Below are 56,482 nucleotides of genomic sequence, written 5' to 3' on the forward strand. Positions count from 1 at the left end.
GACAATCGCGCCGTCACCGTCATGCTGCCCAACGGGTCTCGCGAGCGTAAGGGGATCAGCAGCATCGTTGGCAATCGGGTCACGCTTGATAGCTCTCTCAGCGCAGTGCCGGTTGCCAATGCTGTCTGGATGATCTCCAGCGACAGCGTTGGTCCGCGCAAATTCCGCATCGTCTCTATAGCCGAGAAGGATACCGGCAAGCGGTTCACCGTTACGGCACTTGAGCACGATCCCAACAAGTACGCCCGCGTTGAGCAGAACCTGCAGGTGCCGGACAGCCCAACCACGCTGCTGCCGACAGGCCCAATTGTCGCGCCGCTGAATATCACGGTTGAGACTTATACTTATCTCGCCGGTGGCAATAGCCACCAGGCACTGATTGTGTCATGGACGCCTGCTGATGATCCGCGCGTGCAGTCATATGTGGCTCAGACAATGGGCCCCAATGATGTGGTCTGGCAGGATCTCGGCACCACGACACGGACCAGTGTCGATGTGCGTGACGTTTCTTCCGGTGAATGGCAGTTCCGGGTCGCGTCGATCAGTAGCACCGGTCGGCGTTCGCCATGGTCCGTGCGAGTCACAACGATCGCCTCGATGCTAATGCCGGCGCCACCGGACAGCGTTGACGTTCAGCGAGGCACATTCTCTCTGACGCTGTTACCGACCAGTAGAACTCGCACGCAGCAGCTTTATCAGTTCTACCGATCACTGACGGCGCTGGATGACGAGCAGATCGAGGGCAATGCCACATTTCTCGGCACGTCAACGACACTGGTTGATTCCGGCCTCAACTCCGGCACGGTCTATCAGTATTACGTGCGTGGCTACAACGCCTATGGCGTCAGTGACTGGTACCCGGTGCAGGCCGAAACGAAGGCCGATTTCTCGGATATTATAAATGCCTTGGAAGGAGATATAGAGAGCAAGGACCGGCTCTATCAGTCCATCGTCGAGGGCGTTTCTCCGGGTGTGCTTGAGCAGGTCGATGCCGATCTCGACGGCTACCGGCAGCAGCTTGAGAGCAACGGGCAGGCCATCAGCGAGCTGCAGCAGGGCAACGACGAGCAGGCGCTCAAGATGCTGCTGCTCAAGGCCGCAGGAGAGTCGAGCGCTTCGACGCTGCGGGTCGAGCAGGTGGTGCGGGCAAATCTCGCCCAGCAGGTCACGACGCTGCAGACGGGCCAGGCACAGGTCGAGGACGATCTCTACACCATCTATGACCCGGAAACTGACGGTTTCACTGCTGCCGCGATTCGCACTGTCGATGTCGATGGCCGGAAGGCGGTGCTGGGCATGCGCTCTGACGGCGAGATAGCCGAGATCGGCGCCGTGGCTGACCGCTTCTACATCTACAACGAAGTGAGTGGCGAGCACGTGCTGGCGTTCGTGGTAGAGGATGGTCGCGTCGTGATGCCTGAGTCTCTTATCGGTCAACTCAACGTCGGCAAGATCGTCACCGACACCGGGGAGACCCTGATCGAAGACGGGTACATCAAGACCAAGTTCCTCAGAACTGATGAGATCCAGGCCGCCAAACTTATCTCGACCGTGGATGGCTACAACGGGCGTCCCTCATTCGCCCTTCGAGAAGACGGCTCCTACGAATTCAACTCGACCAGCTCTGACGGGGGCGGTATGCGCTGGAATGGCGAAACCATGACAGTTCAGGACTCTTCCGGCACTACTCGCATCAAGCTGGGGAGGCTCTGATGGCGGATTACGGGCTGCAGGTTTTCGGAGAGGACGGCAACCCCTGGTTCGACTCGACCGAGAACATGGTGCGTGTGGTCGATTATTTTCTGGTGGATACGCCAAACGGGAGCAGGCACATACCCGGGCTCGGGCAGAACGGTTTCTTCATCGTGTCCGGTTACGGCGGAACCAAAGCCTCGGCAGGCAAATGGGGGCAGAGCCAGCCCCCGTTCCTAATGCAGAAATTCCACATTGACGGCGACACATTGAGGTGGGAGTACGATTTCGAGGGTCATTATCACTTCCGTGTTGATGAGCAGGAGCGTTCCCAAATCTATGTAACCGTCATTCTGTTCAGGTGATTTCATGGCGACCTATGGAGCACTATTCGAAAACGCGTCAGGCGATGTACTGATCGACGGTAGCAATCCGTGCTGCTTTCTGCATGAAACGGGGGACGTGACATTCACCAGCTATCGTGATGGAGATTCAGGGCAATCCCTGTACTGGTATCGGGCACACCAGATCAACTTCCAGAATACGATTACAACTCATGAGCCACCGTTTATATGCGGGTACAGCGTCAAGGGCTGCGTGATATTCGGGTACGTAGTCGGAAGTCCTGGTAACTGGCAGGGTTTCAAGGTTTGCGCTTCAAATCGATACACGGGTTACGGCAACTTTGGCTTTGTCGAGTCGATTGAGGGACGTATCAAATATGCCGTTTTCAGCCAGAATGGTGAGGTGCGATCCAGCGACGACTATGGTCTGCTGATCAGGAATGAAGGTGGCCAGCAGGTATTTGATTCAAGAAAGTTCCCGTTCTCATTGCAGGGCCAATTCAGCTACCGCCGTTGGGGTGATAACGATGGCTCGACAGTCAGGTATGACGGCGGCTTTTACAACAACGGCGAAGATGTCGAACCCCCTGACTCCAACTCTTGGCCGCTACTATCGACGCTGAATCAGATGCTGTGGCTGCGCAGCCCGGATTTCGGCGCCCTGGGAAAGATCATAGTCGAGAAGAACGGCGACCGTTTCAATTACCGCTTGGGACTCTTCTACGGCGTTAACCAGGATCTTCATTCCGAGTTCAACGGCTACAACGACCGCGGCGGTCGTGCAACGCCGAACTACGACACGCTGCCAAACCTTGGCGGCGGACAGACCGCCTACAATCTGATCGTATTCGGCAAGATTCCTTATTTCATCCAGTAGAGCGGCTCACCGTATTCACTTCCAGCCTCGCCGTTCAGCGGGGTTTTTTATTGCCTGGAGACAATATGGCAGACGACACAACCGTCGATCAGCAGCAGTTGCAGGCGACGCTCAATGAGGCTTGGCAAAAGGTCCGCGACATTATAAAGGCCCAGCTTGGCACTATTCAGATTGGCGAGAATCAGGCGCTCGGTGTGCTCTCAACCATCGACACGCTGGCAGAGGCGCCGGTGGGTGACCAGGCCACGCTTCTGCAAACGATTGGCCTGGGTATGCTGACTGATGCGATTAATGGGGAAGCTTCTGATGTTCGCTCGGCACTAGGGTTGGGAGCTCTGGCTCAGCTGGCACAACTCAGCGATGCCAAGGTGGGTGATGGCAATGCGCTGGTATCAGCCATTATTGAAGCCATGACAAACGGTAATGCCGATTTTCGGACGTTGCTGGGACTCGGGTCAGCGGCAACATATTCTGACAGTCGATACCCGAAGCTGTCCGGCGGCGCTGCTGCCAATTTTGGAGCAATGCCTCGAGTTGACGGGGCGTATATTATTGAGACCGGCACAACACAAAATGGTAGGTATACGAAATTTTCGGATAGGACGTTAATTTGCACAATTGATAAATACGTATGCGCCGCCTTAGACGGCTATAGGTTCGGAGGACTTTGGGGCTTTCCAGCAATGTTCGCTCTCCCACCTTCATTATCGTACTCCTTTATCAGTCCTACTGGCTCTGTAAATGATCCGTTCTCAGGCACCGGCTTGAGCACATACAACAGCATTTTTTTAACCTCTTCCCTGTCTGAAGCTACGGCCTCGTTGCGGATATGGTATGCCGGGGGTGATGCTGAAACGTCTGACACCATCACAGTAACCATGACTGCAACGGGGTACTGGAAATGAAGATTATCTACATACCGCAGCGTAGTGATCTTTCAGCGGAATACGAATTAGGCGATGACAAGGTCATCGCCCATATGAATGGCCATCAGGAAACCTTTAACTTCCAGAATATGCCGGATGGTCGCGCTGATTCGATCACTGCTGATTATCTCCCGATCTGCCCAGTCGTGGCTGCCGAGCGTGTCGATGGTGATCTGACAGTCACGCTGCTGCACTGGTACGGGGTTGACGCGGCCGAGGACGAGAAACAGGAACGCGAGGTGACGGTCTGATGGCAACGATCAACTGGCAGAATGCACCCACCGCAGAAGAGAAGCTGGAGAAAACCAAGCAGGGTAAACTCGCCGAAATCAACCGAGCCGCCGAAGCCGCAGTGCAGTCGATCCGGCAGCAGTACCCGCAGTTCGAGATCGACACATGGACTGAACAGAAAGCCGAGGCCGAGGCATATCAGACGGATAACTCATCGCCGACGCCGCTTCTCTCGGGGATCGCCGAAGGGCGGGGCATCAGTCTCGATGAACTGGTACAGAAGGTTATGGCAAAAGTGAAGCTTTACCGAAGCGCCGTGGCTCCGGTCACAGGTAAGCGCCAACGGCTTGAAGACGAGATCCTGGCGGCTGATACCGTTGAGGCCGTCAACGCTGTTGAATGGCCGGCCTGATCACCGCTTATTAATCCACGTCGGCATTGATCGTCGTTCGATCAGATGTCGCCACAGGTACTCGGTACGCCCTGGGCTCTTGCTGCCCATCCTGATCATGTTGGCCCACCAGTTGTGGCGGTTAGCGTAATTTAGATAATCTGTCGATCTCTTAACTCAAGAGGCGCTATATCATGAATCCGTTAGACGAGATGAGCCGTGAGGATCTTTACGATCGATTGATAAATGCTGAGGCTCGAGCAGAAGAGCTTTCGAGCCGCTTGGAAAAGATCAGAAAGGCCTGTAACAAATCCTTGAAGCCTTTATGGCCGCGAGGCCAGCAAAGCGATGGCGATGTTGTCTTCCACGATGAGGATGGAGAGCCCATCCCGTGGCATCATACATAAAGACCATCAGGCATGTCCGCATGCCTGATAACCCTCATGCATAAAAAAGCCGCTAAGATCATGCCTTTTGCATGTCTCAGCGGCCTTGGAGCTATGTGACGAAAATGTGACCACAGCCGTCAGTTACCTGTGCTTCATGGTCAATAAAGGTCAATCACGTTGCGCGAAGCCAAGCGTAAGTGATTGATTTAAATCAGGTGGGTCGTTTGCGATTGGGCTTGGGAAGCTGATGCTCTACCAACTGAGCTATGCCCGCTCGACCGGCCGGATGAAATGGCCTGAAGCCCGCAATGTAAAGGAGGGAGTGTAACGGGTCAATCGCTGTGTCCGTTCGGTGCGGTAGCATGGTTCGCTGCCGCCGGAATGACGGTGGCCGGAAGGCCGCATTTCCGGGCCCGGCAATGATCGGCCCGGTAATGCGGCAAACCATGCCCGTGGGCCGGCGCAGGGCACCGGACCACGGTCTGCCGGCAGGTTACATCTGCTGCTGCTGGGCGCCGGAGCCGGGGCGGGCCTTGCCCAGTGACGGTTCCTGACCCTTCGGTTCGGGCTGCTGCCTGGCCGAGAACTCGCCGCGACCATCCAGCGAGGGGCCCTGGCTCCAGCGGCCCTGAGGCGCCTCCTTGTCCATCAGGGTATTGAGATAGTAATAGGAGTGCTCGGTGGCCTCGTGCTCGGTTGGCGTCGAATTCGGGATCGGCAGGTTCTCTTCCAGACCGCCCAGCTCCTCGATCACGGCCAGCCACTGCTGCTGATGATAGGTATCCCGGGCAATCAAAAAGGAGAGGAAATCCTTCATGCCCTTGTCATCGGTCCAGTTGTAGAGCCGCGAGGCCAGTACCCGGCCACTCGACTCGGCAGCCACGTTGGCGTTCATGTCGGCGGCGATGTTGCCCGTGGCATAGACGTGACTCATGTCGAAGGGCACGCCATTGGCATTGACCGGCAGTGCGGCAAGACCCGAGGAGAGCAGGTGGCGCGGATTGGCGCCGCCCAGGATGGCATTCATGACCGGGTCCTGTGCAGTGGCTTCCTGGTAGGAGAGCGGCGCCCCTTCCAGATTGAGTGCCACGGCATGGCCCAGCATTTCGATGTGCGAGAGCTCCTCGGTCGCCGTCGACATCAGCATGTCGCGGATTCGGTCATCGCCGCGGGCGCCCATGGCCTGGAAGAAATACTGCATGGCCACACGGATCTCGCCTTCGATCCCGCCGATGGCCTGCTGCAGCATCATGGCGAACTGGGGATTGGGCTCATCGACCCGAACCGGATACTGCAGATGCGAGGAATGATGAAACATGGGACAGCCTCCTTGCGTGTCGCATTTTCGACCGGAAATCGTGACGTGCCGAACAGAACCGTGCGCCGAGTGGCTGCCGGTAACGTCCGACTTCCTTGAAGCTAGCTGGCTGTCGGTTTTCTGCTAATGATCCAAATCAAGCCGGTACGGTTTTTTTCAGCATTTCACGCTGAAGCCTGTCCTGTGCCATGAATCGCTGTCTGCGGCATCCCGCTTTGCCGGGCAAGAGTTATAAATTTGTAACGTCCGGGAGAAAAACCGGATGGGTGGTGTCATAACCGGTAGACGCTCTTTCTTCAGTCGCGAAGGAGTGCGTCTGGCTTACTGTTCCTTTCGACCGCCACCCCGTGTGGCGGTTTTTTAATGTCCGGCATTCGTCGAACGGGCATGAAAAAGGGCAGTGCACCAGCACTGCCCTGATCAGTCTTCCAGCGGCCGGGCACTGCCCGGGCCCGGTCGGCCGGATGAGCGGAATACGCTCAGACGGGTGCTTTCTCACCGAAATGGGCGGCCACTTCTTCTGCACCGCCGATGTGCTTGCCATCGATCCATACCTGGGGAACCGTGGCGTTGCCGGTCATGGCGCGCACCGAGCGGGTGGTGATGTCGCGATTGCCGATGGAGATATCCTCATAGGCAATGTGATGATCGACCAGCATCTGCTTGGCGCGTGCGCAGTAGGGGCAGCCCGGCTTGGAGAAAACGGTGGCGAAGCTGGGCCGGCCCGCGCTGGGGTTGAGATGGTCCAGCATGGTATCGGCATCCGAAACCTCGAAGGGGTCGCCGGGCTTTTCCGGTTCGATGAACATCTTCTCGATGCGGCCATTCTTGACCAGCATGGAATAGCGCCAGCTGCGGCGACCGAAGCCCAGATCGGACTTGTCGACCAGCATGCCCATGCCTTCGGTGAACTCGCCGTTACCGTCGGCAATGAGGGTCAGGTTGCTGGCTTCCTGATGCTCGCCCCACGCTTCCATGACGAAGGGATCGTTGACCGAGAGACAGACGATCTCATCCACCCCGTTGGCAAACAGCTTGTCCGCCAGCTCGTTGTACCGGGGCAGGTGGGTCGAGGAGCAGGTCGGCGTATAGGCGCCGGGCAGTGCGAACACGACCACGGTGCGGTTGGCAAAGATGTCCTTGCTCTCGACATCGACCAGCTGGCCGTTGCGCCGCTGCTTGAAGGTCACCTGTGGCACTTCCTGACCTTCGCGATTGCTCAGTTCCATTTACATCTCCTGTCTCGGTTAGTGTTACGCCGCCCTCGCGACGTCTACCAAAAGCTACTTTAGTCTAAGACTACTGGCGCCGAGTCTGAATTAGCTTGGCTCAACCCTGGCGATTGTTTTTGACTATCCATTTTTATAGTAAAAAGCTATTGATGGCTGTAGCTCCGATCGCCCGGACAAATGATGACGACCGAGTGGCATGAACCCGTGTTGTGGCGATGAGAAGGCGTCCTTGCAACCCCGGCACCGACCTGGTGGCTCGGCGGGCTCATGACGCTCGGGTACCCTCGTAGCGGTAGTAGAGGTGTTCGTTCTTGACCGGTCCGGTAATGATCCATTCCAGCTCGAAACCGTGCTCGCCGGCAGTCAGGCAGGCCCGGTAGCTATCTTCGCCACAGGGATGCGGGCTGGCGCTGATCAGTCCTTCGTGCCGTGCATCGGCCACCAGGTCGAACAGCCAGACCGCTTCATCGGCGCCGCGACGCTCGTGATGCAGTGCCAGGCGATCACCCAGGAAGGTCCAGCGATAAACATTGTGAAAGGGCATGCCGCGATCGTCTGCGCCCTCGGGGGTGAACTCGCCCTGTTCGTGAAAGCGCAGGATGCTTTCTCCTGCCGGCGTTCGGGCTGACGCGACACTGACCTGCCCGTGGCCGTGGCCGGCCCAGCCGCTGAGCGACCCCGGGCCGGGGCGGGAGTGGAAGTCCATGTGCGTGATGGTTCGCATCAGCGATTCGATTGCCGTAAAATCAGTCAACTTCATATGCCTCTTGGGGTTAACCTTGCATGTCCCTGCTTGTCGGCGTCACGATCCTGTGGTCCTTCTCCTTCAGTCTGATCGGTGTCTATCTTGCCGGACAGGTAGACAGCTATTTTGCCGTACTGACACGCATTACGCTGGCCTGTCTGCTGTTTCTGCCCATGCTGCGGCCGCGCCGGGTGCCCATGAATATCCGCTGGGCCCTGATGGGCATCGGCGCCATTCAGCTGGGGCTGATGTATGTCAGCTATTATCACTCCTTCGTGCTGCTGAGCGTCCCCGAGATCCTGCTCTTCACCATCTTCACACCGGTCTATATCGCGCTGATCGATGATCTGCTGGCCGGTCGGTTTCGTCCCTTTTATCTGGTAACGGCAGGACTGTCGGTACTGGGCGCCGCCGTGATCCGTTATCAGGGCGTGAACGAGGCGTACTGGCTGGGTTTTGCCATGGTTCAGGCCGCCAACCTCTGCTTTGCCGTCGGCCAGGTGGGTTACCGCCGCCTGATGCTGCGCACCCGCCTGGAGGTGCCGGCCATTCATCTGTTCGGCTGGTTCTATATCGGTGCGCTGCTGCTGGTACTGCCGGCATGGCTGCTGTGGGGCGACATGTCGCGTCCGGCGACCACGCCGCTGCAGTGGGGCGTGCTGCTCTGGCTGGGGCTGGTCGCATCCGGGCTGGGTTATTTCCTGTGGAATCAGGGCGCCTGCCGGGTGGATGCCGGTACCCTGGCGATCATGAACAACGCCCTGATCCCGGCGGGGCTGGTGGTCAACCTGGTGATCTGGAATCACGATGCCGATCCGTTGCGGCTCGGGCTGGGGGGCGCCATCATCCTGGCGGCCCTGCTGTTCAACCGCTGGTGGCAGCGTCGCTACCCGGTGGCGCCGGCACGGGCCTCCGATTCATCCTCCTGAGCACTCTTCCTCCTGAGCACTCTTCAGCGTGGCCAGGGGGCCAGCGGTAGCCCCCGGCGACGCGAGCCCGGGGTGCGCCGTGGCGGTAGCGGAATCTGCAATGGCCACTCATCGGGCACCAGCATGACGCGCAGTGGGGCGAGTCGATCGCTGCCGACCACCAGTTGCAGCGGCAGGGCATGTCGGGCATGCGCCTGACGCAGCTCCGGCAGCAGCGACTCCGGAAACAGCAGCTCATCCGGACCCGGGAGCGCCAGCCAGTGTGGTCGCCAGAGTTGCGCCACTCCGGTCAGCTGCAGGGTGGTCACGAAGTGCGGCCAGTCCCGCCAGCGCAGCCAGACGCCGGCCGGATGAGCGGGATGGGCGCCGGCCGGTGCCGGCATGCCGGTCAGCTCCGGCAGGCGCGTGGCATCGTCAATCCTGCCCGTGCGACGCTGCCATGGATAGAACAGCGCCCCCTGCAGCGCCATCCGGCAGCGCAGTGGCGGTGCACCGAATTCGCTCAGCGCATCACGTGCCTCCGCTGTCCGGCCCAGCCGGGTCTGGTGGGTCAGCAGATGCAGATGCTTGCGGGCGAGGCTGTCGGGGCCGCCGGTGCCGATCCAGCGGGACTGGGCGGTAGCGGTGCCGGGCCCTTCGGGCAGGCCGAGATAGAACTTGATGGCTACCTCGAGATGAATCGGTGCTGCCCGCTCGCGGTCCTCGTACAGCAGGTCGAGCTCGCCGAGGGTGCGCCGGTTCCGGGTGATCGGCAGATTGTGCGCCAGCAGCCGGGTCGCGGGCGCGCGTGCCAGAATGATCTGCCACAGCCGCTCGACGTAAATGCCCAGCCGCAACGACGGCTCCGCCCCGACATGCTGCTCCAGATCGGCAAGGTCCTGCGCGAGCGCCTCGAACCAGCGGTGACGCTGCTGCCGATCCTCCAGACCCAGTGCAGCGCGGGCGGGGGCACCCGGCAGACGGCTCTCAAGCAGCGGTGGCGTGTCAATCAGCCATGCCAGATCGCGCAGCAGCGGATGACTGTGAGTCTCGGTGTTCATCAGCCCGGATCCGGTGAAGGGGAGGCGAGCGGGCATTTGCCGACGCCCTGTCGCGCCCGCATAATGCGGCTCCAAGCATGAGCCTGGATAAGCGCATGGAGCAATTCAAACATATCGGTCTGATCGGCCGTCTGGGCAGCGATCATGTCGTGGAAACGCTGAATCGGTTGATCGGCTTTCTCGAAGGGCGCGGCTGCCGATTGAGCATCGAGGCTCGTCTGGCCGATGGCCTGAGCAATTGCAATGTGGCCCGGGCGACCCGCGAGGAAATGGGCGCGCAGTGTGACCTGGTGATCGTGATCGGCGGCGATGGCAGCCTGCTTGGTGCGGCCCGGGCGCTCTGTTACAGCAATACGCCGGTGCTGGGCATCAATCGTGGGCGACTGGGCTTTCTGACCGACATTTCGCCCCATGAGCTGGAAGCCCGGGTGACCGAGGTGCTCGAGGGTCGCTACGAGACGGAGTACCGCTTTCTGCTGCAGGCCTCGCTCTATCGCAATGGTGAGCTGATCGGCTCGGCCAGCGGCCTCAATGATGTGGTGCTGCATCCGGCGGCGGCCGTGCGGATGATCGAGTTCGAGCTCTTCGTCGATGAGCAGTTCGTCTACAGTCAGCGCTCCGATGGCCTGATCGTGGCGACACCAACCGGTTCCACTGCCTATGCGCTGTCCGGCGGCGGGCCCATCCTGCATCCGCAGATGGAGGCGATCGTGCTGGTGCCGATGTTCCCGCATACGCTTTCGAGCCGCCCGATCGTGGTCGATTCCGGCAGCAGCATTGCCGTGCGGGTGATTCAGGGGGCCGATGTCGAACTGCAGATCAGCTGTGATGGCCACATGCGCATGGTGGTTCAGCCCGATGATGTCCTGCGGATCGAGCGCAAGCCCGAGCAGTTGCGGCTGATCCATCCTCCCGGCCACAGCTTCTTCGAGGCCTGTCGCAGCAAGCTCGGCTGGAGCAGTCGCTTGCATGACTGAAGTCGGGGCCGCAAGCGCGTTATAATGGTGGCCATGCAGGCAGAACAGTGCGAAGGATTCGACCTGATCGGCGATGTCCACGGTTGCGGCACCGCCCTGGTGGCACTGCTGGAGAAGCTCGGTTACCGGCAGGAGCAGGGCGTCTATCGCCACCCCCGGCGGCTGGCCATCTTTCTGGGTGATCTGATCGACCGGGGGCCGCGTATCCGGCTGACGCTCCGGGTGGTCCGGCGCATGGTAGAGGCCGGTGCGGCCCGGGTGGTGATGGGCAATCACGAGGCTTATGCGCTGCGGCACTGCCTGGACGAGCGCGGCGAGGCAGTAGCCCCGCGGGAGCCACGCAGTGCCCGGATCCTGCACGAGACCCTGGCGCAGTTCAGGGGTCGGGAGCATGAGTGGCGTGATCATCTGCGCTGGTTTTTGCAGATGCCGCTGTGTCTCGAGTATGCCCGCTGTCGGGTGGTTCACGCCTGCTGGGATGAAGCGCTGCTGCGGCCGTTTCTGCAGCAGTACCCGGATGGGCGAATCGACCACCGTTTCCTGGCCGCTGCCCGCCATGCCGGGACCTTCGAGCAGCGTTTGCTCGACCGTGTTACCCGGGGCGTCCATCTGCCGCTCCCGCGGGGGCGAGCGATTCGCTCGCGGGATGGCAGCGTGCGCCATACCTTTCGCGTTCATTTCTGGGCCGTCGACCCGGTCACCTATGGTGATATCGTCTTTCAGCCCGACCCGCTGCCCCGTGATCTCGAATCACGCCGGCTGAGCGAACACGAGCGCCGGCGGCTGGTACACTATGCTGCCGGAGAGCGACCGCTGTTCATCGGTCACTACTGGTGCGAGGGGGTGCCGGCCCTGCCCACGGCCAATATCGCCTGTCTGGACTACAGTGCGGTCAGGTGCGGTCGGCTGGTCGCCTACCGATTCGATGGTCATTCCGGACTCAGTGCCGACCGACTTGTCTGGCTGTCGCTGGCCGATTCCGATCCCGACACGGAAAAAAATCGGCCAATTCGGAATTCCGTCGGGAACTTTTGAATCCGGCCGCCGTCAGAGTAGGTGTTCCCTTGAATGATCCCTTGCTCTTGCCCGGCGGCTCCAACCGCCGGGTATTTTTTTGCTGGAAGGTCGGCAATACCCCGGAGCAGATCAGGAGCAGGCATGCCGACGATGCTGCGCTTTCCCCACGATCGGGATCTCGGGTCCCTGCGCCAGGCGCTGTGGGCGCATCGCATTACCCATCATTACGACCGCGATGACGAGGAGCAGCGGATCTGGCTGCTGGATGACGCGCATCAGCAGCAGGCCCGAGAGCTGATCGAGCGCTGGCAGCAGGGCGAGTCACTGCTTCCGGAGACGCCGGTCAGCAAACCGTCGAGCGGGGTGGTCGATGCCCTGCGGGGTGCTCCGCTGGTCACACTGACCCTGCTGGTGTGCTGCCTGGTCTTCATCGCCTTCCAGCTGCTGGGGGATGGGGTGCTGGGCCGGCTGACCATCGTGCCGCTGAGCGTACAGGACAATCAGCTGCAGGCCGGCACCCTCGGGGCAGCGCTGGCAAGCGGACAGCTGTGGCGGCTGGTGACGCCCGCGCTGCTGCACTTCAGCTGGATGCACCTGATCTTCAACATGCTGTGGCTGTGGTACTTTGGCCGTCAGGTCGAACGCATCGAGGGCGTCGGTCGAACGCTACTGCTGCTGCTGGTGCCGGCGGTGGCTGCCAATCTGGCCCAGTATGCGACCGGCACGGTGCTGTTCGGCGGCATGTCCGGCGTCGACTATGCCCTGCTGGGATTCGTCTGGCTGAGCGCGCGGCGACGCCCCGAGCGCGGCTACCAGATTCCCCAGGCGCTGATGGTCTTCATGCTGATCTGGCTGGTGATTACCATGACCGATATCACGGCCCGGCTGGGCTTTGGCCACGTTGCCAACGAGGCCCATCTGGGCGGCCTGCTGTGCGGACTGGCGCTGGCCTGGCTGATGACGCCGGGCCGCCTGCACCAGTGAATCTCTCCATTCGGGATATCTTCATCATGAGTGACATGACCTTCGACGGGATGATCGAGCGCATGACGCCCGACATCTATACCAGCCTCAGACAGGCCGTGGAGCGGCGCAAGTGGCCCGATGGCCGCCTGCTCAGCGAGCAGCAGCTCGAGCTCTGTCTGGAAGCGGTGCTCAAGTACGAACATCACCATGACGTGCCGGTCGACGAGCGCATCGGACACATCGATCGGGAGGGCTGCTCGAGTGATCGGGAGGGCAATGCCGAGGGCGAGCGCCTGAAATGGGTCAACTGAATTGGCCGGACTTCGCCCTGTGGCGATGCGTGGTGTCCTGCAGCGCCTGCTGATCGAGCCCGGCCTGCCGGCAGGCTACACCCTGCAGCTGGGTGAGCATGCACTGGCACTCAACGAGCGGCTGGGCGAGATGCTGACCCTGCGGCCTACCGGCCAGCGATATTGCCTGCACTGCGCGCGCCCGGCGACCCGGCTGGCTGCCGGCGGCTACTGCAGCGAGTGCGCCAGCCGGCTGGCACGCTGTGACAGCTGTATCGTGCGACCGGAAACCTGCCACTACCATCTGGGAACCTGTCGCGAGCCGGCATGGGGCGAGCGCCACTGCTTCACACCCCATGTCGTCTATCTGGCCAATACTTCCGGGCTCAAGGTGGGGATCACCCGGGCCGGGCGACTGCCCGGGCGCTGGCTCGAGCAGGGGGCCAGCTAGGCGCTGCCGATCCTCGAGGTGGCGTCGCGTCGGCAGGCCGGGCTGGTGGAGGCACTGCTGCGCCAGCGGGTCAGTGATCGCACCGCCTGGCAGCGCATGCTGCGCGGACCGCTGCCGAGCCAGGATCTGCCCGCATGGCGCGATCGGCTGCTCGAGGAGTTCGCACCGGAGCTTGCGGCACTGCGCGAACGGTTCGGCGCCGATAGCATGCGGGTGCCCGAGGAGACGACAGTGGCCCGCTTCGATTACCCTCTGCCGGAGGCGCCGACCCGGCTGGTGGCTCTCGATGCCACCGCTCGGCCAGAAACCTCGGGGCAGCTGCTGGGCATGAAGGGCCAGTACCTGATGCTTGATACGGGAGTGATCAATCCGCGCCGCCATGGCGGCCACGAGTTCGAGCTCTCCGTGACGCCCCCGACGCGCCGGCAGCTCGGCCTTTTCTGAAGTGCCGAAGCAGGCGCCGACAGGGTGGGTTCAGGCCCCGTTGCGCGGCCGATGGAGGCGTTCCATGCGCTCCACAAAGCAGTCCATCACCTGCCCGTAGAGTTCACGGCCCAGTACGACATCCTCGACCCCGGCGTCAAGATTGGGATTGTCGTTGACCTCGATCACCACTACCCGTTCGCCGGCCTGCTTGATATCCACCCCATAGAGGCCGTTGCCGATCAGCCGGGCGGCGCGCAGGGCCGCGCGCGTTACCTTGTCCGGTACTTCGGCAGGGTCGAGGGTCTCGAAGCCGCCGCTGCGTACCCGGCCGTGGCTGTGGTCATAGATCTGCCAGTGCCCGCGCGCCATGTAGTAGCGACTGGCGAACAGCAGCCGGCCGTCGAGAATGCCGATCCGCCAGTCGTACTCGGTGGGCAGCCACTCCTGCAGCAGCAGCAGGGCGGAGTCCTCGAACAGTCGGCGGGCCTCGGTTTCGAGCTGGCCGGGAGAGTCGATGCGCACCCCCCCCCCGCGAAAAGGCGCCATCGGGGATCTTGAGCACCTGCGGCCAGCTCAGGGTTCCGGCCAGCTCGCGTAGCCGTCGGAAATCACCGCGATAGAGCAGATGCCCCTGCGGCGCGGGGATGCCCCGTGCCTGCAGCAGTGCATGCAGATAGACCTTGTTGGTGCAGCGCAGGATCGACTGTGGATCGTCGATGACCACCAGTCCCTCGTGTTCGGCACGGCGTGCCATGCGCCAGGTGTGATGATCCAGCCGGGTGGTTTCGCGAATGAAGAGCCCATCGAAGGCGGCCAGCCGCCCCTCGTCGCGGCGGGTGATCAGGCTGACGTCGAGGCCGCGTTCGCGGCCGGCGCGAATGAACTGCTTGAGCGCGCTACGATTGCTGGGCGGCAGGCTTTCCTGTGGATCGACCAGCATCGCCAGGTCGAAGCGGTAGCGGCGCCGGGCAGTCGGTGAACGCCATACCTTGCGGGTGTGCTGGTTGAGTGCTCCGGCGAAACGGTCCTCCTCATGCTCCTCGAGCGCCGAGAGGGGAAGCGGGCGCAGCCGGGAGAGCCGCCACCGATCGCTGCGACGGGTCAGGCGGGCTTCCATCAGCGGGCAGGGCAGCCGCTCGAACAGCCGTCGACCCAGCCGGTCCAGCCCCTCGCTGCAGGTACGGCCGAAGAAGAGACGCAGGCGCATCGTATCGCCGGTGAGTATGCCGCGTCGGGCGAGCTCCGCCATGAGTTCGTCGAGACCGGCCAGTTCCAGATCGATCAGCGCCTTGCGGGACAGCTGGTTGAGGGTTTCCACGCCGGGCTGGACCCGCTGCCCCCGCGCCTCGGCCAGCAGCGAGACATAGTAGCCGGTGCCGAGATAGTCGAGGCCACTGCACAGGTTGATGACATGGGTGGCGTCATCCGGCCGGGCAGCGGCTTCGAGCGCCAGATAGTCGTCGGCGGTGATCAGGTCGTCACTGGGATAGTACGGGCGCCAGTCGGCGAGTCGGTCGACCACGATACGAAGGCGGGACATGAGGCCTCTCTGACAGAGCGTTGCCAAAGGCCTAACATCGGTTCTCCCGGCGGTGGCGTCAACAGCGGTAGTGCCATGTCACGATGCCGGTCCGGCATGGTAGCGTTGAAGCAGGATGCCAAACGGCCACACGGGTGGCTCTGAACCACATGGTACGGAGGGTGCGGGAGATGACGCTCCTGATCAGATCGGCCGGGAGCGGGGATCTGCAAGCGCTGCTGGCACTGGAACGGGCCTGTTTCGAACAGGATGGTTTCAATCGCCGTCAGCTGGTTTATCTGCTGACGCGCGCCAACGCCCGCACCCTGGTGATGCTGGATCCCGAGGCCCGGCCGTGCGGCTACGGTACCCTGCTGTTTCGCCGCAACAGCCGGCGGGTACGGCTCTACTCGTTCTGCATTCATCCCGGCCAGCGCGGTAGTGGCAACGGTCGTCACCTGCTGAAGGCGCTGGAAGCGCTGGCCCGACAGGCCGGTGGCGAGCAGCTGCAGCTCGAGGTGCGTGCCGACAACCGTGCCGCCATTGCGCTCTATCGGCGCATGGGATATCGGCCGCTGGGATGGCTGGACGGCTACTACGAGGATGGCTGCGGCGGCTGGAAGATGAGCCGCTCGCTGAGCGAGCCTGAGAAGGCGCCAGCCTGGCAGCCGGTGGCCGACGATGCGGCGGTGTCCTCCTGAGACCGGCGTGCCGGGTTACGGCCACATCACGCAGAGGGCGCCGATCACGATCAGTACCAGCCCGAGCCGATCGCGCCGTGTTATCGGCTCACGGAACCAGCATCGTGCAATCAGCAGGGTGAACAGTACCTCGACCTGGCCCAGCGTCTTGACCAGGGCCACATCCTGCAGGCTCATCGCGGTGAACCAGCCGAGCGAGGCCCCCAGACTGGTCAGACTGACCCGGGCGCTGTCGCGCGGGCGTTGCCAGAGCAGCACAAGGGCCGGGCGATCACGCCATGCCAGCCAGCCCACCAGGGTCAGCCACTGCATGCCGATGGTCAGTGTCAGGACCCAGCCGGCAGCATGCAGGAAGGGCAGCGCGGGCTGCAGCTGAGTGGCATGTCGCACCCACAGGGAGGTCAGGGCGAAGCACAGGCCGCTGGCCAGGCCGATCATCAGCGGGCGCAGGGCGGTATCATCCGGCGTGGCGCCCCGCATCAGCCACAGGGCAACGGCGCCGATCAGAATCCCGCACCAGCCCAGCGGGCTGATGGTGGCGCCGAACACCAGCACCCCGAGCAGCGCCGCGAGCAGGGCCTCGCTCTTGGCAAGGCCCACGCCAGCGGCATAGTTGCGCTGCCGAAACAGCATTACCATCAGGGCGGTGGCAGCGATCTGGCCGAGCGCAGCGGCCGCGATGGTGGCCATGAAGGCGAGTGACAGGTCGGGCCAGGGAGCCGGACGGATCCGGTAGAGCATGAAGACGTAGAGCACCGACAGCGGCCAGGCCCAGAAGAAGCGTGCCAGGGTCACCCCGGCGATCGAAACGTGACGGCTGAGCTGCTTCTGCAAGGCATTGCGCCAGGCCTGCATGCCGGCTGCCAGCAGGGTGAGGAGGATCCAGAGGTCGAGCAAGGCCGCTTCCCGGTAGCAGAGTGAAGCCGTTACGACAGGCGATGGGTCCTGTCGAGCATACCCTGTTCGGGAGCAGCACATGAACCGGGGCGGTGATGATAATCATTCCCGCTGCGTAAGCTGCGATGACCTGGTATGATCCGGGCATTACCGTTCCAGGGCGATATCAGCAATGAGCAGAGAGCCGTTCGAAGCAGACAACCGCCCCGGGGAGGATCGCCGGGCCGCCAGCAGCGGTGCGCGAATACTCTGGATCGGGCTGGCCATGCTCTGCTTCGCCATTGGCGTGCTGGGGATCTTTCTGCCGCTGCTGCCGGCCACCGATTTCATGCTGCTGGCGGTGATCTGTGCCTCCCGCGGCTCGCGCAGGGTCGAGCGCTGGATTCGGCGCAATCGCCTGTCCGGCCCCCTGATCGCCGCTTGGGAAGCCGAACGGGCCATAGCCACTCCGGCCAAGGTGATTTCGATCACGATGATGCTGTTCAGCCTGTGGGTGGTCTGGCTGCACGTCGGGCTGGGCTGGCCGTTCTGGCTGATACTGGTCATCCTGCTGGCGGTCGGCAGCTATGTGATCAGCCGGCCGCGACCATCGCGGCGCTACTGAAACGGAGTGCCCATGAAAACGCCGGCTCGCGGGAGCCGGCGCCGGGGCAGTGAAGGCGGGCCGAGGCCGGCCCGCGCTGTCATCAGTAGTGCACGTACAGTGTCTTGCTCTTGACGTAAGCTTCCAGCCCGTACTTGCCGTCCTCGCCGCCGAGGCCGCTGTTGCGATAGCCCTTGTGGAAGCCCTGGACCGATTCGCCGCCGCCGCGGTTGACGTAGATTTCACCGAAATCGAGTTCCCGGGTGGTGGTCATCAGCCGCCGCACGTTCTGGGTGAAGACATAGGCCGACAGGCCGTATTCGGAGTCGTTGGCGTAATCCAGCGCCTGCTCGAAGCTGTCGACCTTCATGATCGGCACCACCGGTCCGAAGATCTCCTCCTTCATGATGTCCATGTCGTTGTTGACCCCGGTCAGGATGGTCGGCGAATAGTAGTTGCCGCTGTCATATTCGCCGCCGGTCAGGCGCTGGCCGCCGGTTTCCAGCTGGGCGCCCTGACTGACCGCGTGCTCGACCATCTGATGGACCTTGTCGAGCTCGCCGCTGTTGATCTTGGGGCCGATGTCGACATCCTCGTGCCTGAGCGGATCGCCGACCTTGAGCTCCTCGACACGTGACTTGAAGCGCTCCAGGAACCGGTCATGGATGCCTTCGTGCACGTACATGCGCTCGTTGCAGGTGCAGACCTGACCGTTGTTGGTGAAGCGCGACACGATCGCAGCCTCCACCGCCGGCTCCAGATCGGCATCATCCATGACGATGAAGGGCGCCTTGCCGCCGAGTTCGAGGCGCACGATCTTGAGATGTTCGGCGGCCGCCTTGTTGATTTCGCGGCCGCCGCGCACACTGCCGGTCATGCTGACCAGCTGGGTGATCGGGCTGGTCACCAGGTGGTTGCCGACATCGCGGCCACGGCCGTTGACCAGATTGACCACGCCCTCGGGGATGCCGGCCTGGCGGGCGAGCTCGACGAGCTCCAGTGCGGTCAGCGGCGTCTCTTCGGAGGGCTTGAGGACGATGGTGTTGCCCGCGGCCAGCGCCGGTCCCAGCTTGCGGCCGATCAGTGCCGCCGGAAAGTTCCAGGCAGTGATGCCGACCACCACGCCATGGGGGACCTTCTGGATCCAGATCTGCTCATCCTCGCTGTCGGCGGGAATGATGTCGCCCTCCAGACGGCGGGTATGCTCGGCGGCGAAGCGGATCAGGTCACAGCACATGCCGACGTCGCCCCGGGCCTCGCTCAGCGGCTTGCCCTGCTCGCTGGTGATCAGCCGGGCGAGTCGTTCGCTGTGATCACGGATCAGCGCCACCAGATTGAACAGCAGATCGGCGCGCTCGACTGCGGTCTTGCGCCGCCACTCCTGAAAGGCGCGATCCGCGGCCTTGAGGGCCCGGTCGGCATCCTCGGCCGTGGCCATGCCGACCCGTCCCACCACTTCACCGGTTGCCGGATTGGTGACGTCGAGCAGCTCACCGCCGCACTCGACCCACTGGCCACCGATGAACTGGTTGTAGACTTCCACCCCGTCGCGGGTGCTCTTCATTGCGTTCTCAGCCATGAGTCACCGTTCTCCTTTCCGTAGACAGATCATCCATCCGCTCGAAAATGGTGGATGCGGTATATTCAAAGGTGGGGGTTGAGGGCGATCATGGCAAGTCGGCGGTATTTCCGCCATGAGCGCCGGCCGTGACCGGTATCGTGGCACACGAGCAGAGGCAGGCATTGGCATGAGCGAACCGCAGCACAGCGCAACACCAGCGTCCGGGAAGCTGCTGCGCGGTCTGTGGATCGGGCTGGCAGCGCTCTGCTTCGCGCTCGGTCTGGCAGGCGTGCTCCTGCCGCTGCTGCCGACCACCCCCTTCATGCTGCTGGCCGCCGCGCTGGCCTCGAAGGGCTCGCCCCGGTTTGCCCACTGGATTCGGGCGCACCCCGTGGCGGGTCCGGCCATCAGCCACTGGGATCGCGAGCGCGCCATCGCCGGGCGTGCCAAATGCCTGGCCGTGGCGGCTCTGCTGCTCAGTGCCGGGGTCGTGCTGCTGACCCTCGAGTCGCTGACGCTGGCGCTTTGCATCGTGGCCGGACTGGCCGGGGTGGGGGCATGGCTGGTGACCCGGCCGGGCCCCTCGCAGCCGCCCGATCACTGATCCCTGCGCTGCCGCGATGGTGCAGGCCTGGCGTGATATCGGCATCGGTGACACCATCGCGGGAGCTTTTTTCTTCACTCCATGGAGTCCCCATGTCCGAGCCTCAGGCGATTTATCTCAGCGATTACCAGCCACCGGCCTACCGGGTCACGCGTACCGAGCTGACCTTCGAGCTCGAGCCTCATGCCACGCGCGTGCGGGCGCGACTGCATCTGGAACGACACGAGAATTACGGTCATGGCGAGCCGCTGGTGCTCAACGGCGAACAGCTGACCACGCTGGCCGTGGCCGTGGACGGCCAGGCGCTGAATGATAACGAATACCGTATCGAGGATGAGCGGCTGACGATCCTTCGCCCCCCCGAGCGCTTCGTGCTGGATACCGAGGTGGAGATCAATCCCTCGGCCAATACCGCACTGGAGGGGCTCTACGTCTCGGGTTCGATGTTCTGCACCCAGTGCGAGCCCGAGGGCTTTCGGCGGATTACCTGGTATCCGGATCGCCCGGATGTGATGGCGACCTTCGAGACCACCCTCATCGGCGATCGCGATCAGCTCCCCGTGATGCTCTCCAACGGCAATCCGGTGGAGTGGGGCGAACTGCCGGGCGGTCGGCACTTCGTGACCTGGCAGGATCCCCATCCCAAGCCGTCCTATCTGTTTGCGCTGGTGGCCGGCGAGCTGGAGAAGCTCGAAGACCGCTTTACCACCATGAGCGGACGCGAGGTCACCCTGCAGCTCTGGGTCGAGGCGCGCAATACCGACAAGACCGAGTGGGCGATGGAGTCGCTCAAGCGCGCCATGCGCTGGGATGAGCAGGCCTACGGCCGCGAATACGATCTCGACCGCTTCATGATCGTGGCGGTGGATGACTTCAACATGGGGGCGATGGAGAACAAGGGGCTGAACATCTTCAACAGCGCCGCCGTGCTCGCCAACCCGGCGACCACGACCGATGCGGCTTTCCAGCGCATCGACTCCATTGTTGCGCACGAGTACTTCCACAACTGGTCGGGCAATCGGGTGACCTGCCGTGACTGGTTCCAGCTCGCGCTCAAGGAGGGCTTTACCGTCTTCCGCGATCAGAGCTATACCGAGGATACCCAGTCCGCCGCGGTCTCCCGCATTCAGAACGTGGCCATGCTGCGTACCGCCCAGTTCGCCGAGGATGCCGGCCCCACGGCCCATCCGGTGCGTCCCGATCACTTCATCGAGATTTCCAATTTCTACACCTTGACCGTCTACGAGAAGGGCGCGGAAGTGGTGCGGATGCTGCGCAATCTGGTCGGTCCGGAGACCTTTCGGCGTGGCAGCGATCGCTATTTCGAACGCTTCGATGGCCAGGCGGTGCGGGTCGAGGATTTCGTCGCCACCATGGCGGAGGTATCGGGGCTCGAGCTCGATCAGTTCATGCGCTGGTACAGCCAGGCCGGCACCCCGCAACTGAGTGTGCAGGGCGAATATGATGGACAGACCCGTCAGTATCATCTGACCATCGAGCAGCATACCCCGGCCACCCCCGGGCAGCCGGAGAAGCCGCCGCTGCATATTCCGATTCGCATGGGGCTGCTCGGCCCGGACGGTGAGGCCCTCGAGCTGGTGGTGAATGGCGAGTCCCGCGGTACGGATACCGTGCTGGCACTGCAGCAGGAGTGCCAGAGCTGGACCTTCGAGCAGCTCGATGCTGCGCCGGTGCCCTCGCTGCTGCGCGGCTTTTCGGCGCCGGTTCGGCTCGAGCACGCCTGGTCGCGGGATGAGCTGGCGCTGCTGATGCGCTTCGACGAGGATGGCTTCAACCGCTGGGATGCCGGGCAGCGGCTGGCGCTGGCGGCGCTCGAGGACATGATGGCCGCATGGCGCGCCGGTGATGCCGTGAAACTCGATGAGCGGCTGATCGAAGTCTGGCACGGCCTGCTCAATGCACCTGCCGATGATCGCTCGGTGCTGGCCGAGATGCTGCGACTGCCTACCGAGGCGTGGATCGCCGAGCAGCAGTCGGTGGTGGATGTGGATGCCATCCATGCCGCGCGCGAGGCGGCCATCGGCCAGCTGGCAGACAGGCTCTACGCCGATTTCGAGCGCGTCTATCATGCCAATCAGCTCGATGTGCCCTATGCCCCGACACCCGAGCAGGTAGCGGCCCGCAGCCTGAAGAACGTGGCGCTGAGCTACCTGGTGGCCACCGGCGAACGCGAGCCGCTGATGCTGGCTCAGGCGCAGTTCGAAGCCGATCACAACATGACCGATGCACGCGCCGCCCTGACCCTGCTGGCACACTCCGATGCCAGTGACCTGGGTGACCCCGCGGTTCGGGCCTTCGGCGAGCGCTGGGCGCACGATCCTCTGGTGATGGATCAGTGGTTTGCCACCCAGGTGACCCGCCCGCAGCAGGATGTGATGGAACGCCTGAAGTTTCTGATGGAACACCAGGCGTTTTCACTGAAGAATCCCAACCGGGTGCGTGCCCTGATCGGCACCTTCGTCAACAGCAACCGGGTCAACTTCCATCGTCTCGATGGCGAGGGCTACCGACTGCTGGCCGATGTAGTGATCGAACTCAATCGGCTCAATCCGGAAATCGCCGCGCGCATGGTGACGCCGCTGACTCGCTTCCGGCGCTTCGACGAGCAGCGCCAGCAGCTGATGCGCGCCGAGCTCGAGCGCATTCGCCGGGAACCGCTGTCGCGCAATCTCTACGAAGTGGTGGAAAAGGCGCTGGCGGAGTAAGCCGGTCCGCCGGGGTTCGGCCCGGGGCGTGCAGGCTGCCACCCCCGGCCGGTAACACGCCGCCCCCGGGGCGTTCGTCACCCCGGGGCAGCGTATGGGGCGGGGAGGCCGGTCTCAGGGCGCGATGGCCCGGCTGGCCGCGGTGAAACCCATCAGCGATATGTCCAGATCCCGCTGCTGGCCATTCGGGCCGACCATGCTGAGTGTGGCCGTGCTGCCACCGCGCAACTGCTGCAGCAGCTCGGGCTCAAGCGGCAGATCGGCCCGGCAGCCGCGATCCAGACAGACCTGATAGGGGAAGGGTGTGCCCTGACTGCCGTCCACACTCAGCTGCAGACCGGGCGCCAGACGCACGCCCAGCGGCAGCAGAAAGACCATGACCGGGCCATCTACCTGAGGCGGATGGGCGACCACCACACGCATCAGCGGCTGATCGTTCTCGGGGTTGTCGATCAGTTGGGTCATGGTACAGCGATTGGCGGCGCCCTCCGTGTTCGGGCAGCGTACCTCCCAGTCCTGAAATTGTCGGGTACTGGCGTCGCTGCCGTCCGGTGACTGGGCTGCAGCCGCCGGGGGCAGCCAGCAGACAGCCAGCAGGGTCAGCAGGAGGGTGAGCCAGTGTTTCAAGCCATGATGGGTCAGCATGTTTCTTCTCCTGTCCGGTAGAGTGGATGCGCGCCAACAAGCGAGCTTCTGTCGAAGGTGGTGATCATTCGTCTTCGCGAACCTTGCCGCGAAAGACCCGATAGCTGAACAGGGTATAGATCAGTATCACCGGAATCAGTATCAGATAGCCGATCAGCAGAAATTCCTGACTCGAGCGATGCGAGGCCGCCTGCCAGATGGTCAGGGAGTGGGGCACGATCCAGGGATAGAGACTCAGGGTAAGGCCGAACAGCCCAATCAGGAACATGACGGCTACCTGTGGGAAAAGCCATTTTTCGCGCTGCTGGCGCGTGCTTTTCAGGATGGACCGGGTCAACAGCAGAATCAGCAGCGGGGTCGGCCAGAGCCACAGCAGATCGGGCAGCCGGAACCAGCGTTCGGCGATGTGTGAATTGATCAGTGGTGTCCAGATACCAACGCCGACCATCGCCACCAGCAGTAGCAGGGTCAGGGGGCGGATCAGCCGGTAGCCGTGTGCCTGCAGTTTCCCCTCGGTTTTCATTACCAGCCAGGCTGCCCCCAGCAGGGCATTGCCGATCATTAGAGCCACCCCCACAAATACACCAAACCAGGAGAACCAGCTCAGCGCATTGCCGGCAAAATGGCCGTTTTGTATCGGGATACCGCGGATCAGTGCGCCTAGCATCATGCCCTGGGCGAGGATAGCGATCAGCACACTGCCCTGAAAGAGACGGTCAAAGTGATAGCGGGTATGTTCGGCCTTACCGCGAAATTCGAAGGTGATGCCGCGGCAGAACAGGCACAGCAGCATCAGAATCAGCGGCAGATACAGGGCCGGCAGGATAGTGGCGTAGGCCAGCGGAAAGGCGCCATAGACTCCTGCGGCCGCCAGCACCAGCCAGGTCTGGTTACCATCCCAGAAGGGTTTGGCAGTATTGATGATGATACTGCGGTGATGTTCGGCTCGGATGAAGGGAAACAGCAGCGCCAGGCCCAGGGTGAAACCATCCAGCACGATGTAGATCATCAGGGCGAGACCAATGAGCAGAAACCACAGGATCGGATAGAGTTCGCTACCCATGGGCAGTTCTCCCGTGATGGATCAGATGCGCTGCCGGCGGTCGGAGCGCACGCGAGGCGAATGGAACTCTGCCGGCAGCGCGCTGGCAGGAGCACGTCTGATCAGTTTGAAGAAGAAGACCGCTCCCAGCAGAAAGACCAGCGTATAAACGGCAGTCAGGCCCAGCAGACTGGCTACCAGGGTATGAGCTGCATAGGGTGCCACGCCTTCAGCGGTGCGCAGCATGCCGTAAATCATCCACGGCTGGCGGCCAGCCTCGGTGGTAATCCAGCCGGCTTCCATGGCGACTGCGCCGATGGGCATGGCTGCGACCATCAATTTCAGGTACCAGCGGGTCTCGAATAGCCGTCGCCGATGACGCAACCACAGCGACATGGCCACCAGTGCCAGCATGGCGAACCCCAGATAGACCATGATGCGAAATGCCCAGAACACCAGCGGTACATTGGGCCATTCGTCACGGGGCCAGTGCTTGAGTCCCTGCACCTGCCCGTTCAGTGAGTGGGTCAGATAGAGGCTGCTGAGATGCGGAATTTCCAGCGCGAAGCGATTACTGGCGCTCTCCATGTCGGGCCAGGCGAGCACTACCATGGGCATCCCTGAACGTTCGGGGTCGTTTTGCCAGTGCCCTTCCATGGCAGCCAGTTTGGCGGGCTGATGTTCGAGAGTATTGAGGCCGTGCAGGTCGCCCGCCACGATCTGCAAAGGCACGGTCACGGTAACCAGCCACAGGGCCAGCGAGAACATGCGCCGGGCCACGGCATCGCGTTGGTCGCGCAGCAGATGCCAGGCAGCCACGCTGGCGATGGCAAAGCCGGAGACGATCAGGGCTGCCAGCGACATGTGCACAATGCGATAGGGTTGGGAGGGATTGAAGATGACATGCCACCAGTTGGCGGCGACGAACTGACCGCCCTCGATGGCGTAGCCGGCTGGGGTCTGCATCCAGCTGTTGGAAGACAGGATCCAGAAGGTGGAGAGATAGGCCCCCAGGGCCACCATGCAGGTGGAGAAGAAGTGCACCCGACGACTGACTCGGCCCTCTCCCAGAACCATGATGCCGAAGAAGGCGGCTTCCAGGAAAAAGGCCGTCAGCACTTCATAGGCCAGCAGTACGCCGCTGATGCCGCCGGCGCGGGCGGAAAACACGCTCCAGTTGGTGCCGAATTCAAAGGCCATGATTACCCCTGACACCACGCCGACGCCATAGTTGACAGCGAAGTGAGGTGTCCAGAAGCGATAGATGCCCAGATAGACCGGATTACCCGTCTTCATCCACAGCGCTTCAGCAAGGACGAGATAGGTGGCAATGCCAATGCTCAGCGCCAGAAAGATGATGTGGTACATGACCGTGGCAGCGAATTGCAACCGCGCCAGATCAGGTGCTTCCAGCCCGAACATGGCTCTGCCCTCCTTGTAACGACGCAGGGACTCCCTTTCCCGCGGATGACCGGGCGCAGCTCCGGGAAGAGTCTGCGCCCGGTCGGTTCAGGCACTGCTGGGCTTGCCGGTGAAGTCGGTAATGGGCTTGTCGACCTCGCGATCCATGCCGCGCCCGAACGCCTTGAGCGCCTCGAGCAGGGGCGTGATGGCCTGCCACAGCTCATCATCGTGCAGCAGTCGATAGGCACCGGTAAAGCCCGGTGCTTCATCGTCATCGGTTTTCTCGCGCTGCTCGCCGGCGGCGTTCATGGCATCGCGCAGCGAGAAGACTACCTTGTAGAAACGCTCCGGCGGGATGGTCGACAGTGCCATCATCAGCGCCGAGAGGTTCTGCATGGCATTGAGTGAGCCTTCCTTGTTGAGACCGTCGACCAGCACTTTGGCCACACTCTGATTGGCACCCACGATGTCGTTGGCAAAACGCAGTACCCCGTGCTCGTGCAGGGTCTGCAGCAGCTTTTCCAGCTCCTCGTGGGCGTCGGGCCCGATTTTGGGCGGCGTCACCTGATGTTCAATGGGTTCGGCCATTATTTTGTCTCCGGATGTTCGATATGAGCGGGGGGTGCTACATAGTCTGCGCGCGCCCATTTGATCGGCGCTTCGGGGCCATTGTTGGGTGTGCGATGGCCGTAGCGGAAGTTGTTGTACGGCAGCGGAGACTCACCCTTCTCGCGAGGCAGTTTCTCCATGCGCACGGCGACCTCCTTGTAGGCCGGCGTATTGACGTCCGGATCATGATGCTCTCCGGTCAGGAAATTGATCCCTGGCTTGGAGTGGTGAATAGGGATAAAGAGCTCGTTACCCCGTACCCGATCGGTGACGATCGCCTGAAGTTCGATCGAGTCGCGCCGGGAGGTGATACGCACCCAGCTGCCATCCTCGATCCCCCGCTCGGCGGCCAGATCCGAGCCGACCTCGACGAACCAGTTCGGGATCTGGGAGTTGATGCGCGGCCCCTGACCGGTCTGATTGGCGGACTGAAAATGCTCCAGAACTCGGCCGTTGTTGAGCTCGAGATCGTACTCTTCATCGGCCGCTTCGGCTGGCTCGTGCCACTCCTGTGGGTAGAGCTGGGCCCGGCCATCATCGAAATGGAACGACTCGGTATAGAGCAGCGGCGAGTCGGTGCCGTCCTCGGCGACCGGCCAGACCAGTGACTGCCAGCCTTCAAGGCGCTCATAGCTGACCCCGGCGAAGATTTTCGCGATCCCGGCGCACTCGGCCATGATCTGTGAAGGATGGGTATAGCCCCAGTCGTGACCCATGCGCGCTGCCAGCTCGGTGAGAATGCGCCAGTCGGGGCGACTGTCGCCCAGCGGCGGCATGACTTCGTAAAAGCGCTGGATGCGGCGCTCGGTATTGACGAAGGAGCCATCCTTTTCAGTGCTCGGACAGGCCGGTAGTACGACATCGGCAAATTCGGCGGTGCGGCTGAAGAAGATATCCTGCACCACCATGAAATCCAGCTTGGTAAAGCCGTCGTGGACATTGCCCAGGTCGGCATCGGAAAGACCCGTTTCCTCGCCGATAATGTACATCGCCCGGATCTTCTGCTCGGCGGCATCCTGCACCATCCGGAAGTTGTCCGAACCAACGTGGTTGGAGAGGCGCTCCTTGTCGACGCCCCAGGCGCGCGCCCATTTCTCGCGGATGGCATCATCGGTGACCGACTCGTACCCGGGATAAACGTTGGCCAGACAGCCGAAGTCACTGGCCCCCTGCACGTTGTTGTGGCCGCGCATGGGGTAGCCACCGCTGCCGGGCTTGCCATAGTTGCCGGTGACCAGCAGCAGATTGGAAAGCGCGGTGCTGGTGTCGGCACCGTGACTGTGCTGGGTGATCCCCATTGCCCACAGCAGACAGACACTCTCGGCACGACCGATCATCTCGGCGGCCTCGACCAGCTCGTCGCGGCTTAGCCCGGTCTTCTCGGCGGCGAACTCGAGCGTGAAGGGCTCCAGCGAGCGGCGGAATTCCTCGACGTTGTTGACCCGATTGTCGAGGAATTCCCAGTCGGCAAGATCGTTGTCGAACATGTAGCGAGCCAGCGCCGAGGCCCAGATCAGATCGGTGCTGGGCTTGTTGCGCAGATAAAGATCGGCACGTTCGGCCATCTCGTGTTCGCGTGGATCGGCCACCAGCAGCTTCTGGCCGTGCTGCTTGTGGGCGGCCTTGATCTTCGAGGCGATGACCGGATGGCACTCGGCCGTATTGCTGCCCACGATGACAATCAGCGAGGCCTTCTGGATATCCTCGATGGTGCCGGCATCTCCGCCGTAACCCACGGTGCGAAACAGCCCCTGGGTAGCCGGGTTCTGACAGTAGCGCGAGGAGTTGTCGACGCTGTTGGTGCCGATGATCAGCCGGGCGATCTTCTGGGTCAGATAGGCTTCCTCGTTGCTGGCCTTGCTGGAGCCGATGAAGCCCAGACTGTCCGAGCCGTGACGATCACGGATTTCCAGCAGCCGATGGGCGACCAGATCGAGGGCCTCCTCCCAGCTGGCTTCGCGAAAACGTCCGTTTTCACGAATCAGCGGCGTGGTGAGGCGATTTTCGCTGTTGATGAAGTCCCAGCCGAACTTGCCCTTGATGCAGGTCGAAATGCCGTTGGCCGGGGCCTCGTTGACCGGCTGCACCTTGAGCAGTTGACGGTCACGGGTCCACATTTCGAACGAGCAGCCCACGCCGCAGTAGGTGCAGACCGTCTTGGTGCGTTTGATCTCGGGCTGCCGCCAGGCCATGTCCATCATCGAGATACCGGTGATGGGGGGGGCACCAATGGTCTGTTCGACCTTCTTGAGCATGTCGATCATCGGCCGCTTGAGGTCCGGTGACATCGAGGTCAGCGGGCCGGCATCGTTCTCCATGGTGCGCTCGAGCAGCGCATTGCAGGGGCAGACGGTGACGCAGTGACCACAGTGTACACAGCTGGACTCGTCGATCTGCTCGCCGCCATCCCAGAGTACCCGGGGATGCTCCATCGAGTAGTCGATGGAGAGCGTCTCATTGACCTCGACATTCTGACACGCTTCGACACAGCGACCACAAAGGATGCACTGATCCGGATCGTAGGTGTAGAAGGGACTGGATTCGTCCTTGTCGTAGGGCTTGCGGGTGAATTCGTAGCGCTGAACGGGGATGTTCATGTCCGCCACGGTGTTGTGCAGGGTACAGTCGCCGGTGTTGTGCTCGCATACCGAACAGTAGAGTTCGTGCTTGCCCAGCAGCCGATCCATGCCCTCTTCACGGGCTGCGCCGGCTTGCTCATCGTCCATCGACAGGTTCATGCCCTCGTAGGTGCGCAGGGCACAGCCTCGTCTGAGTTCACCATCAATGCGTACCCAGCAGGTATCGCAGGTTTCCAGCGGCCCCAGGGCCTGGTGATAGCAGACATGGGGAAGATTGATCTCGTGGGCCTCGAGGAAGTCGACCAGCGGCTGGTCCGCAGGCCCGGTCAGGGACCTGCCGTCGAGGGTGATCGTGCAGTTCGCTGCCTTGTCCATGCTGATTGTCTCTCCAGCTCATTGTCCGCTGATCTATTATTGGCGCGGACTTGCGGTCACGGTTACAGGAAGGCGGGGACAGAGAGTGTGCGCCCACCATCGAACGTTATGTGTCGTCTTTGAAAACTCCGGGTTCCCTCAAACTAGTCACGCCGGCCCGATGCTTCAAACAAAAAGGCCCACCATGACGGTGGGTTGGCAGGAGAAGTGCGAAATGCGCGCTCAGCCGCGCTGCCCGGGGCCGGGCACAGGTGACTGATGGAGCTGGCTGACCGGTGCGCCGCGATCACCGAACACCTGACGCAGCACGAAGTTGGAGTGCACCCCCGAAACGCCTTCGATCGGAGTGATGTGTTCCAGCAGCAGGCGCTGGTAGTCGTCCATGTCCTCGACGGTAATCTTGAGCTGGTAATCGACTTCCTGACCGGTGGTCATCAGGCACTCCTGAACCTCGGGCAGGGCAGCAACCTGCGCTTCGAAATTGGCGAACCGCTCCGGCGTGTGACGATCCATCGAGATGTGCAGCAGTGCCATCAGGCGATAGCCCAGCCGGCGGGCGTCGACCAGCGCCCGGTAGCCGGTAATCACGTTGGCCTGTTCGAGCGTTCGCACCCGGCGCAGGCAGGGCGAGGGCGAGAGACCGACGCGTTCGGCCAGGGCCTGGTTGCTGAGTCGGCCGTCGCGCTGCAGCTCCTCGAGGATGCGCCGGTCCAGCCGGTCCAGAGCAACGGGTGTTTCCTTTTCTGTCATTTTGCGCAATCCGGTAGTCATCAAGATCTTGACATTGGCATATTGTTGCCTTTAATGGCGAGATTTGTAGTAAATTGGCAATCACCTGCGTCGCGATCCACGCTAGAGTGGTAACACAGGCGGCATCGCTCACAAGGCGCGCTGCCGCGAATTCATTGCCTCCATTATCGTTCGGGGATCGTCATGACCAGCTTCGACCATCGCAAGTATCGCCCGGTTGCCCGGGTACCTGCCTTTGACCGGCAATGGCCCGATCGCGACCTCGAGTCGGCGCCGACCTGGGTCAGTGAAGATTTGCGAGACGGCAATCAGGCGCTACTGGAGCCGATGAGTGTCGAACAGAAAAAGCGCCTCTGGAAACAGATCGTGCGGGTCGGGATCGAGGAGGTCGTGGTCGGCTTCCCTTCGGCCAGCCAGCCCGACTATGACTTCGTGCGCTGGCTGATCGAGGAGGACCAGATTCCCGAGGGGGTCACCATCTCGGTGCTGGTGCCGTGTCGCGAACATCTGATCGAGAAGACCTTCGAGTCGCTGGTCGGGATCAGTCGCGCGATCATTCACCTCTACAATTCCACCTCGACCACCCAGCGCGAGCGGGTATTCGAGATGGATCGCCAGGGCATCATCGATATCGCCGTCAATGGCGCACGCCGTGTCAGGGAGCACGCCAGCCGCTATCCGCAGGTCGACTGGCGCTTCCAGTATTCGCCGGAGAGCTTCTCCACCACCGAAATCGACTTCTCGCTGGCGATCTGCGAGGCCGTCATGGATGTCTGGCAGCCCACGCCCGACAGCAGATGCATTCTCAATCTGCCCAATACGGTGGAGATGGCCGGTCCGCACCATCACGCCGACCAGATCGAGTACTTCTGCCAGAACATCAGCCGGCGTGACAGCGTGATCATCTCGGTACACACTCATAATGATCGCGGCGGGGCCGTGGCTGCAGCCGAACTGGCGCTGCTGGCGGGGGCCGAGCGTGTCGAGGGCACACTGCTGGGCAACGGTGAGCGTACCGGCAACATGGATATCGTGACCCTGGCGATGAATCTCTACAGCCAGGGCATCGACCCGGGGCTTGATCTCTCCCGGCCGGACGAGATCATTCAGGTGGTGACCGAATGCACCGGCATCCCCATGCATCCGCGCCATCCCTGGGTGGGCGAGATGGTGTATACTGCCTTCTCCGGCAGCCATCAGGATGCGATCCGCAAGTCGCTGCGCAAACAGGGCGATGATGAACCCTGGCAGGTAGCCTATCTGCCGATCGATCCGCGCGACATCGGGCGTGACTACCAGGCCGTGATCCGCGTCAACAGCCAGTCCGGCAAGGGCGGCATGACCTTCCTGCTCGAACGCGACTACGGCATCAGTCTGCCGCGCTGGATGATGCTGGCGCTGGCACCGCTGGTTCAGCAGGAGAGCGAACGCCTCTCCGGCGAGCTCTCCAGCGAATCGATCCGCCGGCTGCTGTTTGCCACCTTCATGCGCGAGGCGCCGCTGTCGCTGGTGGACTATCGGCTCTCCCGCGCCAGCGAGGAGGGGCTGACGATTACTTTGCAGAATGATGGTGAGCGCCTCGAGCTCGAGGGCAAGGGCAATGGCGCCATGTCGGCGTTCATGAATGCCTGGCAGCAGCACACCGGTCAGCAGGTGGGCATTCTCGATTACAACGAGCACTCGCTCGGCGGTGACAGCGATGCCGATGCCATCGCCTTCGTCCAGCTCAATGTCGATGGTCAGCGCGTCAGCGCCGTGGCCGAGGACAGCGATACGGTAAGCGCTTCGCTCAAGGCGGTGATCTCCGGGCTCAATCTGGCTCGCGAAATGGCCGGGGCCAGCGATAGCCTGAGCGCCATGGCGGAGTAATCCGCTCGGCATGGAGAATGCAATAACAAACCCCGCCGGCAGAAGCCGGCGGGGTTTGCCTGTTTTATACCTGTAGATCGTCGTTGATGATCAGGGGGTCATGACCACCTTGATGCAGCCATCCTGTTTGGCATTGAAGTCCGCGTAGGCTTCGGCCGCCTCGCTCAGCCTGTGGCGGTGGGTGATGATGTACGAGGGGTCGATCAGATCCTGCTCGATGGTGCGCAACAGAGCCGGCATGTAGGCGTGCATGTGGGTCTGGCCGCTCTTGACCGCCAGCGACTTGTTCATCAGCGCGTGAATGGCAAAGCCATCGACCTTGTCGGTGTATACGCCCGACAGTGACAGATGCCCCCCCTTGCGGCAGCTCATGATCATCTCGTTGAGTGCCAGCGGATGATTGGGTTCGCCGGAATCCGGAGAACGGCGCTCTGCCTCGGGATCACCCTGGCCGTGTGCCTCGGCGCCCACGGCATCGATGCAGCAGTCCGGCCCATAGCCTCGGGTCATCTCCAGAAGCCTCTCATGTACGTCCTCCTGCTCGAAGTTGATCACTTCGGTGCCGGACTTCTCGTCGGCCATCTTCAGGCGCTCGGGAATCCGGTCGATGGCGATGACCCGGGCGGCTCCCAGCATCCAGGCACTGCGGATGGAGAACTGGCCGACCGGACCGCATCCCCAGACCGCCACGGTATCGCCGGGCGAGATATCGGCGTTGTCCGCGGCCATGTAGCCGGTGGGATAGATGTCGGACAGGAACAGCAGCTGTTCGTCGCTGAAATCCGACTCGACCTTCAGCGGCCCGACATCGGCATAGGGCACACGCACATATTCGGCCTGACCGCCGGGAATGCCGCCGAGCAGATGAGAGTAGCCGAACAGGGCCGAGGGCGAATGTCCCATGACGGCGGCGGCATCCTCGGCATTGGGGTTGCTGTTGTCGCACAGCGAGTACAGCCGATGATTGCAGAAGAAGCAGTCGCCGCAGGCAATGGTGAAGGGGACCACCACGCGATCGCCCTTGTTCAGATTGCTGACCGCCGAGCCGGTGTCGACCACCTCACCCATGAACTCGTGACCGAGTACATCACCGGACTGCATGCCGGCCATGAGGCCGTTGTAGAGATGCAGATCGGAACCGCAGATGGCGGTAGCGGTCACCCGGATGATGGCATCCCGGGGATCCTGGAGCTCGGGGTCGGGAACGTTATCCACTCGTACATCATGAGTACCATGCCATGTCAGTGCTTTCATGATTTCTCCCTGATCACGTAACGGACCTTGATGGTGTCTCCGGCCGCCTCATGCCGGCCGATTGCAGTCGGAGCGGCGACCGTCTCCCTGACCCTGGAAGACATTCGTTAGCAATGCAAGTGATTGCCATCGCCCGGGCTGCACGCTACTGAATCAGCCAGCTCAGCACGATCAGGCCCAGCAGGGTCAATACCACACCACCGACGATCGAGCGCCTCATGAAGGCACGGATGCCGTTGAACAGCAGCAGCAGGCCGATGATCAGCACCACGATGCTGAAGATCGAGGGGCTGATGCCCAGCGAGGTCGTCAGCCCCTGCAGGAAGCTGTCGAAGGCAGCGAAGATGTCGCCAAAGACACCCGAGAGCGCTTCGACGATGGCGCGGATGGCAGCCCCCAGGGTTTCGCCGATCCAGTTGAAAAAGCCGTCCGTGCTCATGAGGTACTCACTGTTGAGGATAGCCCGGCCTGCGACCTGAGCCAGGCAATTTCCCGGGGCCAGAGGGCGGGCTCGATGGTTTCCAGAATCATGGGGATGTTGCCCAGGCGCTCATCCTGCATGAGGGTAGCGAAGCCATCGCTGCCGATGTGGCCCTGACCCAGCCTGTGGTGGCGATCGAGTCGGCTGCCCAGGGTGCTTTTGGCATCATTGAGATGCATGCCGCGCAGATATTCGAAGCCGACGGTCCGTTCGAACTCGTCCAGGGTGGCCCGGGTGGCTTCGGGCGTACGCAGATCGTAGCCGGCAGCGAAGGCGTGACAGGTGTCGATGCAGACGCCCACCCGGCTCCGGTCCTCGACCTGTTCGATGATCTCGGCCAGCTGCTCGAAGCGATAGCCTAGATTGCTGCCCTGACCGGCCGTGTTCTCGATTACCGCGGTAACGCCCCGGGTGCGGGAGAGGGCGTCATTGACCGATTCGGCGATGAGTTTCAGACAGTCGCGCTCGCTGATCCGACGCAGATGACTGCCGGGGTGGAAGTTCAGCAGGGTCAGTCCGAGCTGCTCGCAGCGCTGCATCTCATCCAGAAAGGCGGCGCGTGACTTCGCCAGCCCCTCGGCGTCGGGATGGCCGAGATTGATCAGGTAGCTGTCGTGAGGGAGCACCTGGGCCGGGGTGTAGCCATGGCTGGCCATGGCATTGCGAAAGGCCGTGATAGCCTCGTCGGTCAGCGGTTTGCCGCGCCACTGGCGCTGGTTCTTGGTAAACAGGGCGAAGGCCGTGGCTCCGATTTCGCTGGCCCGCGCCACGGCGCGGTCGGCTCCGCCGGCAGCGCTGACGTGCGCTCCGATGTATTTCATGACGACTTCCCGATGACTGGCGGATGGAGGCATTCAGCGCTCGTCGAGCTGCAGGTCACCGTTGATCTGCTGCAGCCGTTCGAAAGCCCGGTCGCGGCTGAAGGGGGGCTGGCGGGGCGGATCGTAGACGGTGCCATTGACCCCCTCGACCACCAGGTCGATGGCGTAGCAGGTGCCATCGATCACGCTGCGATAGCCGTGAACGTGGCGATAGTGGTTCATGTCGGCTTCGCTGGTTTCGAAGGTCACGAAGCGATGACCCGCCAGGCGGGCGATGCCGGTGCCCTCGGACGAGGCGCTTTCCGGTGGCGCGAGACACTGATACACCGCCATGCTGTCACGGCTGATGCCGAGTCGCCACTGGGCCCGGCTGACATCGCTGGAATCCGGCAGCTGCAGGGTGATCAGCCGCTGACCGGGGCTGTCGGGCGCGGCAAAGCTGTGCCAGCCATGGGGGCCGAAGTGGCCGCCGGTGTGGCCGACGCGGACCAGCTCGCTGGCGTAATCGAGCGTGATGGCCGGGCGTTCGCTGCGATAGAACGAGCCGTCGTGGGAGGGAGTCGACGGCTGACCGGCGCAGCCGCCCAGCAGGGCGAGCGTCACCAGGGCCGGGGCGGCGAAAGTAGCGGAAGATCGAAGTGACAGACAGGGCATTGGACATCCGGTGCTTGCATGGAACAGTGACAGCATAACAGCAAGCGTGTGGTCGGACGCATCACGTGAATCGGGAGAAGACGAACATGGATCGCATGGCACAGCTGATCGAACGCCATGATCTGCAGCCGCATCCGGAGGGTGGGCATTTTGCGCAGGTCTACTGTGCTGACACGAGCGTGGTGTCACCGGTACACGGGATCGACCGGGCCTGCGCCACTCATATCTACTTTCTGCTGCCTGGTGGAGAAAGCAGTCGCTTCCATCGGGTAGTACATGATGAGCTTTGGCATGTCTACGAGGGCGCATCGCTGCGACTCGTGCGGGGAGACGGAGAGCGGTTCGAAGCCATCACGCTCGGCTCCGGCTGTGAGGACTACTTTGCGGTGGTCGCCGGAGGACAGTGGCAGGGGGCCGAAAGCACCGGCGACTATACGCTGTGCGGCTGCACGGTAGCGCCGGGCTTCGATTTCGAGGACTTCATGCTGATGCCGGCTGACATGGCGGCCGGGGTGCCGGCCGCCTGGCAGCATCTAGCGTGAGCGATGCGTGGTGTCATTGCTGCGGGGGTTATGGCGCGCGGCCTGTTCGCTCTTTTTCAGGCCTGCGCGGATGGGATGGCGACGCTGGATCAGGCCCTGCTTGCGTTCGCGCTGGGCCTCCAGATCGCCTCTGATCTGGGCATGACTGATCAGGGCAAAGATGAAGGTGCCCCCGATGATGTTGCCGGCCAGCGTGGGCAGGGCAAAGTGAAACACGACCTCGCTCCAGCCGGCATGCCCGCTCAGGGCCAGATAGAGTGCTTCGCTGGAGCCCACGATGATGTGAGTGAATCCGCCCAGGGCCATCACGTAGGTGATCAGGGTAATGACCCACAGCTTGGCCTGGTCGGCCGAGGGGATGACCCAGACCAGGGTGGCGATCATCCAGCCGGCCAGGATGCCCTTGCCGAACATCTCGCCGGGCGTATTGGCCATCATGTGCTGGCCGATCGTGACAAAGGCGGCCTGGGTGGTGGCATCGAACATCGGCATGCGCTGAAAGGTAAAGGCGGCCACTGCGGCGCCGACAATATTGCCCACCAGCACGACGCCCCAGAGTCGGGCAAGGTGCCAGCAGCTGTTCAGGGTGGGATGGCTCATGACCGGCAGCACGGCGGTTACGGTATTTTCGGTAAACAGCTGCTGGCGCGCCAGGATGACCACCACGAAACCGACCGTATAGCCCAGGCACTCGATCAGAAAGCCCACGTCCGTGGCCGGCAGATGGGCGTGCAGCAGACCGCGCGCCACCATCGAGAAGCTCATCGAGATGCCTGCGGCAATGGCGGACCACAGCAGCGCCATGGAGTCGCGCGACAGCTCCTTCTGTCCATCGATTCTCAGGCGCTGATGGACCGCGGCCGCCTGGGAGGGCAGCTCGCGGGCGGCTTCCTTCTCGACCTCACGATTCTTCTCCGGATCGTTCGATTCCGGGTTTCTGGGTGGGGCGGGACCTGTATCGGACGACTCGGTGCCATTGTTATCCGTACCCGCCTCGAAATCCTCTCCGGCGTGGCGATTTTCCTCTTCTGCCATGCTCTCTCCCTGTACCATGGCGACCTGATCGGCTGCCTGCCGGAAGGCTCACCAGATGGCTCTCGTACGTGATCGTTGTATCGGTCGGAACGCTTCATGATAGAAGCCGGAGCGCATCCCTGCCTGAAGATCATGCCGGTCAGGCTTTGATGGCGAAGCGTTCGGGCTGTCAGGCGCTATGCTATGCAGAGGAGCCCGTGACCGGGCCAGCAGGCCGCGGGCAGGTGCCCGGCAACTGCGCAGTGATGCGTCCGACGAGTGACAATTGATTCCTTTCGTGTTGCAAAACGTCAATTTCCGGATCACTTCGCGCCCGGCTGACGCCATCGTGCTGCAGCCGGCGAAAGATGGCCCTGTCGCCATGAATGCTGGCGGAAGGCCCCATGATGCCGACGGGATCGGGGAATATGGTAACGATGTCCAATGACCCGTGGATGAGTAGCGGGCCGGCTGCGGCAGCAGCAGGATGATGTTGCAAAGCTGCTGGATGCGGGCCCGACTTGTTCAATCGATGAAATTCTGAGAATCTTTGCCGACCTGAAATGGCCGCTTCAAGGATGTTAATGAGGAACCTGCCCGTGACCGTAACTTCCACCCCGACACTTGTTCGCAGGGATGGTTCGCCATTTCGACGCTACGCAGCGCTGGCATTCGGCTTCATGACACTGATTTCGGCCCAGAGCGTCTTCGCTTTCGGCTTTGACGATGTTGCTGACCAGGCCAGGTCACTGGCGGATCAGGGATACAACGCCCCCCAGAGCAACCTGCCGGATTCCCTGAGCAACCTCGAGTACCAGAAATACTCCCAGATCCAGTTCAAGCCGCAGTACTCGCTCTGGCGAGGCGACAACCTGCCCTTTGACCTGAGCTTCTTTCACGAGGGCATGCACTACAACCTGCCGGTGACCGTCAATCAGGTAGTCGGTGATGATGTCAGCAAGCTGCAATATGAACCGCAACAGTTCGACTTCAGCGATTCGGGCATCGATCCCTCGAGCCTGCCGGATGATCTGGGCTATGCCGGTTTCCGGGTCAATTATGCGCTGCAGTCCGAGAACAAGCAGGAAGTCATGGCGTTTCTCGGTGCCAGCTACTTCCGGGTTGTCGGTGCGAACCAGCGTTATGGGGTATCCGCACGCGGACTGGCCATTGATACGGCACTTTCGTCCGGCGAGGAATTTCCGCGCTTCAAGAACTTCTGGGTGGTCAAGCCCGACAAGGGCGACAAGTATCTGACCATCTATGCGCTGCTGGATTCGCCGAGTGCCACGGGCGCCTATCGGTTCGTGCTGCGTCCGGGGCAGGACAGCATCGTCGACGTCAAGTCGAAGCTGTTCCTGCGGCGTCAGGTGACCAAGCTGGGGATCGCACCGCTGACCAGCATGTACCTGTTCGGTCCGTCCCAGCCCAGCGATGATCTCAATTTCCGTCCCGCCATCCACGACTCCAATGGCCTGCTGGTGAATGCCGCCCAGGGGGACTGGCTGTGGCATACGCTAATGAATCCGAAGAAGCTGATGGTTTCGACCTATCCGGCCGACAATCCGCGCGGTTTCGGACTGATGCAGCGCAATCACGAGTTCGGTGCCTACCAGGATCTGCAGGATCGCTATGATCTGCGCCTCAGTGCGTGGATCGAGCCACAGGGCAGCTGGGGCAAGGGGCAGGTGGAGCTGGTTGAGATCCCGACCCCCAACGAGACCAACGACAACATCGTTTCCTATTGGCGGCCGACCGGTGATCTGCCTACCGATCAGGGGCTCGAATTCGATTATCGCATCAACTGGACCAAAAACGAGGCGCGTTACCATACCTCCGACCTCGGCTGGGTCGCTCAGGCACGCCGTTCGCAGGGGGAAGTGCGTCAGGGCAATCTGGTACGCAAGACCGATGACAGCACCATGTTCGTGCTCGACTTCGTCGGCCCCGAGATGAAGTCGCTCGACAGTGACGATGGTGTCAAGGCGGACATCTCGCTGGGTGACAATGGCAACCTGGTGCGTTCGAGTGTCGAACCCAATCCTGCCATGGGCGGCTATCGGCTCAGGCTGAGCGTCAAGGCGAAGGACGGTGCCAAACCGGTCGATATCAAGGCGCTGTTACGCAATGGTCAGGACCAGCCGCTGACCGAAACATGGAGCTATACACTGCCTGCCAATGGTTGATCAGGACTCCTACCGCAGCCCGGCGCGGACCTATCTCGAGCGCCTCGCGCTCGGTACCCGCAGCCTGAGTGACAGACGTGAGCTGCTCGGCATGGCCGAGCAGGATCTCTCGCTCGAACAGATGCATGCCGAACTCGGGAACGGCCGTGTTGTCCAGGATGACCCGGCCAGTGTTTCGGTATTGCGTCGACTGGAACTGGCCTATGGTTCCCAGCCGCTGGCGCCGCCCGAAGTACTGACCAGCGATCGTGCCGGACGCGTCTGTCTGAAGACCATGCCGGCGATCAAGCGTACGCCGCTGGCCCCCCAGCCCTGGACAACCAGTCCGTTCAAGCGGGTCGCCAAGGGCTTCCAGCTGTGGCGGGGGACCCGTCAGCGCCGTCAGCGCAAGCGGGCCGCGCCCGAGGCGCCGGAGCAGGCCCGCTGGCAGATGGTGGGGTCGATACGGCGCTGGACGCTGGTCGTGTTGACCCTGGCCCAGAGTGCCATGGCGGCCTGGTACATGAGTACGGTGTTGCCCTACCAGGGCTCGCGGCCGCTGGAGATGGTCGAGCTGGTGCTGTTTGCCCTGCTGTTCTGCTGGGTGTCGTCCGGTTTCTGGACCGCCCTGATGGGCTTCTTTCAGCTCCTCAAGGGGCGCGACCGCTACAGTATTTCGGCTTCTGCCGCCGGCGACGAGCCGATCGATGACGAGGCCCGCACCGCTATCGTGATGCCGATCTGCAACGAGGACGTCAATCGCGTCTTTGCCGGTCTCAAGGCTACCTATGAATCGGTACAGCGTACCGGTTACGGCGATCGCTTCGAATTCCATGTGCTCAGCGATACCTATGATCCCGATCTGGCGGTCGAGGAGAATCACGCCTGGCTGCGTCTGTGCCGCGAGGTGGAAGGCTTCGGTCGGATCTTCTACCGGCGTCGTCAGCGGCGGGTGAAGCGCAAGAGCGGCAACATCGATGATTTCTGCCGTCGTTTTGGTGCCAGGTACCGCTACATGGTGGTGCTCGATGCCGATAGCGTGATGAGCGGCAACTGCCTCAAGCGGCTGGTCCAGCTGATGGAGGCCAACCCGGACGCCGGTATCATCCAGTCGGCGCCGATGGCAGCTGGCGGCACCAACCTTTACGCGCGCATGCAGCAGTTCGCCACGCGTGTCTACGGGCCGCTGTTCACCGCCGGGCTGCACTTCTGGCAGCTGGGTGAGTCCCACTACTGGGGGCATAACGCGATCATTCGCGTCGAGCCCTTCATGTACTACTGTTCGCTGGCACCGCTGCCCGGCAAGGGCTCGCTGTCCGGCGAGATCCTGTCGCACGATTTCGTCGAGGCGGCGCTGATGCGTCGCGCGGGCTGGGGCGTCTGGATCGCCTACGATCTGCCCGGCAGTTACGAGGAGATGCCGCCCAACCTGCTGGACGAACTGCAGCGTGATCGGCGCTGGTGTCATGGCAACATCATGAACTTCCGGCTGTTTCTGGTGCGAGGCATGCATCCTGTGCACCGGGCGGTGTTTCTGACCGGGGTGATGTCCTATCTGTCGGCGCCGCTGTGGTTCATGTTCCTGGCGCTGTCGACCACGCTGCTGGCCCTGCACAGTCTGACCACCCCGCAGTACTTCACCGAACCCATGCAGCTCTTCCCGAGCTGGCCGGAGTGGCATCCGGGCCGGGCGGTGGCGCTGTTCTCGACCACCATGACCCTGCTGTTTCTGCCCAAGATCCTCAGCGTGCTGCTGATCTGCATCAAGGGGGCACGTGACTTCGGCGGCAGTGTGCGGGTCGTTCTGTCGATGGTGATCGAGTCGCTGGTGTCGATGCTGCTGGCGCCGGTTCGCATGCTGTTTCATACCCGCTTCGTGCTGATGGCGCTGCTGGGCATCGAGGTGAAATGGAAATCGCCCGATCGCGAGAGCAGTGATACCCCGTGGCGGGAAGCGGCACGTCGCCATGGTGGTCAGACCCTGCTGGGCATTGCTTGGACGCTGTTCGTGCTCTGGCTGGATCCGCTGTTTCTGCTCTGGCTGTGGCCGATCGTGGGGGCGCTGATGCTGTCGATTCCTGTTTCCGTGATGACCAGCAAGGTGGGGCTTGGTCTGAGCGCTCGGCGTGGACGCATGTTCCTGATTCCCGAGGAGTCCCGGACGCCACGCGAGCTGCGCTCGACCGCTCGCAACGTGCGTATCGGTCAGCGGCGTCCGCCGGCGCCCACCTTCATCGAGAGTGTGGTCAATCCCATCGACAATGCGCTGGCCTGCGCCATGGGGGTGGCCCGTCACGGCCGCTCGGAGGCGATCGAGTCCAGTCGTCAGACGCAGATCCGTCATGCGCTGGTCGGTGGCCCGGAAAACCTGGCCAACCAGGATCGGCTGCTGCTGCTGGATGACCCGGTCATGCTCTCGCGCCTGCACTTTCAGGTCTGGGCGCGCAGTGATCGTTATCCGGCGTGGCTGGAAGCGGCCTATGCCAATGAGCCGGAGCCCTGGTTCAGCTAGGCTCTCGGTAGGGTCAGGCACGAAAAAACCCCCGACATTGTCGGGGGTTTTTCAATGGCCGAAGCAGTGAAGACCGGCTTACTGCTCGTGGAAATCCAGCCCCTGGGTGGTCGCCTTGATGACACCGGCACGAATGACGAAATCTCCGAAGCACTCGCCGGCTTCACGCTCGCTGGCGTAGCGGTGCAGCAGTGGTGTGAGCTCTTCCAGAATGGTCTTCTCGTCGATGTTTTCGCGATACATCTTGTTGAGCCGGGTACCGGTTTCGTTACCCCCCAGATAGAGGTTGTAGCGACCGATAGCCTTGCCGACAAAGCCGATTTCGGCCATGAACGGACGGCTGCAACCGTTGGGGCAGCCAGACATGCGAACCACAATTGGATCGTTTTCCAGCCCGGCCTTCTTCATTATGCTGTCGAGCTTGTCAAGCAGGCCCGGCAGATAGCGCTCGCTTTCGGCCATGGCCAGACCGCAGGTGGGAAAGGCTACACAGGCCATCGAATGCTGGCGCATTGGGGTGACGTTTTTCACCATCCGATACTGGTCGATAATGGCGTCGATTCTTTCACGATCCTTCTCGGCCACGCAGGTGATGATCACGTTCTGGTTGGTAGTCAGAACAATGTCGCCATCATGCATGTCGGCGATTGCGCGCAGACCCGATTTGATCTGCATACCAGCATGGATGGGATTGTTGGCCGGATAGTCACGAATACGTCCGTTTTCAATGTACAGGCCATAGTGCCACTGACCATCCTCGCCCTGATACCAGCCCAGCTGGTCACCGGTAGTAGTGAACTCGAAGGGGCGATCCGCAGCCAGTTCATAACCCAGATACTCTTCAACCGCTGCCTTGAAACCCTCCACGGTCATGGTATCGACGGTGTATTTCAGACGTGCGTTCTTGCGATCCTGGCGATTGCCATTGTCGCGCTGCACCAGCATGATCTTCTCGGCCACGTCGACGACCTGTTCGGTTGTGCAGAAGCCGATCACACTGGCCATGCGCGGATAGGTTGCCGGCTCACCATGGGTAGTGCCCATGCCGCCACCCACGGCGACGTTGAATCCATTGAGCGTGCCGTCCTCACCGACATCGGCAATGAAGGCAACGTCATTGGCAAATACATCCAGCTCGTTATCCGGTGGGATCGCCAATCCAATCTTGAACTTGCGCGGCAGATAGTGCTGTGTGTAGAGCGGCTCGTACACTTCATCCGGCCCACCGGCGACTCGTTCCTCGCCGAGGAAAATCTCGTGATAGGCGCGGGTGCGGGGTAACAGATGGGCGCTGATCTCTCCGGCCAGCTCATACACCTGACGGTGGAGCGCCGAGCGGTGCGGATTGGCAGTCGAGGTGATATTGCGATTGACGTCGCCGCAGGCAGCGATGGTGTCGATCATCGCATCGTTGATCGTTTTCAGATGCGCGCGCAGATTTTCCTTGAATACACCGTGGTACTGGAAGGTCTGGCGTGTGGTAATGCGTAATGTGTCGTTGGCGTAGTCACTCGCCACGTCATCCAGTGTCTGCCACTGGGCAGCGCTGATACGGCCACCGGGCAGGCGCAGTCGCACCATGAAGGAATACAGGGGCTCAAGCTTGCGCTGACGACGCTCGTTACGTACGTCGCGGTCGTCCTGCATGTAAAAGCCGTGGAACTTGGTCAACTGCGTATCGTCAGGGACAACGGCGCCGGTAGCCGTATCCGCCATGCCTTTCAGAAGGCTGCCACGCAGGTAGTCGCTGTCGACCTTCAGCCGCTCGTTGGGGTGAAGGTCATCAAACGAAACTTCGCGAAGTCGGGTGATGATGTCAGTCATGATCAGTATACATCCCGTTGGTAGCGCCTGGACTGCTGCAGTTCACGTACATGCTGAGCAGCGGCTTCCTCATCAAGGTCGCCATATTGCTGCACGATGTCCAGCAGAGCCTGATGGACATCGGCAGCCATGCGTTCGCCGTCACCGCATACATAGAAATGGGCACCTGCTTCAAGCCAGGCGTAGATTTCCTCGCCATGCTCGCGCATGCGGTCCTGAACATAGATCTTTTCGCCCTGGTCGCGCGAAAAGGCCACTTCCAGACGATGCAGCAATCCCTTCTCGCGCCAGTCGAGCCACTCGCTCTGATAGAGAAAGTCGGTGCGAAAGTGCTGATCGCCAAAGAACAGCCAGTTGCTGCCCCGGGCGCCGCGCTCCTCACGCTCCTGCATGAAGGCCCGGAAGGGCGCGACGCCGGTACCGGGGCCCACCATGATGATCGGGGTATTGTCATCATGGGGCAGCTTGAAGTTCTTGTTGTGATCAATATAGATCGGAATCCGATCGCCCGGTTCGACGTGATCGGCGAGATAGCCGGTGGTCACGCCGTTGCGGGCACGCCCCAGTGATTCGTAGCGCACCACGCCGATGGTCAGGTGTACCTCGTCGGGATCAGCATTGTAACTCGAGGCAATGGAATAAAGCCGTGGTGGCAGCTTGCGCAATGTCCCGGTAAAGGTGGCGGCATCGAGTTGCTCGGCCGGAAACTGCTCGATCACATCGATGATGTGACGGCCGTAGCTCCATTCGCGGAATTCCTGCCTGGCATCCTCACCCAGCAGACGACGCAGCTCGGCGTTGTCGCTCAGCTCGGCCCACTTCTCGACGAAGGGGCGGGTCAGGGTGGTGATCTCGAAATCGCTGAGCAGGGCATCGCGCAGCTGGCGCCCCTCGCCGACGTCACTGGCGGCATCGAGCCCGAGCGTGGCGATCAGTTCGTCGACATGCTCCGGATCATTCTGCGGCAGGATGCCCACCGCATCCCCGGGTTCGTAAACCAGTCCGGAGTCTTCCAGTGACAGCTCGACGTGACGGGTCTCCTTGCTGGAGCCGTGATCGTTGAGCAGCACGGTATCGAGTACTTCGGCGTGGAAGGGATTGCGTTTGGACCACTTTGACCTGCCGCTGTCGGCTGCCGCCTCGGCCTGGGGAGCCGCGGTGGTAGTGCCCCCCGCAAGTTCGGCAAACTTCGACAGGGCATCCTCGACCCATGCTTCGGCGGCTTCCTCGTAGTCGACATCGCAATCGACCCGATCGAGGATGCGTTCGGCGCCCAGTTCGGCGAAGCGGGCGTCGAAATCCTTGCCCATCTGACAGAACTGATCGTAACTGGAGTCGCCCAGCCCGAGCACGGTAAAGCGGGAGCCTTCCAGTTTCGGCGCCTTGCGGCCACCGAGCAGCTCGTGAAAGCCGATGGCCGGATCGGGGGGCTCGCCTTCACCATGCGTACTGACCACGACCATCAGATTGATGGGCTCCTTGAGGTCCTTCTTGCCGAAGTCCGCCATATCGGCGAAGCGCACTTCGAAACCGCGGGCCTTGGCGCGATCGCGTGCCAGCTCGGCGACACCTTCGGCGTTGCCCGTCTGGCTGCCGAACAGCACGACCACTTCGGGCGCCGAAGCGGTCGTCTCGGCTGATGCAGGCGCGCCGGTGGCAGCCGGCTGTCCGGAAGCGCTGAATCCGGCGAGATACCCACTCAGCCAGGTCATCTGATGGCTGTCCAGGCTCTGCAGCACCTCGTTGAGGCGTTGCGCCTGGTCAGCGCTCAGGGGACTGTTGGTATCGAGTAGGGGGCCTTGCGACATCGGGATATTCCTCATCTCGTCCCCGGGGCGGGAAAACGCATGCTAGCGATCGGCCCCTCGAATTAAAAGGTATAAATTATAATGCTGTTATTCGAAAATGGATTAAAAAACCACAGGGAGACAGCGCATGACGCGCTTCATGCCACTCGAACAGTATCCCGATCATCGGCTGGCGCCGGTACTGGCAGAGCGCCGCAGCAGGCGCACCTTCGCTGCCCGGTCGCTGGATGCGCGTACTCTCGGGCAGCTGCTGTGGGCCGCCCAGGGCACCATCGACAATGACCGGCGTACCACGCCATCGCCTCATGGCTGCTATCCGCTGGTACTGGCGGCGTATTGTACGCGTGTTGAGGGCATGGCGCATGGGCTCTATCGCTATTGTGCCGATCCGTTCGGACTGCAGCCTCTGGTGGCTGACGCGTTCCGGGTCGATGCCCTGGCAATCGGTGAGCAGCCCTGGTTGAACGAGGCGGCAGCGCTGGTGCTGATGGGGGCCGATACCGGCAGCATGAATCGGCATTTTGCTGATCAGGGGGCGGAGCGCGGGGCACGTTTTGTTTATCTCGAAGCCGGGGCGGCGATGCAGAACGTGCTGCTGCAGGCCGAGGCGCTGTCGCTGGCAGCCGTGGGTGTGGCTGGTATCAAAGAGCATGCCCCGGAATTCCAGCAGGCCCTCGGCGAGGAGGTGACCCCGCTGCTGGTGCTCTGTGTGGGCATGCGTGACGGGGCTGCAGCCTGCCAGGGGGCAGTGCGGGGTCACGCCTCTGACAGCAGTCGGGCGTAGTGTGCGGGGCTGATGTTGCCACCACTGATCAGGATGCCTACCCGCTGACCGGCGACCGGGATCGAACCTTCCAGCACGGCTGCAGCAGCGAGACAGCCGGTAGGCTCGACGAACTGCTTCATGCGTTCGGCCAGGAAGTGCATGGTGCGCACCAGTGCGGCATCACTGACCGTGACGATTTCGGCCACCCGGCGCTGAATGATGGGAAAGGTCAGTCGACCGAGATGAGTGGTCGCAGCACCATCGGCCAGGGTGCGAGGTGCGGGAATGGTCACGATCTCACCGCGCGACAGGGATTGCTGTCCGTCATTGCCGGCTTCCGGTTCGACACCGATAATGCGACAGTGGGGTGACAGTTGTTCGGCGGCAATGGCGCTGCCGGACAGCAGACCGCCGCCGCCGAGACAGACCACCAGGCTGTCGAGCTCCCCGGCCTCGTGGAACAGTTCCAGCGCTGCCGTACCCTGGCCTGCGATGATATCCGGATGATCGTAGGGTGGAATCAGGCTCAGACCATCACGTTCGGCCAGCTCTGAGGCAATGGCTTCGCGGTCTTCGCGATAGCGATCATAGGTGATGACCCGGGCTTCATGGCTGCGGGTGGCCGCCATCTTGGCCGGTGGCGCATCCTCGGGCATGACGATGGTAGCCGGTATGTGCTGCTCGCGTGCTGCCAGCGCCACGGCCTGGGCGTGATTGCCGGAGGAGTAGGCAATTACGCCATGGCGACGCTGGTCATCGTTCAGTCGGGCGATGGCATGCCAGGCGCCGCGAAACTTGAAGGCACCGATACGCTGAAGGTGTTCGGCCTTGAACAGCAGCTCGGCCCCGGTGCGCTCGTTGGCGGTCCTGCTGGTCAGTATCGGCGTATGATGCGCATGCCCCCGGAGAGAGCGTGCGGCACGACGGACATCGTCGAAATCGGGGTCGGGCATCCGGATAAATCCATCAGTGGCATCAGGCCACATGGATGCCATGATAATGTCGGCATGGCAAGCCCGGCCGCATATCGGCACGGTGCATGTCGCTCCGGGGTCGCGCCTGTACAGGCCGAGGTGCGGCACCGGCGCCATGGTAACGGATATACCAGCAGCAAGGCCGGTCAGGGAGAAGAGTACGCGTGCGCATCTGGTTGATCATCAATGGCAAGGCGACCGATGACCCCGCCCTGCAGGAGGCCATCCGGAGAGCCCGGGCAGCGGGCGTGGCCCTTGAGCTCAAGGTGACGCAGTCGGGCGAGGATGTCGAACGCTTCATCGGCATGGCGGTGGAGCGCAGTATCCGACGGATCGTGATCGGCGGTGGCGATGGCACCCTGCACGATGCCGTCAATGCCCTGATGCGCCATCCCGCCGAGCAGCGTCCGGAAATGGGCATCGTGCCCATGGGCACGGCCAACGACTTTGCCACCAGTACCGGTATTCCCCTCACCCCCATGGATGCCCTGTCGCTGGCCACCGATGGCGAGGCCTTCAATATTGATGTGGGCTGCATCAACGATCTGCATTTCATCAACCTGGCCTCGGGCGGTTTCGGGGCCAGGGTGACCAGTACCACCCCGCCCAAGCTCAAGAAAATGCTCGGGGGCGGGGCCTACTCGCTGGTAGGTGCCATGCGTGCCTGGCGCTTTCAGCCCTTCGAGGGGCGCCTGATCCTGTCCGACCGTAATGTGGAAGCCTCGCTGATCGTGCTTTCGATTGGCAACGGCCGGCAGGCGGGAGGCGGCCAGGAGCTGGCACCGAAGGCACTGCTCGATGACGGGCTGCTGGATGTGCTGGCGGTGGAATCCTTTCCGCTGTCACGCATCGGGCAGGCCATTCGCGAGCTCAATCATCTCTCCGACCAGGGCAGCGTGGTGCGCTACTATCAGCTGACCTCGATGCAGTTCGACAGCCGCCGTCCGCTGCCGGTCAATCTGGATGGAGAGGCGCACGAGTTTACCCAGATGAGTATCAGTATCCGCCCCGGTGCGCTTGCCGTTATCCTGCCGGAAGAGTGCCCGCTGCTGAGCGCCCGGGCCGGAAGTGCCGACTGACGGGGAGGGCCCGTCAACTTCGGATCAGCAACCTCGGGAGCAATGATGGACAGATTCATGCAGGCGGCTTTCGACGAGGCGCGTCGTGGCCATGAAGAGGGCGGCGTGCCCATCGGCTGTGTCATCGTGCACGATGATCGCATCATCGGTCGCGGACACAACCGGCGGGTTCAGCAGGGGAGTGCCACGCGCCACGGCGAGATCGATGCGCTGGAACAGTGTGGGCGGCAGCCGGCTGAGATATATCGGGAGAGTCGTCTCTATACCACGCTGTCACCCTGCGTCATGTGCTCGGGGGCCATTGAGCTTTACGGCTTTCGCCATGTGATCGTGGGAGAAAACGTCAACTTTGTCGGTGCTGAAGATCGGCTGCGTTCACTGGGGATAACCGTTGATGTCCTCCAGGATGAAAGCTGTATCGAACTGATGCAGCGCTTCATTCGTGAACATCCCGAAATCTGGTATGAGGATATCGGCAGGTAGAGGTACTGCCTGATCGTTCCCGCTTGCATGTCCCGGGGTGCTTTGCTGGAATGAAACTGCACAGGGAGTTGATGGACCAAACAGTCAGTGACCCGCTATCAGGGAGATTTGAAATGAGCAGGAAAACCTTGGCAATTGCCGGTACTACCTTTCTCATGGCGCTGGGCCTTGCAGGCTGCGGCGGCGGAGATGAGCAGGGCGGCGAGCAGCAGTCCGGCTCCGGTAGTGAGCAGAGCCAGTCCCAGCAGCAGAACTCCCAGGGCACAGGCAGCGGACAGGGCAGCGAGTCCGGTTCGATGCAGGGCGGCAGCTCCTCCGATTCGATGGAAGGCAGCGATTCCGCATCGAATCAGCCCGAATCAATGGGCTCGGGTGGCACCAACGGACAGATGTCCGATGACACCAGCTCCAGCATGAATGGCATGAACGAGGACAGCATGAACTCCGAAGGCTCCACCGGAGGCGGCACAACCTCTTCGGGTGACATGGAGCAGGGCAGTGACGACGATCAGCAGCAGAATACCGGTTCGACCGGTAGCCAGTAATTCGTGACGTGTCCCGGTAATGCTCGGGGCCGGCTGCCACAACGGCAGTCGGCCCCTTGTCATTCGGGCACTTCACGATGGCGGCTATCGAATTTCAGGTATTAAAAAAGCCCGCCACGAGGGCAGGCTTTCCGGCCATCACGACTGACGATCGTTCAGTCGATAACCTTGATGTTGGCAGCCTGAAGGCCTTTCTTGCCCTGGGTCACCTCGAAGGAGACCTTCTGGCCATCCTGCAGCGACTTGAAGCCTTCAGCCTGGATTTCGGAAAAGTGTGCGAAGAGATCGTCGCCACCATCATCCGGGGAAATGAAGCCGTATCCCTTGGTGTCGTTGAACCACTTGACGGTACCGGTTGCCATTGTCGATTTCCTTGCTGTCTTGACGATAAAGCCGAGCCGTAGCCCGAAAAAATGCGTTGGGCTTTCAGGGGACTGACGCTCGGAAATCGAAGAGTCGACCGTAGCTGCCGATATCCTACCTGCAAACCTACGCGAAGCAGCATGCGCCAGCGCCCGGGGAGCGTCAAGCGAATTTTCGCATCCCCTGCACACCGGCTAATATGCCTACAAGAACACACTAGAGGCAAAGTCCATGCAGGTCCAGAACGTCGATTACGAAAGCGCTGAAGCTGCACAACAATTCACCCGCTCGCTGCGGGAGACGGGCTTCGGAGTAATTCGCAACCACCCCGTCTCGCAGGCACTGGTTGAGCGTATCTACCGGGATTGGCAGCAGTTTTTCGAAAGCGACGAGTGCCTTGAATGGCGCTTCGATCCGGTCACCCAGGATGGCTACTTTCCCCCCGATGTTTCGGAAAAGGCCAAGGGGCAGCAGCTACGCGATCTGAAGGCGTACTATCACGTCTTCCCGTGGGGCAAGGTGCCGCCCGAGCTGCGTCCCGACATAGAAACCTATTACCAGCAGGTCGAGCAGCTGGCAGCGCAGCTGCTCGGCTGGATCGAGGCCTGTACCCCCGATTCGGTATCCGGCACCTTCAGTGAGTCGCTGTCCTCCATGATCCGGGAGAGCCAGCAGACCCTGCTGCGAATCCTCTACTATCCCGCTCTCAGCGGCAGTGAAGAGGCCGGTGCGGTGCGTGCGGCCGCCCACGAGGATATCAATCTGATCACGGTGCTGCCGGCTTCCAATCAGGCCGGGCTGGAGGTGCAGGATCGTTCCGGGGAGTGGCTCGAAGTGCCCTGCGATCCCGGCCAGCTGGTCATCAACGTGGGTGACATGCTGCAGGAGGCTTCGGGAGGTTATTACCCTCCCACGACACATCGGGTGGTCAATCCGACGGGCGAGGCACGCCGTCAGCCGCGACTGTCGCTGCCCCTGTTTTTGCATCCCCGCTCGGAAGTAACCCTTTCCTCGCGCTACACGGCAGGGCAATATCTCGAGGAAAGGTTACGGGAGCTGGGAGTGCTGTGAGCGAACTGCCGCAATTGTCATTCTGGCCGGATTACTGGCGTCCGGCCGCTTCCGAGGCCGACGCACGCTTTGCCCAGCGTCTGGTTGAAAGCACCATGGCGCCCTACTGGCGGGCGCGACACATGGTCTTCAGCAAACAGCTGTTCCGCCAGCAGTGGCGCCGGATCGAAAAGGCCATTCTGGTTCAGCAGGGCGAGGCCGTGGGTCTGATCGCCTGGGAGGCGCATGATGACATCCATCATCTGCGTGAACTGCATCTTGTCGAGCACTGGCGCGGGCACGGGCTCGGTCGTCGTACCCTGGATGACTGGATCGCCCGCCAGCGCTCGCTGGGGGCCCGGAGCTTCCGGCTCAAGGTCTTCGCCGACAATCCTGCCAGGCATCTCTATGAACGGGTCGGTTTTCGGCCCGCCTACCAGTCCAGCGACATTTCCGGATTGATGGGCATGTTCCTCTCGGTGGATTCGCTTTCCGGGGTGAATTGAACCCGCGGGCCATCGTCCCCATTCATCGGCTCTGAACCAGCACAGGGGCTACCCTGTGTCGATAATGACGACACGCATGCATGAGCAGGGGCCGTGAACGTGAATACGACTGCAACCAATGGCGCGGATACCCACAGCAAGCTGCTGGGCTATCTGCTCTGGCTATTCGGTTTTCTGGGAGCGCACCGCTTCTATTACGGCAAGCCGGTCACCGGCACGATCTGGTTCTTTACCCTGGGACTGTTCTTCATCGGCTGGCTGATCGATCTGTTGCTGATTCCGGCGATGGATCGCGAGGCGGACATGCGCTTCGTGGCCGGGCGCAGCAGCTACACCATCAGCTGGATCCTGCTGACCTTTCTGGGCGCGCTCGGGATACACCGCATGTACATGGGCAAATGGCTCACGGGCATTGTCTATCTGCTGACCGGTGGGCTGTTCATGATCGGTGTGCTCTACGATTTCTGGACGCTCAACGATCAGCTGTCCATGCAGCATCTGCGTGAGCAGCGCCAGTAGCGGCAACACTCCCCGCGCCAGGGAACGGTTTTTTCAACAAGCGACAGGACGTCTGGGATGGCATCGGAATCAAAGGCGGTGGTTTATGCCGCCATGGGGGGCAATCTGCTGATTGCCCTGACAAAGTTCGTCGCGGCAGCGATTACCGGTAGTGCCGCCATGCTTTCCGAAGGGATTCATTCGGTGGTCGATACCGGCAATCAGGTGCTGCTGCTGCTGGGCATGCACCGGGCCAAAAAGCCGCCGAGCCCACAGTTTCCCTTCGGCCACGGCAAGGAAGTCTATTTCTGGAGTTTCGTGGTGGCCATCCTGATCTTCGCGATCGGATCCGGGGTCTCGCTGTACGAGGGCGTGCTTCACGTGATGGCGCCGGAGCCGATCAGCTCGCCCATGGTCAACTACATCGTGCTCGGCCTGGGCATCCTGTTCGAGGGCGCTTCCTGGCTCTTTGCCCTGAACAGTGTCCGCAAGACCAAGGGCAAGTGGAGCTATGTCGAGACGGTACGACGGGGCAAGGACCCTTCCCGCTTCGTGGTGCTGTTCGAGGACTCCGCTGCCCTGCTGGGGCTGTTCATCGCCATGCTCGGCGTCTTTCTCTCGCAGTGGACCGGCATTCATCTGTTTGACGGCATAGCCTCGCTGCTGATCGGCCTGATCCTGGGGGGTACGGCGGTCTGGCTGGCGATCGAGACCAAGGGGCTGTTGATCGGCGAGAGCGCCAACCAGCACGTGGTCGAGGACATTCGTCGTGCTGCCGGCGAGAGCAACGTGGTGGAAACGGTCAACGAAGTATTGACCATGCACATGGGGCCGAATTTCATCCTCGTCAATCTGAGCGTGCGCTTTCGACGCGACCTGACCGCGGAGTCACTGGAAAAGGCGATCGTGCAGGTGGATCGGGCCATCAAGGAAGCCCACCCCGACGTCAAGCGGGTGTTCATCGAGGCCGAAGAGCGGGCCGGTGTCGATCAGCGCGAGCAGCCGGTGGATGAAGCGGCCGCCTGGGATGGCTCGGCCACCCCATCAGCCTGACCGTAGCCGGCGCCTAATTACCCCGAATCGAATGGAGCCGTATCATTGAGTGAAACGGAAAAACTGACCGAGCTGCTGGAATCGCTGGATCGCAACCACAGTGGCAATACCGTCAGCATCAGCGATATCCTGGAAAACTTTGCTTCCCGCGGCTTTGCACCGCTGCTGGTGGTGCCGGCCATGCTGGCGATGATCTGTCCGCTGCCGGGGGTGCCGACCGCGTGCGGACTGTTCGTGGCGCTGGTGGCCATCCAGCAGGTGTTCGGCAGGACGTCCCCCTGGCTGCCACGACGGCTGCGTGAGGTCTCGATCGATCAGCAGCGCTTTCATCGTGCGGTTGAAAAGGCCCGGCCGTTTACCACCCGGCTGGATCGGTTGCTCAAGCCGCGACTCTCCTTCATTGATCAGCCCCTGGTCGAGCGCGTTATTGCCATTCTGGTGGTGCTGCTGGGTGTATCGATGGCGCCGCTGGAGCTGGTGCCCTTTGCCGCCGCACTGCCCAGTGCCACGCTGTTGCTGATTGCGCTGGGCATGGTGGCCCGTGACGGGCTGGTCATGAGCATTGCACTGGGCATTGCGCTGGTGGGGCTTGTCTGGATCGTGCTGGTTATCTGAACGCACTGCGCTCAGAGCGCCACCACGCTCGAAGCGTCGCCGGGCAGGGGCCACAGCCGGCGATACCCGCGGTGAGCCCGAGCGGCAGGGCAGGGGCTGCTCTAGCCCCGTTCTGTATCCCCTGGCCGCCACTACGGTGGCCGCGGGTGGCAGCCACCGCTCAGGGCGTCCTGGAGATTCAGGGGGCTATGGAGGTTCAGGGGGTCATGGAGAGGTCATAGCGGGCATCGCGCTCATCCGCATTCAGCATCGAGATGCCGCGGGTCGTGCCCCTGTCCTCGGCGGCGAAGATGACCCGATAACTCAGCACGGCCTTCACATAGGCGCGGGTTTCCGCATAGGTAATGCTCTCCACGAACAGGTCAAGCGGCTGGGGTCCTTTCGCCAGCCAGCGATCGGCGTTGCCGGGGCCGGCGTTGTAGGCCGCGATGGCCGCCACCCGGTTGCCCTGATAGCGCTGGATCAGTTCCTTCAGATAGGCGCTGCCGAGGCGGATGTTGTGGTCGGCCTGTTCCAGGGCCTCCACACCGCTGTAGTCGATGCCCAGTCCGCGGCTGACATGCTGCGCAGTGCCGGGCATCAGCTGCATCAGGCCGCGTGCCCCCACCGGTGACTGGGCCTGGGGGTTGAAGGAACTTTCGCGCCGGGCGATGCCCATCAGCAGCCAGGGATCGAGGTTGCGCTCGTTGCCCCAGTGCCGGAACTGTTGCTCGAAGGCCGGCGGGAACCTCCAGCTCAGGGCATCCCACTGATCACCATGCACGGCTGCATAAATGGCCAGGTCATACCACTGCTGCTCCAGGGCATACTGCGCCAGGGTCGGGATCTGGGCCTGTGCGGCGTGGCGGATCAGATGGTACCACTCGGCCCGGGCCAGTCCGGGTTCATCAAGACGATAGAGGGCGCGGATGCGGCGTATCGGCCCCAGTCGGGCGGCATCCTGCAGATCGGCGTCGGCGATGGTCAGCTGACTGGCATGCAGCTCATAGGGCTGTGAAAGCCGGTCGGCGGCCAGGAAGCCGAAGAAGCTGCGCTGCGACGAGGCCACCTGCCAGGCCTGGCGGGCCGAATCGTCATGCCCGAGCTGTGCCCGGGCCCGGCCCAGCCAGTACTGCCACTGGGCATCCCGACGCTCCTCCGGGGCCATGCGCTCGATCCAGGCCATGGCGCTGTCCCAGTGGCGATCGGTCAGGGCGTTGCGGGTACGCAGTTCCAGCAGATCCTGGTCGCCCAGCCGACGGATGGTGCTGTCGGTCCAGGTGGCATTGGCATCAACGTGGTGCACCATCGAGTAAAAGGCCAGATCGTGCTCGATTTCGTGGCGCTGTTCGCTGTTCAGTGGTGTCTGAGCGTCGAGCCGCTGCCAGAGTTCGAGGGCCCCGGCGGGATCGTTGCGGGTCAGCCGATGAAAGGTGGCCGTGTAGAGCATGCTGGCAGCGCCGTCGCGGTTGCGAAGCTGCCCGGAGACCGACGCCAGGGCTTCGGGGTTCCGGCGTACCTGCTCGAAGGCCGCCTGCACCGACTGCCAGCTTTCCGGCAGCATCCGGCCGAGATAGTCGACCAGTGAACCGTTGCCGGCCCGCCACGCCAGCAGCATCCGGGCCCAGACATCATCGGCATCGATCCCGCCGCTGGCACGCAGCCTGTCAAACAGCGGGTTGCAGGTATCCGGCTGGGAGTGACCGGTACGCCATAGCCGGCGTCCGCCCATGGCCGCACGCTCGGCGTCACGATCCAGCAGGGCACGATAGAACCAGCACTGCCGTTCGGTGCTGTCCGGCGGACCGTCGCTGACGGCCAGCAGGGCATCGAAACGGCCGGCCTTGCCATAGGCCGACTGGGCGACACCGCGCATCCAGTCGGACAGCGGGGAGTCGGTAAAGCGATGCAGGTATTCATTGACGGTGGCCGGGTCGACCGCCGGCAGGCGTGATTTCAGTTCGTGATATTCGACATAGCCTTCCAGCACGTGATCGGCTATGGCGGCGTGGTCGATGCGGCTCCACTGGTGCTGGCGTGCAGCGTCCAGCGCCTCGCGCAGCGCGGTATCATCGGCTCGGCCGGGCAGGGCGGTCAGCAGCGCCGCGATCCCCATCAGCCAGCCGATGCACAGGGTTGTTTTCAGCCTCACCCGATAATCTCCTGACAGCCAACAGCATGAACGTACAGCTTGCGGCACTGCGGGGTAGTGGCAGGGCACCGGTGCGGGGTGTCTGCCGGCATGTTTCGACCGTGATCGAGCGCTGCCTATCCTGGCATGAGAAACAATCGGCTTTGTAGTGTCTAGACTTGAAGAAATGCGTCGTGATGACAGGCTGCAGCCATCATCAATCGTTACTTCGGAGGTGACCGATGAAGAGACTCAACCCGATCGGGCTGGTGAGGGGGCGCGGGCGCGTCTACTGGCGGATCGTCAAGGCGCTGACCACCTTCTTCCCGATGATGCGTGACTGGCAGCGGGGCGACTATCGCCCGCTGCCGAAACGGGCGGTGGTGCTGATGGCCGTGGCACTGCTGTACATCGTCTCGCCGCTGGATCTGATTCCCGATTTCCTGCTCGGCTGGGGCTGGATCGATGACATCGTGATCGGTGGCTGGCTGCTGGCGAAACTGGATGAAGAGCTGGATGACTATCGACGCTGGCGCCAGTCCAGGGACAGCACCGGAGTGGCGAGCTGAAACCGGGGCGACGGCAATCACCGCTCCGAGGGGTGTGGCATGCGCCATGCCCTTGAAATTCGTGATCTCTCCCCCATAACCGGAAACACATCGCCACGGGCATACGGCCATGCGGTCGTGTGCCACGGGGCGGCCACCTTTCATCCGTGAACGCCGTGAGGGAAGATCACCCATGACGACTGCTCAAGAGCAAACGCTGGGCTTTCAGACCGAAGTCAAGCAGCTTCTGCACCTGATGATCAATTCGCTCTACTCCAACCGGGAAATCTTCCTGCGCGAGCTGATCTCCAATGGTGCCGACGCCTGCGACAAGCTGCGCTATCGGGCACTCGACAACGATGCTCTCTATGAGGGCGATCCCGAGCTGCGCGTCGAGATCGAGTACGATCAGGAAGCCAAAACGGTCACCATCCGCGATAACGGCATCGGCATGAGCCGCGAGGACGTGATCTCCAATCTCGGGACCATCGCCCGCTCCGGAACTGCCGAATTCCTGCAGCAGCTCTCCGGCGAGCAGAAAAAGGATGCCAAGCTGATCGGCCAGTTCGGGGTCGGCTTCTATTCCGGTTTCATGGTGGCCGAAGAGGTCGTGGTGCGTACCCGTCTGGCGGGCACCGATCATGCTGCCGGCATCGAATGGCGTTCGCGCGGCGAGGGTGAGTTCTCCATCGCCGAGATCGAGCGTGCCGAA

At 62.1% G+C, this 56,482-nt stretch carries 54 protein-coding genes and 1 pseudogene (2 of these 55 only partly in view); 31 read left to right on the forward strand and 24 right to left on the reverse strand.

The window, feature by feature from the left end:
• The 6 genes from C7446_RS12730 to C7446_RS12755 all read left to right on the forward strand — a co-directional run.
• Positions 1-1,713 carry the 3' portion of a TipJ family phage tail tip protein gene (locus tag C7446_RS12730; protein ID WP_121173493.1) on the forward strand. 1,557 nt of this gene lie to the left of the window's left edge, so the window shows 1,713 of its 3,270 coding nt (coding positions 1,558-3,270); the start codon falls outside the window, past its left edge; it ends in the stop codon at positions 1,711-1,713.
• On the forward strand, positions 1,713-2,057 hold the full coding sequence (locus tag C7446_RS12735) for a hypothetical protein (protein WP_121173494.1): 345 nt from the start codon (positions 1,713-1,715) through the stop codon (positions 2,055-2,057). The genes C7446_RS12730 and C7446_RS12735 overlap by 1 nt, the downstream gene beginning before the upstream one ends.
• A gap of 4 nt (positions 2,058-2,061) precedes the next feature.
• Positions 2,062-2,913, forward strand: a complete 852-nt coding sequence (locus tag C7446_RS12740; RefSeq protein WP_121173495.1) for a hypothetical protein — start codon at positions 2,062-2,064, stop codon at positions 2,911-2,913.
• Positions 2,914-2,978: 65 nt separating this feature from the next.
• Positions 2,979-3,818 carry a hypothetical protein gene (locus C7446_RS12745; RefSeq protein WP_121173496.1) on the forward strand — a complete coding sequence of 280 codons (840 nt, stop codon included), beginning with the start codon at positions 2,979-2,981 and terminating at the stop codon, positions 3,816-3,818.
• Positions 3,815-4,090 carry a hypothetical protein gene (locus tag C7446_RS12750; RefSeq protein WP_121173497.1) on the forward strand — a complete coding sequence of 92 codons (276 nt, stop codon included), beginning with the start codon at positions 3,815-3,817 and terminating at the stop codon, positions 4,088-4,090. Before C7446_RS12745 ends, C7446_RS12750 begins: the two co-directional genes overlap by 4 nt.
• Positions 4,090-4,482, forward strand: coding sequence for a hypothetical protein (locus tag C7446_RS12755; RefSeq protein ID WP_121173498.1), 393 nt, complete (start codon positions 4,090-4,092; stop codon positions 4,480-4,482). The genes C7446_RS12750 and C7446_RS12755 overlap by 1 nt, the downstream gene beginning before the upstream one ends.
• 861 nt (positions 4,483-5,343) lie before the next feature.
• Here the strand turns inward: C7446_RS12755 and C7446_RS12760 are convergent.
• The 3 genes from C7446_RS12760 to C7446_RS12770 form a co-directional block, all read right to left on the reverse strand.
• Complete coding sequence (locus C7446_RS12760) at positions 5,344-6,168, reverse strand: manganese catalase family protein (protein ID WP_121173499.1); 825 nt, start codon at positions 6,166-6,168, stop codon at positions 5,344-5,346.
• Between the two features lie 479 nt (positions 6,169-6,647).
• Positions 6,648-7,397 carry a glutathione peroxidase gene (locus C7446_RS12765; protein WP_121173500.1) on the reverse strand — a complete coding sequence of 250 codons (750 nt, stop codon included), beginning with the start codon at positions 7,395-7,397 and terminating at the stop codon, positions 6,648-6,650.
• A 268-nt stretch (positions 7,398-7,665) separates the two neighbouring features.
• Positions 7,666-8,124 carry a DUF6314 family protein gene (locus C7446_RS12770; protein WP_147408775.1) on the reverse strand — a complete coding sequence of 153 codons (459 nt, stop codon included), beginning with the start codon at positions 8,122-8,124 and terminating at the stop codon, positions 7,666-7,668.
• Between the two features lie 59 nt (positions 8,125-8,183).
• Between C7446_RS12770 and C7446_RS12775 the strand changes: the two genes are divergently transcribed.
• On the forward strand, positions 8,184-9,074 hold the full coding sequence (locus tag C7446_RS12775) for a DMT family transporter (protein ID WP_121173502.1): 891 nt from the start codon (positions 8,184-8,186) through the stop codon (positions 9,072-9,074).
• 23 nt (positions 9,075-9,097) lie between these two features.
• Here the strand turns inward: C7446_RS12775 and C7446_RS12780 are convergent, their stop codons facing one another.
• Positions 9,098-10,114 (reverse strand): DUF1853 family protein, encoded by a 1,017-nt coding sequence (locus C7446_RS12780; protein ID WP_121173503.1) that lies wholly within the window; start codon positions 10,112-10,114, stop codon positions 9,098-9,100.
• 95 nt (positions 10,115-10,209) lie between these two features.
• Here C7446_RS12780 and C7446_RS12785 point away from each other — a divergent pair, with 95 nt between their 5' ends.
• The 5 genes and pseudogenes from C7446_RS12785 (at position 10,210) to C7446_RS12805 (ending at position 14,259) form a co-directional block, all read left to right on the forward strand.
• Positions 10,210-11,091, forward strand: a complete 882-nt coding sequence (locus C7446_RS12785; protein WP_121173504.1) for an NAD(+) kinase — start codon at positions 10,210-10,212, stop codon at positions 11,089-11,091.
• Positions 11,092-11,124: 33 nt separating this feature from the next.
• Positions 11,125-12,126, forward strand: a complete 1,002-nt coding sequence (locus tag C7446_RS12790; RefSeq protein ID WP_121173607.1) for a metallophosphoesterase — start codon at positions 11,125-11,127, stop codon at positions 12,124-12,126.
• 123 nt (positions 12,127-12,249) lie between these two features.
• On the forward strand, positions 12,250-13,092 hold the full coding sequence (locus tag C7446_RS12795) for a rhomboid family intramembrane serine protease (protein WP_121173505.1): 843 nt from the start codon (positions 12,250-12,252) through the stop codon (positions 13,090-13,092).
• Positions 13,093-13,118: 26 nt separating this feature from the next.
• Positions 13,119-13,385 (forward strand): YeaC family protein, encoded by a 267-nt coding sequence (locus C7446_RS12800; protein WP_121173506.1) that lies wholly within the window; start codon positions 13,119-13,121, stop codon positions 13,383-13,385.
• Between the two features lie 130 nt (positions 13,386-13,515).
• A pseudogene (locus C7446_RS12805) lies at positions 13,516-14,259 on the forward strand (DUF2797 domain-containing protein).
• Positions 14,260-14,289: 30 nt separating this feature from the next.
• Here the strand turns inward: C7446_RS12805 and C7446_RS16830 are convergent.
• Positions 14,290-14,610 carry an ATP-grasp domain-containing protein gene (locus C7446_RS16830; RefSeq protein WP_342768376.1) on the reverse strand — a complete coding sequence of 107 codons (321 nt, stop codon included), beginning with the start codon at positions 14,608-14,610 and terminating at the stop codon, positions 14,290-14,292.
• Positions 14,582-15,781: a RimK family protein gene (locus C7446_RS12810; RefSeq protein ID WP_342768377.1), complete on the reverse strand. Its 1,200-nt coding sequence runs from the start codon at positions 15,779-15,781 to the stop codon at positions 14,582-14,584. Before C7446_RS12810 ends, C7446_RS16830 begins: the two co-directional genes overlap by 29 nt.
• Before the next feature lie 170 nt (positions 15,782-15,951).
• On the opposite strand from C7446_RS12810, the gene C7446_RS12815 reads away from it, so the two are divergent.
• Positions 15,952-16,461, forward strand: a complete 510-nt coding sequence (locus C7446_RS12815; protein WP_121173507.1) for a GNAT family N-acetyltransferase — start codon at positions 15,952-15,954, stop codon at positions 16,459-16,461.
• 15 nt (positions 16,462-16,476) lie between these two features.
• Here the strand turns inward: C7446_RS12815 and C7446_RS12820 are convergent, their stop codons facing one another.
• On the reverse strand, positions 16,477-17,358 hold the full coding sequence (locus C7446_RS12820; protein WP_245977843.1) for a DMT family transporter: 882 nt from the start codon (positions 17,356-17,358) through the stop codon (positions 16,477-16,479).
• 172 nt (positions 17,359-17,530) lie between these two features.
• Between C7446_RS12820 and C7446_RS12825 the strand changes: the two genes are divergently transcribed.
• Positions 17,531-17,962 (forward strand): YbaN family protein, encoded by a 432-nt coding sequence (locus C7446_RS12825; RefSeq protein ID WP_121173509.1) that lies wholly within the window; start codon positions 17,531-17,533, stop codon positions 17,960-17,962.
• Between the two features lie 82 nt (positions 17,963-18,044).
• Here C7446_RS12825 and aldA read toward each other — a convergent pair whose 3' ends face one another.
• Positions 18,045-19,520, reverse strand: coding sequence for an aldehyde dehydrogenase (gene aldA, locus C7446_RS12830; protein WP_245977844.1), 1,476 nt, complete (start codon positions 19,518-19,520; stop codon positions 18,045-18,047).
• 169 nt (positions 19,521-19,689) lie between these two features.
• On the opposite strand from aldA, the gene C7446_RS12835 reads away from it, so the two are divergent.
• Positions 19,690-20,106, forward strand: a complete 417-nt coding sequence (locus C7446_RS12835) for a YbaN family protein (protein ID WP_121173511.1) — start codon at positions 19,690-19,692, stop codon at positions 20,104-20,106.
• A 92-nt stretch (positions 20,107-20,198) separates the two neighbouring features.
• Entirely contained in the window at positions 20,199-22,832 is a 2,634-nt protein-coding gene (pepN, locus tag C7446_RS12840) for an aminopeptidase N (protein ID WP_121173512.1), read from the forward strand.
• A gap of 114 nt (positions 22,833-22,946) precedes the next feature.
• Here the strand turns inward: pepN and C7446_RS12845 are convergent, their stop codons facing one another.
• From C7446_RS12845 to C7446_RS12870, 6 genes are all read right to left on the reverse strand, one after another.
• Positions 22,947-23,477: an invasion associated locus B family protein gene (locus C7446_RS12845; RefSeq protein WP_121173513.1), complete on the reverse strand. Its 531-nt coding sequence runs from the start codon at positions 23,475-23,477 to the stop codon at positions 22,947-22,949.
• A gap of 64 nt (positions 23,478-23,541) precedes the next feature.
• On the reverse strand, positions 23,542-24,540 hold the full coding sequence (gene cydB, locus C7446_RS12850) for a cytochrome d ubiquinol oxidase subunit II (RefSeq protein ID WP_121173514.1): 999 nt from the start codon (positions 24,538-24,540) through the stop codon (positions 23,542-23,544).
• Between the two features lie 21 nt (positions 24,541-24,561).
• The gene (locus C7446_RS12855) at positions 24,562-25,941 is read right to left on the reverse strand and encodes a cytochrome ubiquinol oxidase subunit I (protein ID WP_121173515.1); all 1,380 of its coding nucleotides are present in this window, start codon (positions 25,939-25,941) and stop codon (positions 24,562-24,564) included.
• Positions 25,942-26,028: 87 nt separating this feature from the next.
• Positions 26,029-26,511: a helical membrane plugin domain-containing protein gene (locus tag C7446_RS12860; protein WP_121173516.1), complete on the reverse strand. Its 483-nt coding sequence runs from the start codon at positions 26,509-26,511 to the stop codon at positions 26,029-26,031.
• A complete protein-coding gene (gene fdhF / locus C7446_RS12865; RefSeq protein WP_121173517.1) occupies positions 26,511-29,486 on the reverse strand; it encodes a formate dehydrogenase subunit alpha in 2,976 nt (991 codons plus the stop codon). Before fdhF ends, C7446_RS12860 begins: the two co-directional genes overlap by 1 nt.
• Positions 29,487-29,708: 222 nt before the next feature.
• A complete protein-coding gene (locus C7446_RS12870; protein ID WP_121173518.1) occupies positions 29,709-30,236 on the reverse strand; it encodes an Lrp/AsnC family transcriptional regulator in 528 nt (175 codons plus the stop codon).
• Between the two features lie 183 nt (positions 30,237-30,419).
• Here C7446_RS12870 and C7446_RS12875 point away from each other — a divergent pair, with 183 nt between their 5' ends.
• Complete coding sequence (locus C7446_RS12875) at positions 30,420-32,105, forward strand: 2-isopropylmalate synthase (protein WP_121173519.1); 1,686 nt, start codon at positions 30,420-30,422, stop codon at positions 32,103-32,105.
• Between the two features lie 90 nt (positions 32,106-32,195).
• Here the strand turns inward: C7446_RS12875 and C7446_RS12880 are convergent, their stop codons facing one another.
• The 4 genes from C7446_RS12880 to C7446_RS12895 all read right to left on the reverse strand — a co-directional run bounded on the left by C7446_RS12880 (position 32,196) and on the right by C7446_RS12895 (position 35,315).
• The gene (locus C7446_RS12880) at positions 32,196-33,359 is read right to left on the reverse strand and encodes a zinc-dependent alcohol dehydrogenase (protein WP_121173520.1); all 1,164 of its coding nucleotides are present in this window, start codon (positions 33,357-33,359) and stop codon (positions 32,196-32,198) included.
• Positions 33,360-33,504: 145 nt separating this feature from the next.
• Positions 33,505-33,798, reverse strand: coding sequence for a hypothetical protein (locus tag C7446_RS12885; protein ID WP_121173521.1), 294 nt, complete (start codon positions 33,796-33,798; stop codon positions 33,505-33,507).
• Complete coding sequence (gene nfo, locus C7446_RS12890; protein WP_121173522.1) at positions 33,795-34,661, reverse strand: deoxyribonuclease IV; 867 nt, start codon at positions 34,659-34,661, stop codon at positions 33,795-33,797. The genes C7446_RS12885 and nfo overlap by 4 nt, the downstream gene beginning before the upstream one ends.
• 33 nt (positions 34,662-34,694) lie before the next feature.
• Positions 34,695-35,315, reverse strand: coding sequence for a hypothetical protein (locus C7446_RS12895; protein WP_121173523.1), 621 nt, complete (start codon positions 35,313-35,315; stop codon positions 34,695-34,697).
• Positions 35,316-35,401: 86 nt separating this feature from the next.
• On the opposite strand from C7446_RS12895, the gene C7446_RS12900 reads away from it, so the two are divergent.
• Positions 35,402-35,857, forward strand: a complete 456-nt coding sequence (locus tag C7446_RS12900; RefSeq protein WP_121173524.1) for a cupin domain-containing protein — start codon at positions 35,402-35,404, stop codon at positions 35,855-35,857.
• Here the strand turns inward: C7446_RS12900 and C7446_RS12905 are convergent.
• The gene (locus C7446_RS12905; RefSeq protein WP_121173525.1) at positions 35,849-36,892 is read right to left on the reverse strand and encodes a formate/nitrite transporter family protein; all 1,044 of its coding nucleotides are present in this window, start codon (positions 36,890-36,892) and stop codon (positions 35,849-35,851) included. The two genes, C7446_RS12900 and C7446_RS12905, sit on opposite strands and share 9 nt — an antisense overlap.
• Positions 36,893-37,470: 578 nt before the next feature.
• On the opposite strand from C7446_RS12905, the gene C7446_RS12910 reads away from it, so the two are divergent.
• Together C7446_RS12910 and mdoH are read left to right on the forward strand one after the other, a co-directional pair.
• Entirely contained in the window at positions 37,471-39,057 is a 1,587-nt protein-coding gene (locus C7446_RS12910; RefSeq protein WP_245977845.1) for a glucan biosynthesis protein G, read from the forward strand.
• Positions 39,050-41,548, forward strand: coding sequence for a glucans biosynthesis glucosyltransferase MdoH (gene mdoH / locus C7446_RS12915; RefSeq protein ID WP_121173527.1), 2,499 nt, complete (start codon positions 39,050-39,052; stop codon positions 41,546-41,548). Before C7446_RS12910 ends, mdoH begins: the two co-directional genes overlap by 8 nt.
• A 78-nt stretch (positions 41,549-41,626) precedes the next feature.
• Here the strand turns inward: mdoH and C7446_RS12920 are convergent, their stop codons facing one another.
• Both C7446_RS12920 and C7446_RS12925 read right to left on the reverse strand, forming a co-directional pair.
• Entirely contained in the window at positions 41,627-43,372 is a 1,746-nt protein-coding gene (locus tag C7446_RS12920; protein WP_121173528.1) for an NADPH-dependent assimilatory sulfite reductase hemoprotein subunit, read from the reverse strand.
• A gap of 2 nt (positions 43,373-43,374) precedes the next feature.
• Positions 43,375-45,180 (reverse strand): assimilatory sulfite reductase (NADPH) flavoprotein subunit, encoded by a 1,806-nt coding sequence (locus C7446_RS12925; RefSeq protein WP_121173529.1) that lies wholly within the window; start codon positions 45,178-45,180, stop codon positions 43,375-43,377.
• 127 nt (positions 45,181-45,307) lie between these two features.
• Between C7446_RS12925 and C7446_RS12930 the strand changes: the two genes are divergently transcribed.
• On the forward strand, positions 45,308-45,964 hold the full coding sequence (locus C7446_RS12930; RefSeq protein ID WP_121173530.1) for a nitroreductase family protein: 657 nt from the start codon (positions 45,308-45,310) through the stop codon (positions 45,962-45,964).
• On the opposite strand, the gene C7446_RS12935 is transcribed toward C7446_RS12930, so the two are convergent.
• Positions 45,937-46,899 (reverse strand): threo-3-hydroxy-L-aspartate ammonia-lyase, encoded by a 963-nt coding sequence (locus C7446_RS12935; RefSeq protein WP_170150090.1) that lies wholly within the window; start codon positions 46,897-46,899, stop codon positions 45,937-45,939. The two genes, C7446_RS12930 and C7446_RS12935, sit on opposite strands and share 28 nt — an antisense overlap.
• A 185-nt stretch (positions 46,900-47,084) precedes the next feature.
• On the opposite strand from C7446_RS12935, the gene yegS reads away from it, so the two are divergent.
• The 3 genes from yegS (at position 47,085) to C7446_RS12950 (ending at position 49,027) form a co-directional block, all read left to right on the forward strand.
• Positions 47,085-47,999 carry a lipid kinase YegS gene (yegS, locus tag C7446_RS12940; protein WP_170150091.1) on the forward strand — a complete coding sequence of 305 codons (915 nt, stop codon included), beginning with the start codon at positions 47,085-47,087 and terminating at the stop codon, positions 47,997-47,999.
• A 45-nt stretch (positions 48,000-48,044) separates the two neighbouring features.
• Positions 48,045-48,482, forward strand: coding sequence for a nucleoside deaminase (locus C7446_RS12945; RefSeq protein WP_121173532.1), 438 nt, complete (start codon positions 48,045-48,047; stop codon positions 48,480-48,482).
• A 113-nt stretch (positions 48,483-48,595) separates the two neighbouring features.
• Positions 48,596-49,027, forward strand: a complete 432-nt coding sequence (locus tag C7446_RS12950) for a hypothetical protein (RefSeq protein WP_147408776.1) — start codon at positions 48,596-48,598, stop codon at positions 49,025-49,027.
• 155 nt (positions 49,028-49,182) lie between these two features.
• Here the strand turns inward: C7446_RS12950 and C7446_RS12955 are convergent, their stop codons facing one another.
• The gene (locus tag C7446_RS12955; RefSeq protein WP_070976792.1) at positions 49,183-49,389 is read right to left on the reverse strand and encodes a cold-shock protein; all 207 of its coding nucleotides are present in this window, start codon (positions 49,387-49,389) and stop codon (positions 49,183-49,185) included.
• A gap of 232 nt (positions 49,390-49,621) precedes the next feature.
• Here C7446_RS12955 and C7446_RS12960 point away from each other — a divergent pair, with 232 nt between their 5' ends.
• The 5 genes from C7446_RS12960 (at position 49,622) to C7446_RS12980 (ending at position 53,112) form a co-directional block, all read left to right on the forward strand.
• Entirely contained in the window at positions 49,622-50,461 is an 840-nt protein-coding gene (locus tag C7446_RS12960; RefSeq protein WP_121173534.1) for an isopenicillin N synthase family dioxygenase, read from the forward strand.
• Positions 50,458-50,946: a GNAT family N-acetyltransferase gene (locus tag C7446_RS12965; RefSeq protein WP_121173535.1), complete on the forward strand. Its 489-nt coding sequence runs from the start codon at positions 50,458-50,460 to the stop codon at positions 50,944-50,946. Before C7446_RS12960 ends, C7446_RS12965 begins: the two co-directional genes overlap by 4 nt.
• Positions 50,947-51,045: 99 nt before the next feature.
• Positions 51,046-51,465 (forward strand): NINE protein, encoded by a 420-nt coding sequence (locus C7446_RS12970; protein ID WP_121173609.1) that lies wholly within the window; start codon positions 51,046-51,048, stop codon positions 51,463-51,465.
• 57 nt (positions 51,466-51,522) lie between these two features.
• Positions 51,523-52,497, forward strand: a complete 975-nt coding sequence (locus tag C7446_RS12975; RefSeq protein ID WP_121173536.1) for a cation diffusion facilitator family transporter — start codon at positions 51,523-51,525, stop codon at positions 52,495-52,497.
• 45 nt (positions 52,498-52,542) lie between these two features.
• A complete protein-coding gene (locus C7446_RS12980) occupies positions 52,543-53,112 on the forward strand; it encodes an exopolysaccharide biosynthesis protein (RefSeq protein WP_121173537.1) in 570 nt (189 codons plus the stop codon).
• A gap of 196 nt (positions 53,113-53,308) precedes the next feature.
• On the opposite strand, the gene C7446_RS12985 is transcribed toward C7446_RS12980, so the two are convergent.
• Positions 53,309-55,243 carry a transglycosylase SLT domain-containing protein gene (locus C7446_RS12985; protein WP_245977846.1) on the reverse strand — a complete coding sequence of 645 codons (1,935 nt, stop codon included), beginning with the start codon at positions 55,241-55,243 and terminating at the stop codon, positions 53,309-53,311.
• A gap of 221 nt (positions 55,244-55,464) precedes the next feature.
• Between C7446_RS12985 and C7446_RS12990 the strand changes: the two genes are divergently transcribed.
• Positions 55,465-55,791 carry a YkvA family protein gene (locus C7446_RS12990; protein ID WP_121173538.1) on the forward strand — a complete coding sequence of 109 codons (327 nt, stop codon included), beginning with the start codon at positions 55,465-55,467 and terminating at the stop codon, positions 55,789-55,791.
• Between the two features lie 172 nt (positions 55,792-55,963).
• A protein-coding gene (htpG, locus tag C7446_RS12995) for a molecular chaperone HtpG (RefSeq protein WP_121173539.1) crosses the window boundary here: on the forward strand, positions 55,964-56,482 show its beginning. It continues 1,365 nt past the right edge of the window; 519 of the gene's 1,884 nt are visible here — the first part of the coding sequence; the start codon lies at positions 55,964-55,966; its stop codon lies beyond the right edge, outside the window.

This window comes from Kushneria sinocarnis (assembly GCF_003633775.1).
GTDB lineage: Bacteria > Pseudomonadota > Gammaproteobacteria > Pseudomonadales > Halomonadaceae > Kushneria > Kushneria sinocarnis.

What these genes read in the sequence shown, in the direction of transcription:
- C7446_RS12735 (WP_121173494.1), top strand. Translation starts at nt 1,713, where the DNA reads ATGGCGGATTACGGGCTGCAGGTTTTCGGAGAGGACGGCAACCCCTGG.
- C7446_RS12740 (WP_121173495.1), top strand. Translation starts at nt 2,062, where the DNA reads ATGGCGACCTATGGAGCACTATTCGAAAACGCGTCAGGCGATGTACTG.
- C7446_RS12745 (WP_121173496.1), top strand. Translation starts at nt 2,979, where the DNA reads ATGGCAGACGACACAACCGTCGATCAGCAGCAGTTGCAGGCGACGCTC.
- C7446_RS12750 (WP_121173497.1), top strand. Translation starts at nt 3,815, where the DNA reads ATGAAGATTATCTACATACCGCAGCGTAGTGATCTTTCAGCGGAATAC.
- C7446_RS12755 (WP_121173498.1), top strand. Translation starts at nt 4,090, where the DNA reads ATGGCAACGATCAACTGGCAGAATGCACCCACCGCAGAAGAGAAGCTG.
- C7446_RS12760 (WP_121173499.1), bottom strand. Translation starts at nt 6,168, where the DNA reads ATGTTTCATCATTCCTCGCATCTGCAGTATCCGGTTCGGGTCGATGAG.
- C7446_RS12765 (WP_121173500.1), bottom strand. Translation starts at nt 7,397, where the DNA reads ATGGAACTGAGCAATCGCGAAGGTCAGGAAGTGCCACAGGTGACCTTC.
- C7446_RS12770 (WP_147408775.1), bottom strand. Translation starts at nt 8,124, where the DNA reads ATGCGAACCATCACGCACATGGACTTCCACTCCCGCCCCGGCCCGGGG.
- C7446_RS12775 (WP_121173502.1), top strand. Translation starts at nt 8,184, where the DNA reads ATGTCCCTGCTTGTCGGCGTCACGATCCTGTGGTCCTTCTCCTTCAGT.
- C7446_RS12780 (WP_121173503.1), bottom strand. Translation starts at nt 10,114, where the DNA reads ATGAACACCGAGACTCACAGTCATCCGCTGCTGCGCGATCTGGCATGG.
- C7446_RS12785 (WP_121173504.1), top strand. Translation starts at nt 10,210, where the DNA reads ATGGAGCAATTCAAACATATCGGTCTGATCGGCCGTCTGGGCAGCGAT.
- C7446_RS12790 (WP_121173607.1), top strand. Translation starts at nt 11,125, where the DNA reads ATGCAGGCAGAACAGTGCGAAGGATTCGACCTGATCGGCGATGTCCAC.
- C7446_RS12795 (WP_121173505.1), top strand. Translation starts at nt 12,250, where the DNA reads ATGCCGACGATGCTGCGCTTTCCCCACGATCGGGATCTCGGGTCCCTG.
- C7446_RS12800 (WP_121173506.1), top strand. Translation starts at nt 13,119, where the DNA reads ATGAGTGACATGACCTTCGACGGGATGATCGAGCGCATGACGCCCGAC.
- C7446_RS16830 (WP_342768376.1), bottom strand. Translation starts at nt 14,610, where the DNA reads ATGGCGCGCGGGCACTGGCAGATCTATGACCACAGCCACGGCCGGGTA.
- C7446_RS12810 (WP_342768377.1), bottom strand. Translation starts at nt 15,781, where the DNA reads ATGTCCCGCCTTCGTATCGTGGTCGACCGACTCGCCGACTGGCGCCCG.
- C7446_RS12815 (WP_121173507.1), top strand. Translation starts at nt 15,952, where the DNA reads ATGACGCTCCTGATCAGATCGGCCGGGAGCGGGGATCTGCAAGCGCTG.
- C7446_RS12825 (WP_121173509.1), top strand. Translation starts at nt 17,531, where the DNA reads ATGAGCAGAGAGCCGTTCGAAGCAGACAACCGCCCCGGGGAGGATCGC.
- aldA (WP_245977844.1), bottom strand. Translation starts at nt 19,520, where the DNA reads ATGGCTGAGAACGCAATGAAGAGCACCCGCGACGGGGTGGAAGTCTAC.
- C7446_RS12835 (WP_121173511.1), top strand. Translation starts at nt 19,690, where the DNA reads ATGAGCGAACCGCAGCACAGCGCAACACCAGCGTCCGGGAAGCTGCTG.
- pepN (WP_121173512.1), top strand. Translation starts at nt 20,199, where the DNA reads ATGTCCGAGCCTCAGGCGATTTATCTCAGCGATTACCAGCCACCGGCC.
- C7446_RS12845 (WP_121173513.1), bottom strand. Translation starts at nt 23,477, where the DNA reads ATGCTGACCCATCATGGCTTGAAACACTGGCTCACCCTCCTGCTGACC.
- cydB (WP_121173514.1), bottom strand. Translation starts at nt 24,540, where the DNA reads ATGGGTAGCGAACTCTATCCGATCCTGTGGTTTCTGCTCATTGGTCTC.
- C7446_RS12855 (WP_121173515.1), bottom strand. Translation starts at nt 25,941, where the DNA reads ATGTTCGGGCTGGAAGCACCTGATCTGGCGCGGTTGCAATTCGCTGCC.
- C7446_RS12860 (WP_121173516.1), bottom strand. Translation starts at nt 26,511, where the DNA reads ATGGCCGAACCCATTGAACATCAGGTGACGCCGCCCAAAATCGGGCCC.
- fdhF (WP_121173517.1), bottom strand. Translation starts at nt 29,486, where the DNA reads ATGGACAAGGCAGCGAACTGCACGATCACCCTCGACGGCAGGTCCCTG.
- C7446_RS12870 (WP_121173518.1), bottom strand. Translation starts at nt 30,236, where the DNA reads ATGACAGAAAAGGAAACACCCGTTGCTCTGGACCGGCTGGACCGGCGC.
- C7446_RS12875 (WP_121173519.1), top strand. Translation starts at nt 30,420, where the DNA reads ATGACCAGCTTCGACCATCGCAAGTATCGCCCGGTTGCCCGGGTACCT.
- C7446_RS12880 (WP_121173520.1), bottom strand. Translation starts at nt 33,359, where the DNA reads ATGAAAGCACTGACATGGCATGGTACTCATGATGTACGAGTGGATAAC.
- C7446_RS12885 (WP_121173521.1), bottom strand. Translation starts at nt 33,798, where the DNA reads ATGAGCACGGACGGCTTTTTCAACTGGATCGGCGAAACCCTGGGGGCT.
- nfo (WP_121173522.1), bottom strand. Translation starts at nt 34,661, where the DNA reads ATGAAATACATCGGAGCGCACGTCAGCGCTGCCGGCGGAGCCGACCGC.
- C7446_RS12895 (WP_121173523.1), bottom strand. Translation starts at nt 35,315, where the DNA reads ATGCCCTGTCTGTCACTTCGATCTTCCGCTACTTTCGCCGCCCCGGCC.
- C7446_RS12900 (WP_121173524.1), top strand. Translation starts at nt 35,402, where the DNA reads ATGGATCGCATGGCACAGCTGATCGAACGCCATGATCTGCAGCCGCAT.
- C7446_RS12905 (WP_121173525.1), bottom strand. Translation starts at nt 36,892, where the DNA reads ATGGCAGAAGAGGAAAATCGCCACGCCGGAGAGGATTTCGAGGCGGGT.
- mdoH (WP_121173527.1), top strand. Translation starts at nt 39,050, where the DNA reads ATGGTTGATCAGGACTCCTACCGCAGCCCGGCGCGGACCTATCTCGAG.
- C7446_RS12920 (WP_121173528.1), bottom strand. Translation starts at nt 43,372, where the DNA reads ATGACTGACATCATCACCCGACTTCGCGAAGTTTCGTTTGATGACCTT.
- C7446_RS12925 (WP_121173529.1), bottom strand. Translation starts at nt 45,180, where the DNA reads ATGTCGCAAGGCCCCCTACTCGATACCAACAGTCCCCTGAGCGCTGAC.
- C7446_RS12930 (WP_121173530.1), top strand. Translation starts at nt 45,308, where the DNA reads ATGACGCGCTTCATGCCACTCGAACAGTATCCCGATCATCGGCTGGCG.
- C7446_RS12935 (WP_170150090.1), bottom strand. Translation starts at nt 46,899, where the DNA reads ATGCCCGACCCCGATTTCGACGATGTCCGTCGTGCCGCACGCTCTCTC.
- C7446_RS12945 (WP_121173532.1), top strand. Translation starts at nt 48,045, where the DNA reads ATGGACAGATTCATGCAGGCGGCTTTCGACGAGGCGCGTCGTGGCCAT.
- C7446_RS12950 (WP_147408776.1), top strand. Translation starts at nt 48,596, where the DNA reads ATGAGCAGGAAAACCTTGGCAATTGCCGGTACTACCTTTCTCATGGCG.
- C7446_RS12955 (WP_070976792.1), bottom strand. Translation starts at nt 49,389, where the DNA reads ATGGCAACCGGTACCGTCAAGTGGTTCAACGACACCAAGGGATACGGC.
- C7446_RS12960 (WP_121173534.1), top strand. Translation starts at nt 49,622, where the DNA reads ATGCAGGTCCAGAACGTCGATTACGAAAGCGCTGAAGCTGCACAACAA.
- C7446_RS12975 (WP_121173536.1), top strand. Translation starts at nt 51,523, where the DNA reads ATGGCATCGGAATCAAAGGCGGTGGTTTATGCCGCCATGGGGGGCAAT.
- C7446_RS12990 (WP_121173538.1), top strand. Translation starts at nt 55,465, where the DNA reads ATGAAGAGACTCAACCCGATCGGGCTGGTGAGGGGGCGCGGGCGCGTC.